This is a genomic window from Amycolatopsis sp. MJM2582 (assembly GCF_000754115.1).
GTDB classification, from domain to species: domain Bacteria; phylum Actinomycetota; class Actinomycetes; order Mycobacteriales; family Pseudonocardiaceae; genus Amycolatopsis; species Amycolatopsis japonica.
In genome coordinates, this window is the sequence record NZ_JPLW01000008.1 from 202,291 (window position 1) to 250,330 (window position 48,040).

At 66.7% G+C, this 48,040-nt stretch carries 35 protein-coding genes and 1 CRISPR repeat array; of the genes, 15 read left to right on the plus strand and 20 right to left on the minus strand.

The features are described from left to right. Nucleotides 1–33: 33 nt before the first annotated feature. Nucleotides 34–1,891: a CRISPR direct-repeat array (repeat unit 28 nt; unit sequence GGACCAACCCCGCTCGCGCGGGGACAAC). A 2,722-nt stretch (nucleotides 1,892–4,613) separates the two neighbouring features. The 7 genes from ED92_RS38290 to ED92_RS38320 all read right to left on the minus strand — a co-directional run bounded on the left by ED92_RS38290 (nucleotide 4,614) and on the right by ED92_RS38320 (nucleotide 11,412). Then, nucleotides 4,614–5,747, minus strand: a complete 1,134-nt coding sequence (locus ED92_RS38290) for a 3-oxoacyl-[acyl-carrier-protein] synthase III C-terminal domain-containing protein (RefSeq protein WP_037347294.1) — start codon at nucleotides 5,745–5,747, stop codon at nucleotides 4,614–4,616. Continuing rightward, a complete protein-coding gene (locus tag ED92_RS38295) occupies nucleotides 5,734–5,943 on the minus strand; it encodes a hypothetical protein (RefSeq protein WP_037347296.1) in 210 nt (69 codons plus the stop codon). The genes ED92_RS38290 and ED92_RS38295 overlap by 14 nt, the downstream gene beginning before the upstream one ends. A gap of 35 nt (nucleotides 5,944–5,978) precedes the next feature. After that, entirely contained in the window at nucleotides 5,979–6,467 is a 489-nt protein-coding gene (locus ED92_RS38300) for a cupin domain-containing protein (RefSeq protein ID WP_037347298.1), read from the minus strand. 22 nt (nucleotides 6,468–6,489) lie between these two features. After that, nucleotides 6,490–7,587, minus strand: a complete 1,098-nt coding sequence (locus tag ED92_RS38305; protein ID WP_037347300.1) for a hypothetical protein — start codon at nucleotides 7,585–7,587, stop codon at nucleotides 6,490–6,492. Nucleotides 7,588–7,750: 163 nt separating this feature from the next. Beyond that, nucleotides 7,751–8,479, minus strand: a complete 729-nt coding sequence (locus tag ED92_RS38310) for a hypothetical protein (protein WP_235213491.1) — start codon at nucleotides 8,477–8,479, stop codon at nucleotides 7,751–7,753. A 31-nt stretch (nucleotides 8,480–8,510) separates the two neighbouring features. Further along, nucleotides 8,511–9,416 (minus strand): L,D-transpeptidase, encoded by a 906-nt coding sequence (locus tag ED92_RS38315; protein WP_235213492.1) that lies wholly within the window; start codon nucleotides 9,414–9,416, stop codon nucleotides 8,511–8,513. Between the two features lie 73 nt (nucleotides 9,417–9,489). Further along, the gene (locus tag ED92_RS38320) at nucleotides 9,490–11,412 is read right to left on the minus strand and encodes a protease pro-enzyme activation domain-containing protein (protein WP_081976048.1); all 1,923 of its coding nucleotides are present in this window, start codon (nucleotides 11,410–11,412) and stop codon (nucleotides 9,490–9,492) included. Nucleotides 11,413–11,979: 567 nt separating this feature from the next. On the opposite strand from ED92_RS38320, the gene ED92_RS38325 reads away from it, so the two are divergent. Beyond that, nucleotides 11,980–14,280: a helix-turn-helix domain-containing protein gene (locus ED92_RS38325; protein WP_235213505.1), complete on the plus strand. Its 2,301-nt coding sequence runs from the start codon at nucleotides 11,980–11,982 to the stop codon at nucleotides 14,278–14,280. Next, nucleotides 14,277–16,667, plus strand: coding sequence for an NB-ARC domain-containing protein (locus tag ED92_RS38330; protein ID WP_052121209.1), 2,391 nt, complete (start codon nucleotides 14,277–14,279; stop codon nucleotides 16,665–16,667). The genes ED92_RS38325 and ED92_RS38330 overlap by 4 nt, the downstream gene beginning before the upstream one ends. On the opposite strand, the gene ED92_RS38335 is transcribed toward ED92_RS38330, so the two are convergent. Genes ED92_RS38335 through ED92_RS38360 form a run of 6 tightly spaced genes read right to left on the minus strand, consistent with a single transcriptional unit; the run spans nucleotide 16,664 to nucleotide 23,679 of the window. Then, nucleotides 16,664–18,016, minus strand: a complete 1,353-nt coding sequence (locus ED92_RS38335) for an NtaA/DmoA family FMN-dependent monooxygenase (protein ID WP_161791140.1) — start codon at nucleotides 18,014–18,016, stop codon at nucleotides 16,664–16,666. The two genes, ED92_RS38330 and ED92_RS38335, sit on opposite strands and share 4 nt — an antisense overlap. 10 nt (nucleotides 18,017–18,026) lie before the next feature. Further along, the gene (locus ED92_RS38340) at nucleotides 18,027–19,166 is read right to left on the minus strand and encodes an acyl-CoA dehydrogenase family protein (RefSeq protein ID WP_037347309.1); all 1,140 of its coding nucleotides are present in this window, start codon (nucleotides 19,164–19,166) and stop codon (nucleotides 18,027–18,029) included. Next, the gene (locus ED92_RS38345; RefSeq protein ID WP_161791141.1) at nucleotides 19,163–20,083 is read right to left on the minus strand and encodes an ABC transporter permease; all 921 of its coding nucleotides are present in this window, start codon (nucleotides 20,081–20,083) and stop codon (nucleotides 19,163–19,165) included. The genes ED92_RS38340 and ED92_RS38345 overlap by 4 nt, the downstream gene beginning before the upstream one ends. Next, entirely contained in the window at nucleotides 20,076–21,152 is a 1,077-nt protein-coding gene (locus tag ED92_RS38350) for an ABC transporter permease (protein ID WP_037347310.1), read from the minus strand. Before ED92_RS38350 ends, ED92_RS38345 begins: the two co-directional genes overlap by 8 nt. Next, complete coding sequence (locus ED92_RS38355) at nucleotides 21,149–22,654, minus strand: ABC transporter ATP-binding protein (RefSeq protein ID WP_052121212.1); 1,506 nt, start codon at nucleotides 22,652–22,654, stop codon at nucleotides 21,149–21,151. The genes ED92_RS38350 and ED92_RS38355 overlap by 4 nt, the downstream gene beginning before the upstream one ends. Continuing rightward, nucleotides 22,651–23,679 carry a BMP family ABC transporter substrate-binding protein gene (locus ED92_RS38360; protein ID WP_037347311.1) on the minus strand — a complete coding sequence of 343 codons (1,029 nt, stop codon included), beginning with the start codon at nucleotides 23,677–23,679 and terminating at the stop codon, nucleotides 22,651–22,653. The genes ED92_RS38355 and ED92_RS38360 overlap by 4 nt, the downstream gene beginning before the upstream one ends. Nucleotides 23,680–23,978: 299 nt before the next feature. Between ED92_RS38360 and ED92_RS41555 the strand changes: the two genes are divergently transcribed. Together ED92_RS41555 and ED92_RS38370 are read left to right on the plus strand one after the other, a co-directional pair. Next, entirely contained in the window at nucleotides 23,979–24,455 is a 477-nt protein-coding gene (locus ED92_RS41555; protein ID WP_052121214.1) for an ImmA/IrrE family metallo-endopeptidase, read from the plus strand. 10 nt (nucleotides 24,456–24,465) lie between these two features. Next, nucleotides 24,466–25,698 carry a DUF6545 domain-containing protein gene (locus tag ED92_RS38370; protein ID WP_152611140.1) on the plus strand — a complete coding sequence of 411 codons (1,233 nt, stop codon included), beginning with the start codon at nucleotides 24,466–24,468 and terminating at the stop codon, nucleotides 25,696–25,698. Here the strand turns inward: ED92_RS38370 and ED92_RS38375 are convergent. Continuing rightward, entirely contained in the window at nucleotides 25,666–26,316 is a 651-nt protein-coding gene (locus tag ED92_RS38375; RefSeq protein WP_152611141.1) for a hypothetical protein, read from the minus strand. The genes ED92_RS38370 and ED92_RS38375 overlap by 33 nt on opposite strands. Nucleotides 26,317–27,711: 1,395 nt before the next feature. On the opposite strand from ED92_RS38375, the gene ED92_RS42640 reads away from it, so the two are divergent. The 10 genes from ED92_RS42640 (at nucleotide 27,712) to ED92_RS42645 (ending at nucleotide 37,836) form a co-directional block, all read left to right on the plus strand. Further along, complete coding sequence (locus ED92_RS42640) at nucleotides 27,712–28,032, plus strand: hypothetical protein (RefSeq protein WP_052121217.1); 321 nt, start codon at nucleotides 27,712–27,714, stop codon at nucleotides 28,030–28,032. 5 nt (nucleotides 28,033–28,037) lie between these two features. Further along, complete coding sequence (locus tag ED92_RS38385) at nucleotides 28,038–28,889, plus strand: hypothetical protein (RefSeq protein WP_235213493.1); 852 nt, start codon at nucleotides 28,038–28,040, stop codon at nucleotides 28,887–28,889. After that, nucleotides 28,886–30,250 (plus strand): hypothetical protein, encoded by a 1,365-nt coding sequence (locus tag ED92_RS38390; protein ID WP_037347320.1) that lies wholly within the window; start codon nucleotides 28,886–28,888, stop codon nucleotides 30,248–30,250. Before ED92_RS38385 ends, ED92_RS38390 begins: the two co-directional genes overlap by 4 nt. Nucleotides 30,251–30,258: 8 nt before the next feature. After that, entirely contained in the window at nucleotides 30,259–31,749 is a 1,491-nt protein-coding gene (locus ED92_RS38395) for an SCO6880 family protein (protein WP_235213494.1), read from the plus strand. 248 nt (nucleotides 31,750–31,997) lie between these two features. Then, the gene (locus ED92_RS38400; protein ID WP_235213495.1) at nucleotides 31,998–33,260 is read left to right on the plus strand and encodes an ATP-binding protein; all 1,263 of its coding nucleotides are present in this window, start codon (nucleotides 31,998–32,000) and stop codon (nucleotides 33,258–33,260) included. Between the two features lie 38 nt (nucleotides 33,261–33,298). Further along, a complete protein-coding gene (locus ED92_RS42255) occupies nucleotides 33,299–34,525 on the plus strand; it encodes a C40 family peptidase (RefSeq protein ID WP_162836916.1) in 1,227 nt (408 codons plus the stop codon). Next, nucleotides 34,434–36,263 carry a type IV secretory system conjugative DNA transfer family protein gene (locus ED92_RS38410; protein ID WP_235213506.1) on the plus strand — a complete coding sequence of 610 codons (1,830 nt, stop codon included), beginning with the start codon at nucleotides 34,434–34,436 and terminating at the stop codon, nucleotides 36,261–36,263. The genes ED92_RS42255 and ED92_RS38410 overlap by 92 nt, the downstream gene beginning before the upstream one ends. Further along, entirely contained in the window at nucleotides 36,260–36,979 is a 720-nt protein-coding gene (locus tag ED92_RS38415) for a hypothetical protein (protein ID WP_037347328.1), read from the plus strand. Before ED92_RS38410 ends, ED92_RS38415 begins: the two co-directional genes overlap by 4 nt. A gap of 19 nt (nucleotides 36,980–36,998) precedes the next feature. Next, nucleotides 36,999–37,460, plus strand: coding sequence for a hypothetical protein (locus tag ED92_RS38420; protein WP_037347331.1), 462 nt, complete (start codon nucleotides 36,999–37,001; stop codon nucleotides 37,458–37,460). Beyond that, entirely contained in the window at nucleotides 37,438–37,836 is a 399-nt protein-coding gene (locus tag ED92_RS42645) for a hypothetical protein (RefSeq protein ID WP_152611142.1), read from the plus strand. The genes ED92_RS38420 and ED92_RS42645 overlap by 23 nt, the downstream gene beginning before the upstream one ends. A gap of 129 nt (nucleotides 37,837–37,965) precedes the next feature. Here the strand turns inward: ED92_RS42645 and mobF are convergent, their stop codons facing one another. The 4 genes from mobF to ED92_RS41560 all read right to left on the minus strand — a co-directional run bounded on the left by mobF (nucleotide 37,966) and on the right by ED92_RS41560 (nucleotide 45,494). Then, nucleotides 37,966–43,056: a MobF family relaxase gene (mobF, locus tag ED92_RS38430; RefSeq protein WP_081976052.1), complete on the minus strand. Its 5,091-nt coding sequence runs from the start codon at nucleotides 43,054–43,056 to the stop codon at nucleotides 37,966–37,968. Between the two features lie 373 nt (nucleotides 43,057–43,429). After that, complete coding sequence (locus ED92_RS38435; protein WP_037347336.1) at nucleotides 43,430–43,882, minus strand: NADAR family protein; 453 nt, start codon at nucleotides 43,880–43,882, stop codon at nucleotides 43,430–43,432. Nucleotides 43,883–43,902: 20 nt separating this feature from the next. Continuing rightward, nucleotides 43,903–44,112, minus strand: coding sequence for a hypothetical protein (locus tag ED92_RS38440; RefSeq protein WP_037347338.1), 210 nt, complete (start codon nucleotides 44,110–44,112; stop codon nucleotides 43,903–43,905). A 59-nt stretch (nucleotides 44,113–44,171) separates the two neighbouring features. Further along, nucleotides 44,172–45,494, minus strand: coding sequence for a hypothetical protein (locus ED92_RS41560; RefSeq protein ID WP_152611143.1), 1,323 nt, complete (start codon nucleotides 45,492–45,494; stop codon nucleotides 44,172–44,174). Nucleotides 45,495–46,316: 822 nt separating this feature from the next. Between ED92_RS41560 and ED92_RS38460 the strand changes: the two genes are divergently transcribed. Beyond that, nucleotides 46,317–46,967 (plus strand): hypothetical protein, encoded by a 651-nt coding sequence (locus ED92_RS38460; RefSeq protein WP_037347345.1) that lies wholly within the window; start codon nucleotides 46,317–46,319, stop codon nucleotides 46,965–46,967. 88 nt (nucleotides 46,968–47,055) lie between these two features. Here ED92_RS38460 and ED92_RS38465 read toward each other — a convergent pair whose 3' ends face one another. After that, on the minus strand, nucleotides 47,056–47,514 hold the full coding sequence (locus ED92_RS38465; protein WP_037347347.1) for a hypothetical protein: 459 nt from the start codon (nucleotides 47,512–47,514) through the stop codon (nucleotides 47,056–47,058). Nucleotides 47,515–47,602: 88 nt separating this feature from the next. Next, on the minus strand, nucleotides 47,603–48,040 hold a 438-nt coding region (locus ED92_RS38470), incomplete at its 5' end, for a hypothetical protein (RefSeq protein ID WP_037347349.1).

Below are 48,040 nucleotides of genomic sequence, written 5' to 3' on the forward strand. Positions count from 1 at the left end.
TTCGCCCCGGCGGTGTGTGGTTTCACGACGCCGGGACCAACCCCGCTCGCGCGGGGACAACCGGGTGGTCGCGCGCGGCGCGAACGTCTACGGCGGACCAACCCCGCTCGCGCGGGGACAACCTGGTCTCGCAACAGCATGTCCACAGGCGGGGCGGACCAACCCCGCTCGCGCGGGGACAACGATGACATCGCGCTCGGAAGCGTCGGGAACGACGGACCAACCCCGCTCGCGCGGGGACAACGGATTCATGCCCGGGGTGGTGCACATGGACTCGGGACCAACCCCGCTCGCGCGGGGACAACCCGCCCATGCCTTCGCCTTCGTCCCATCGGTCGGGACCAACCCCGCTCGCGCGGGGACAACCAATGGAACGAGGCTGACGACCCGTGGGGCCCGGGACCAACCCCGCTCGCGCGGGGACAACGGTCGGGTCGGCGATCGCGGTGCCCTTGACCAGGGACCAACCCCGCTCGCGCGGGGACAACTGCGGCCATAACCCGAGCCGTTCGATGCCGAACGGACCAACCCCGCTCGCGCGGGGACAACCCGCAAGGGCGGCGACCAGTGAAACGCCGCACAGGACCAACCCCGCTCGCGCGGGGACAACGTCGCCAACTGGTACGAGGCCAAGGCCGCCGCCGGACCAACCCCGCTCGCGCGGGGACAACGGAAGGCCACCGCCCTGTCCGCGGTGATGGACCGGACCAACCCCGCTCGCGCGGGGACAACTTCGACCTCTGGCACGGCTCGCGCTCCCTGGCGGGACCAACCCCGCTCGCGCGGGGACAACTTCTTCCAGATCGTCTTGCCCCAGTCGTTCGACGGACCAACCCCGCTCGCGCGGGGACAACCTCACCAGTTCCTGTGATGAAGGCGGCCGCATAGGACCAACCCCGCTCGCGCGGGGACAACTTCGCCGCCTGCCGGGTGTTTCTGACCGATGGCGGACCAACCCCGCTCGCGCGGGGACAACTACCTGCTGGACCAGGTGCGTGCGCGGATGGACGGACCAACCCCGCTCGCGCGGGGACAACTCCGCGTCCGGCGAACTAACCGTCACAGTCCCGGGACCAACCCCGCTCGCGCGGGGACAACGACCAGGGTCCAGCGGACCGGCTCTAGGAACGTGGACCAACCCCGCTCGCGCGGGGACAACGTCGCGTGCGCCAGCGCGGTGATCCTCGGCCTGGGACCAACCCCGCTCGCGCGGGGACAACGGCGTTCTGGTCTGATCGGTGAAGACCAGGGCCGGACCAACCCCGCTCGCGCGGGGACAACCAGCTCGCTCACCATGGACGTGAGCGAGCGGCCGGACCAACCCCGCTCGCGCGGGGACAACGGCCTGCTCCAGGTGGTTTCGCTGCCGCTCCAGGGACCAACCCCGCTCGCGCGGGGACAACTTCCTGGTTGGGTGTGACGGCCCAGACCGGAAGGGACCAACCCCGCTCGCGCGGGGACAACAGGTCGAGCAGCTTCGCCGCGGCGAGACGGCGGGGACCAACCCCGCTCGCGCGGGGACAACGTTCCGCTCGCGCTCCAGTCGAAGGAGGGTGGGGGACCAACCCCGCTCGCGCGGGGACAACTCAGCGGCAACATGCCAGTTCTGGAGGCTCTTGGGACCAACCCCGCTCGCGCGGGGACAACCAACCAGGACATCAACTCGTCCAGGCGCCTCGCGGACCAACCCCGCTCGCGCGGGGACAACCCTGTGGCGGCAGGTGATACGTGCTCGCCTGAAGGACCAACCCCGCTCGCGCGGGGACAACGGTCTCCTGCACCTCATCGCCCTGCCGCTCAACGGACCAACCCCGCTCGCGCGGGGACAACGGAGATCTTGTCCCGCGCCGCTCGTGACCAGTGGGACCAACCCCGCTCGCGCGGGGACAACACTAATTGACCTGGGCCTTTGAAGATCATACTGCTGGTTTTTGTTCAGTTTGGTAGTGCTCATGCTGATCATGGGTTCGGGTCAAGCCTTGGGACGTTGATTCGGTGAGTTGTCGTTCTGCGGTGTGTCGGCGTGCGGAAGGTCGGGGTGGTGTTGTCGTTTGGGACCTTGACGGTGTTTCGCGTGGCCGGTGCGGCTCGGGGGGCTGGGTGCGAGTCGATGCCTTCGCTGCGCCATCTCTGAGGATGCGGCGGCCGTAGTTGTGGGTTCCGGCGATGCAGTCGAGTTCGGCGCCGGACGGCGCTCGGCCTTGTGAACGTTCGCGGAGGTAGTGAACCTGAATCAGTTGTTCGGCGGTAGCGGTGTGTGGATAGGTCGGTTCGGCTGGTGTTGGCGCCCCAGTGTTCAGCGAAGGTCGGTGCGCGTAGGCCTGTAGTTTCGGGTGACGCGGTAATGTGGTCGGTGGAGGCGAGGTTCTGGTCGGTGGGTTTGGCGCGATGTCGTTTGAGTGCTCGGTTGAGGGGTAGGGGTGTGACGGTGAGGAGCAGGCGGCGATGGTTACACCGAAGCTAGGGCTGCCCACGCCCGACGTGCAGTCAATCGCGCGATCACTGCGTTCGACCTCTCCCAACGGCTCAACTCCCGCGCGGGCATGCGCGTAGTGCTCGGCGGTTAGAAGAGGACTTGAATGAGTCTTGCTTCAATTGAATTCGGCGGCATCGACTACCTTGCCGCGGAACAGGCTGCGTTCTTCATCTTGTCGATTGCGCGCGCTGGTACAACTAGTCGACCTCGAATCTGAATGGCGGTAAACGGTCCAGTGTCGATTGCGCGACATAATGTCATTGGCGACATGCGAAGGATTGTGGCAGCCTCGGTGGTGCTGAAGAAACGCGGCTTATCTGGTTGCTTGTCTAAGTTCCCATTGTTGCCTCGATCGAGTGGACTTGCAATTTTCCTCACAGGGTACGGATTTCGCGAATTTCTGGAAATTGAGTTAAGGGCCGCGTATTTGCCGGGAGTATTCTTGCTCTCGCTTGATGTTGACTATCGATGTGACTGGTGCTCCCGTTATTTCGATATCGGTTGGTTTTAGTGGTGTATTGGATTCGAGGGGCATGTGTCGGTGTTCTAAGGGTGGGCATGTGGTATCCGGTGGCGCGTGTCCGTTAGTGGAGCTGTCGTGATCGGTACTCGATCCCCAAAGTAAACGCCACCGGTTTTGTTCGCGTAGATGGGTGCGTTTTAGGCGTTCGTAGTTTGCTGCGCCAAAGCTAAGGGTGTGGGGGGTGTACAGAATAGTGGGGGATTGGCCTCGGAGACGCGATAGTAGGTCATTAAGGGCTGTTGTGAGTTGCCAACTGTCGCAGTCGCTGGGGCCGCCGCGGTAGCGATGGGTGCGTTGGATGAGGCCAAATTTTTCAGCTGTATCACGCGCTCGGCGCACCGATTTCGGGTCAAGAAGGGACCTTTCGGCCCAAGCGCGAATCGAGAGCGACCCTGACCGGGTGACGATGGCGGCTGCGAGTGCATCGAGAGCGGCATAGAGTGTGGAACGTTTTATGGAGACCTGTGTGGTCGGCGAACGCCGTAGTTGCAGTGACGCTGTGATGCGGAGGAGTCGACGTGTTAGGGCGATCTGGCTTCCCTGGTCGTACCTCGCGAGCGCCGTCTGGGGATGCTGCTGAGTTCGGCTAGTGCGGCGGCGGCGAGGACGATGGGTACGTGCCTCGTCGATCGCGGGCAGCCAGCGTTCCGTGAGCCACCGTGAGCGACCCAAGTGCTGTGCTTGTGCGGGTGAAGCTTGTTTGAACTGCTGCCATGCGGTGTCTTCTGAGAGATGTTGCTCTGCATCGACGATTGTCCGTGCTGGGGCCCAGATCCAGCGCTGCCAGGCTTGCTTGCCGATGTCAGCTGCCTTGGTTCCGGTGCGGTTTGCGGCGAGCCATGCCTGATCGGTGGACCAGCCAGCGCGGGCCCGTGCGAGAGCGTCGCCATACTCGCTTTCAGAGCGGCTTGCCATGTGCGGTGATCGTGCACGGAAACGACGAGGGCGAGGCCGATGGGCAGGCCGATGTCGGCTTCGGGCAGGCGTGGGTAGGTCGCGTGGTTCCAGGGTGCCGTCGATGATCGGACAGGGAAGACCGAGGCGATGCGGTGCTGTGATGAGACGCAGTGTGGTGCGGACCGTTGCTGAGATCGCGTGGTGCCGGGCGAGCTGGGCGCAAAGTGTGCGCAGGTCGTGTCTTAGCTGTGCAGGGACGAGGGCGATGAGATGACGATGGCCGAGGCGGCCGGAGGATCGGCGTAGCCAGGGAAGGCCGAGGCGTTCGAACCAGGAGACCAGGGCGTCGCTGAAGGCGTGCCCGGCTTCTGCGGGGGCCCCGGTGTCGCCGGGGTCGACGTCGATTCCGCAAGCAGCTGGGTGGAGGGTGCCGACGGTGGTGACAGCGTTAGGGGGCCAGTCGCTGATGTGGGCAGGGTGTTGGTGAACCGCAGCGACGGCGGTGTTGTCGGCGGCGACGTAGATGTACGGCGGGCCGAACAGTGCGGTGTCGAGGTCGGCGTTGGCGAGGCCCCGAGCCTGCTGGTCGACGGGGCTGTGGTCGGTCTGCTCGTTGCGGAGGTCGTTCATTCGGATCACCAGTGCTGCGGTTGGGAGGTCTGGACGCCGGTGAGTTCGAGGCCCATGCGGGGTTCAGGCGCACCAGCAGGTTCCGCGCTAGTGGCGAGAACCCTGGACGTCGTGGCTTGTGTGGACTGGCGGGGTCCGGGTTGTCCAGGGGTGCAGTGTCGGTAGCTGGTAGTCCCGCATCTCGTTGGGGACGGCGGTGATGCGCAGGATGCTGGCGGTCCAGGTCATGCCGATTCCGATGCCGATGAGCGCGACGTGGTCGCCTGGCGCTACGGCGTGCCGGGTGAGGAGGTGGGTCAGGCCGATGAGCTGGTCGTTGGGGCCGACGTGGCCCCATTGGTCGCCGGCGTGGATCAGGCTGCGCTCCGGCGACAGCCTGAGCGGTTGCAGGCACTGGCTGTGCAGGAGACGGTGTCCGTAGTGCGGAAGGAGGACCCACCGCAGGTCGGCGGCGTCGAGCTGAGCGTGGCTGAGTGCTTCCGCTGCGACGTAGGTCAGTCCGGTCGCGTTGCGCTGATGAATGGATGCGGCGCCGACCGCGTCGGTGTAGTGCGCTTTACGTTCGCGGATGGCCTCGATCCCGACTTCGGTGGTGCCGGGCGGCTGGAACCGTGTCGCGCCGCGGTGGAGCTGTTCCAAAGTGGGGTCGTTCCAGGAACTTGTTGCGAGGACTTCGGCCAGGCCCGGCTCGCGGCCGATGATGAGTGCGGAGCCCCCGTCACCGTAGGCGATGTCGCGGTCGGCGGTGAGGTGGTCGAAGGCGGGCGGTCCGAAGGTTTCGCCGCCGGTGAGCATGACGGTGCCAGCGTCTTTGCTGCCCGCGAGGATGCGTGCGGAAAGGTCGAGGCCGCCGATCAGGGAGTTGCTCATGGCGTTGATTTCGGTGGCGATGCCGGGGCCGGCGGGAAGGCCGAGTCGGGAGCGGACGTAGGCGGCCCGGGACCAGAAGTCGAGTCCGCGGGAGCCTCGCCAGATGGCGGCGTGGAAGTGGAGGTCGGGCACAGCCAGGGAACCGTTCGTGGTCATGGCGAGGCTCGCGAGCGCGTTGTGGCCTGCTTGGACTGCGAGGTCCATGCCGGTCCGGCCGCGGGCGAGGGAGATGGATCGCTGTCCGGTCGGGGAGTCGGTACGGCGTGTCGAGGCGTTGGTGAGTTCGTGAACCGGCACGAGGTCGCCGAGTTCGGCTCCGACGCCGCGGATGTGGATGTCAGTCCAGCGCATGCGTGCTCCTGGTGCCGGTCGAGTGGTGGTGCAGGTCGCGGACGATCGCGTCGGGCGAGGTGTAGTAGGCGCGTACGTGATGTCGGGACAGACCCGAACAGGCCGCGACTTCGTCCAGTGACAGAGGCGGCTCGTCTCTGTCACCGAGATGCTGGGTCAGCAGCTCCTGTGCTGTGGCCAGGATGATTGCTCGCATCTGGGCCTCCGGAAGACGTCGTGGAGCGTGAGGGGTCAGCGGATGCGGCGGACATGACCGGTGCGGCGGGTCATGAGCCGGTGCATGTGGTCGCTGCGGAGCTTGTCCACTTGTCGGAGTACCCGAGGCCGGAGATCGGTGAGGTGCTCGATGTCAGCGCTGAAGCCTGGATCGCCTCGAAAACAGGTGATGAGCACGGAGGCGTTGAGGCTCAGATTCACGACGCAGTACGGCGTATCCGGTGGGATGTAGATCATGTCGCCGGGGCGCGGGAGGGCTGTCTCTAGATGGTGGCCGGACAGGATCGCGGAGTATCCGCTGATGATGGTGAGTATTGCCTCGGTGGTTCGGTGACGCTGGGGAGTGGTGGTTTTACCGCCGGGGATGTGCATGCGCCCGGCGGAGACCGCGCGGACGGGCACGGCTGGCGAGTAGATGACCGCGGTGTTGGCGCTGCCGTCATCGTGGACGTGGGTGTCGGCTCCGGTCGGCGGCCGGTGAACCGCGCTGCTGGTACTCGTCATGACCTACTCCTGGTGGCGTGAGTTAGTGGAGGATGGGTGTGCGGGCGAGCTTCCGGGCGAGTCGTGTGTTGGCGGCGGCGGCCTCGGGGGTGCGCCGGCCGAGACCGCACGCTGCGGCAATCGTCCTGATCGGACGGTCGAGTTCGTCCTCGGCGAGCTGAAGCGCGATGAGCGAAGCATCGGGGTGGTTTTCGTCGACGAGTCCCGCGATCATGTCGATGTTGCCGCGGAGATGCCCCAGCGCACGGTAGAAGGAGCGGTCGGTTGGAGGCGCACTGGTTCCCGTGCACAGCGGAATGTGCGCGGCCGGCATGGGGTGGCCGGCCTTGGTCAGGCGGCGTTCGAGCGCGTTGAGGTAGAGAACGGCGGCGACCAGGTCCGTGGGTTCGAACATCGGCCGATGGGCCAGATCGCCGTAGCAGAGGTGGATGATCCAGTTGATCTCCGGCGGGGCGGCGGTGATCAGTTCGGCTGCCTGCTTCGCGAGCCCAAGTGCGAGCATCTTCCACAAAGGCCGCGGGGTGCGTTCGAACAGGGTGAGCACCGCTGGGGTCTCGAGTTGGAAGGTAGCTTCTGTGTCCCAGCGGTTGTGGATTTCGAGGACGTCCTGGATCAGCGCTTCTCGGAAGATTGGCAGTGCTGCGAGGGCGGGTCGGGGAGCGCCGAAGCAGAAGTAGCTGAGGTCCAACGCGTTGGGGAGCGATACCTGGTGCGGCGGCAAGTCTCCCGGCGTGCGCAGGCGTGGGCGGGTGGCCATCGCGACGGTGACATCACGTACTCGGCGTAACGAGACGTCTTCGGGGGCGAGGAACCGGCCCGGCGCGAGGCGGTAGGTCGGCATGTCGTCGTATCCGGTTGAGTCTCCAGCTCGGCGTGGTCGCAGTGCGGGGACGCTCGCGAGGTTGGTGAGCCAGTCGATGATCCAGCGGGGATCGCGGTCGCTGGGCAGGGTGAGGAGGTCCGTGTCGCCGGCATGGTCGAGGAACCACTGCATCGCTTGCAGGTCGGTCTTGGACATCGCGGGCGGTAGTGAGCCGACGAAGTGGACGGATCGTTCGGAGAACTCACCCGAGTAGGCGTCGGTGTGAGGGGTGCTCTGGGAATGGATGGTCGTTGACATGCTTTCTCCCCGTCGTGGGTGGGAAAAGTCGGTGGGTAGGGGTTGTGTGGGCGGCACGGGGAGGTTCGCCGCGGTTTCGTGTTCGGCGGGTGGTCTGCCGCTGCACGTGACCCGTCCTCGTGTGGAGGCGAGGACGGGTCACGGCGTCGCCAGGTGGCTGGGGCTAACCGGTGACCGGAAGGGATCCGGGCTTCGGTTGCGGTTTGGGGGCCTGCCGGGCCTCAGAGGAGTCGTGCGGTGTGCCGCGCTCCCCGGGGCGGGTCGGCTGCGTGGTCTTGGGCGGCTCGCCAGGCTTGGTGGGTGCCGGGGTGCCTGGCGGATTAGTGCCGGGTGGCGTGCCGGTGCCGCAGGAGACCGTCGCGACGGTGATGGTGAGCGCTGTGTTCTTGCGGGGTTCGCCCGTGGGCGTGGTCGTGGTGTTGCCGGAACCGGCTGCGGAGACGGTGATGACGGCGGCGGTCGCCTTGCCCTGTCCAGATGCGCCGGGACGCACGGTGAGATTTCCCTTACTGCCGCCAGATCCGCTGACGGTGGTCTTGCCGTTGCGACAGGTGGCCGAGAACGGGCCGACCGTGGTTCCGCCCACGCGGATGCTGGCGACTTTCGCCTCGGCAAGTCCGGCGCCGGCCTTGACGCTGATTCCGGTGGCGACGACGGCGCCGGACTTGGTGGAGACCGATCCGCCGCCGGTCTTGATCGTGCCGCCGCTCGACACACTGGGCTGTGGCGCGAGGGATTCGGCACCGCTGACGGAAATGCCGCTCGCGGAAGAGAGGGCTTCGGCGTGAGCCGGGGTGACGCATGACGTCGCTCCGGCGGCGAGGAGCGCGCCGATGCTCAGGCCAGTGAGCATCACACGCGTGTGGGTGCAATGGAATGCGGATGTGGTCATGATGGTCGCTTTCTGTCGCTGTGGTTTGACATCAGTTGATGAGGACAGGGGTGCCTAGGGGTACTTCGGTGCTGAGCACCCGGAGCGCTTCCGCGGGCACGCGGATGCATCCGTCGCTGGACGGCTTGCCGAAGACGTTGGGGTTGGGCCAGCCGTGGATGCCGGTAGTGCCTGGGCCGCCGCCGAAGGTTTCCAGACTGGTGGAGTGCGTGCCGAGCGGAAGGATCACGGGGCTGAACCGCTGTGTCGGATCGATCAGGGAGGCCAGCACGAACGTCCGTCCGGGCGGGGTCTCCGCGTTTGCCTTCCCGATCCCGACTGTCCATCGTCCAATCAGACGGTTCTCATGGTGAAGGGACAGCTGGAAGGAGCTCCGCTCGACTGTGATGAGGTAAGGGCTAATCGCGTGCTCCAGTGAATCGTCCTGAGTGGACAACCATCCGGTCGCACCGTTGGGGCGAACCGGAAGAAGTACTTGCACCCAGCCCGCTTCCTCGACGACTACGGGCACCCATGTGTCGGAGGTGATCTGCTTGGACGGCAATGCGGCTATGGCGTCCTTACCGGGAGCGGAAAACACAGGAACCGTCCTGTTTGGATGAACGACATGCCCGGTAGGAGTGTTGTCACGTTGGAGATCACGGGGCGCCTCGTTGATGACGTCAAACGTCGTGGCCCTAGGCAAGCCCGCAAGATCCGATACTGCTGGCGGCGCTACCGGTGGGTGTCCTGTTGTCGTCGCAGGGCTGGAACTGAGCGGTGTGCCCGGACCGTCGAAGAGCTTGGCTGCGAACAAGAGCAGGAGCACACATGCCAGTAGCGCAAACCCGGTGTATGAGAAGAATCGCTCGAAGCTGATTGTGTCCGACAGGTAGTGCGGCTTCTGACGGCGCACTTTCGGTCGGCGTAAGTCCTCGCGGAGGGGTTCTTCGGTCACGACGGTCTCCGGATTCGTTCGGGTGGCGGTCTTCGCCGTGCCCGCCCCCGACGAACGGGCACGGCGAAGCGAGCTAGCGGGCGAGGAAAGAAACGAACCCGGGGCCCGGCGTTCCTACACCCGTGACGGGGTCCCAACCGCGGCCGCTGGCAAGGTTTTGCGGCCGGGCGTCGAAGTCGACCAGGTAGCTACCTGCCGCGCCGGGAACCTTGGCGCCGGGCAGGGCATGCATCCGCGGAGTCCACACGCCTGCCTTCTGCGGCACGACGTCGACGAGCACGGAGGGGTTGTCCCGCACGGCATAGAGAGCCGGATTCAGCAGACCTCCGCGCTGCGCCCCGCCGCGGGTCTGCTGCGCGTTGGCAGCGAGGCCTGCCATGAGCGGCGCGGCCAGCGATGTACCGCCGGAGACGCTGAGGCCATATCGGCCCGAGGCGTCGGTGTAGCCGATCAGCAGTCCGGTGTAGGAATCTGCGAGTGCGGAGACGTCCGGGATTGCTCGCCGACCGTTGGAGACGCCGGCGGGGACGATTCCCTGCTGCCACTCGGGTGCGTCGTAGAGCGCGGATGGCCCACCGCCGGCTCCACCTGCGAAGGGACCGTCCGCATCGGACTGCGGAACCCAGCTCTGCCCGCTCAGCGTGTTACCGCTGTTCTCCCATCCGGTGAGGACTTTGGTCTTGTTGTCTTGTCCGAGTCCCACAGTGGTGCCGCCGACGGCGGTGACGTATGGGCTGGTGGCGGGGAAGCTCGCAGTGGGTGTCCCGACCGCACCGCTGTTGTTTCCAGCGTCGCCGCTGGACACCATGATCGACTGTCCTTGGATGGAGGCCTGCAACGCCATCTGGTTGAACAGATCCCTTGTGGCGGGCGGCATGCGCCGCTCGCCGTCGGCGTTCCCCCAAGATGCGCTGATCACGTCGACGATATTGTCTCCGACCGCCTTGTTGAATGCCTCGTACAGCCCGCCGATGCAGGACCTGGCGGCGTAGTAACGCAGTTTCGCCGCCGGTGCGATCGTGTGCGCGGCCTGCACATCGAGTGTCTGCTCGACGTTCCAGCTGCCGGAGTCACATTCCTTCTCGTCGGTGAAGCCGCCGTCGGGAAGAACCTTGCTGTACTGGCCGGCCGCGAGCCCCGGGGTCCTGGTGTCTGCCGCCGCCCGGTTGATATCGGCGCCCAGAGTTGTCGAGTCGTAGGCGCCGACGATACCGATCGTTGTTCCCGCGCCGGACTGGTCTGGGTTCAGGCCGTACATCGCGCGCACCGACGGGCCGGTGTAGCCGCACAGGAAGTTCGACTGGGCTCCGGCCGGGTACTTCTGTGGCACGTCGCGGTTGTTCTGTTCACCCCACCAGCGTGCACAGGTCTGGGCCTGGGCGGTCGCATGTGGAGCGGTGTGCTGGGGCCGGATGGTCTTCTCGCTGTCGTCGAGACCGAGGACGGCGGTGATGGAGGCTCGGAGTGCCGTCGGCACGCTGAGCGGTGCCTCTGGGGCGACAAGCGTGGCGATCCGTCCGGCGACTTTGTCTCGGTAGATGGCCAGTTGTGTGCCGAACGCCTTCTCCAGGACCGAGGTCGGGGCGTGAGCTTTGATCATGAAGCGGTTGTCGCTGGCTCCTTCGACCGAGACCCCCTGTCCTGTTAACCAGTCGCGCACGGCGTTCACCGTGGTTTCGGTGGGAGCGAAGCGGTCGAGGAACTGCCGCGAGGTGAGAAAGTCGCCTTGCTTAGGGTTGTTCGGCGATGCCAGGCGTGTGGCAAGCGCGTGTGCGGAAGCCGGGTCGCGCAGGGATAGGGCGACCTGGATGTGACGGACGGCCTGATCGTCCGCCTCTCCCGCGCGTGATTGCGGTGTTGCCCACGACGGCACTGTCCCTGCGACGGTGGCACGGGCGTCGATATCGGACGGCTGGGCAGAGGCCGGTGCGACAGTTGCTAACGTCGCAGCGGCCAAGCCTGCGACGGCAGCGCCCAGCCAGGCGGTTTTCGGCATGGAAGTCCCCTCATACGTAATCACGAAATGAAAAGCAAAGTGATGTGGGCGCGAATGTGCCCGAAACAAATCCCTCAGAATTCGCCCGTCCTTAGAGGCTGTCGGGCGTGATGAGCTGCCGGATGGCCAGCGTTATCGGTGAGGTGGCGCTGTGCAGTAGAGGCCGCACGGCACGCCGTGCCCGCGGCGGTCCCCGGGCGCGGTTTCCGTCCTCGGCAGTGGCTCCCGGACTGTCCATTGAAGCCTCAATCTATCGCGCTTGAAGTTCGAAATACTGGACGATCTGAGATCAAGGTAGGCCAAAGTGGCTAAAGCGTCAACTTTCTAAGACGATTGAGTCCGTCGGTGGATGTCGATGGGCCAGGTGGCCACACCCCGGGTTCCGCAGCGGATGGCCGGGTGGACTTACCTGAGTGAGGGTGGGTAGATCCACTCAATCGAACGGTCTACCGGCGCGGATACACCTGAATGGACTAGTCCTCATGTCGGGAACGCGGTGGGACACCACATCACCGTGTGGCACGATCCAATGTCGGGGAGTGAGGGGAGATCGATCGAGTGACCGAAATGCGAGAGGTGGCGAGCCCAGCAACCGGCTCTCGGCCATATCTGACGCTGGCCGAGAGGTTTCGCGCTGAGGTGATGTCGCTATGCGACGAGCGTGAGTGGACATTGCGCGAACTCTCGCGGCGGGCCTTCCTTGACGTCGGCTTTCTTAGCAAGCTGATCCGAGGTCTCGTTCCTGCCACGGTCGACGTCGCGAGAGCTCTGGATACTGCCTTCGGCACCGAGGCCTGGCTGCAGAACCTGGTCATCCGGATTCGATCCGACCTTCATCCGCAACTCCCAGTGGGCAGGGAGTTCGTCGGCAGGGAGATCCAACGCGCACGGCTCGACGGCCTCGCGGCCCAGATGACGACAGGCTCCCCCGCCTCAGCGGCGGTCCTCGCGGGCCCGGCTGGGGCGGGAAAGACCTCCCTCGCCGTTCACTGGGCCAACTCACAGAAATCGGCGTTCGACCTGATCTTGTGGGCTGATCTCTACGGATTCACCGGCGATCAAAGTCAACGGGCAGAGCCGGGCGACGTCCTCGGCGAGTTGCTGAAGGGTCTGAATGTCTCAGCCGGTCGTATCCCGGTCACGGAGACCGAACGGCTGCAACTACTTCGCGGCATTCTCACCGGTCGTACCGCGCGTGTGCTCATCGTGCTCGACAACGCGGCCGACCTCGCTCAAGTGAAGCCGATACTTCCCGGGACACCGGGCACTCTGGTGCTCATCACCAGCCGCAGAAGAATTCGGGGACTGGCCCAGGTCACGCGCACAGTCCACGTCCCGGTGCCGCCGATGACCGAAAGCGACAGCGTGGACCTCCTCAGCTCGCTGATCGGGGCGGACCGTGCCGCGCGGGAGCCCGAGGCAGTCGCACGTGTCGTCGACCTGTGCGCGTCTCTGCCGCTGGCGCTTTCCATCGCCGGAAATCTGATCTCCGCCGATGTGAGTACCAGTGTGTCCCAACACGCTGAGGCACTTGCGGATCGCGGCCGACTACGCATGCTCGACGGCGACCACGCTGGTATCGGTGTGCGCGCGGCGATCAGCTGGAGCGTCGCGTCCGCCCAACCAGAGGAAGCTCGCTTGTTCCGCCTCCTCGGTATCCACCCGGGACCGAGGTTCACCGCAGGCGCTGCCGCTGCCCTGGTTGGATTGACCGAACCCGAGACGCTTCCATTGTTGGATCGGCTCGTTGACGCACACCTGATCCAGCAACACCAACAATGCCAGGGAAGCTACCGGTTTCACGACCTCCTCCGCGACTACGCCACCGAAGAATTCCGAGACCCGCGATGGGAAAGCGAACGGCGCGACGCGACGGAACGCCTAATCCGGTGGTACGTCCACAGCTGCCATGCCGCTGACCTGGCTCTGACACCGTTACGCGATCACCATGAACCACTCGATGCGCCGCCACGGGGCATCTATCCCGCGACGTTCGACGCGGCGAGCGCCGCATTCGCCTGGTGCACAACAGAACTTCCCAACATCACACCGATCGCGCAGCTGGCACTTGATCATCGGATGTGGTGGGAAGCGTGGCGATTGCCGACCGTGCTCATCGATTACCACATCTTCGCTCGACCGTTCCACGTCTGGACGAGCAGCATGCAGATCGCGCTGACCGCGGCCGAGAACGCCGGCAATGACCTCTGGCTGGCTGAGGTCGCGGACAAGCTCGCGGCAGCCTACATGCGTATGCGGGACTACGACCGTGCGGACGAGCTGAGCCGCCGGGCGATCGCACTGACCAAAGACCGCGTTCCCGTCTATCCGCGGCTGGGCTGGCCCTATGTGAACCTCGGGGTCAGCGCGCACGTTCGTGGCGACATCGCAACGGCTGTCGACTTGATCGGCCAAGGCGTGGACGCGTTCGTCGCTGGTGGATCGCGCATCGGCGAGCTCGCCGCACGTATCGAGTGGGGTACCGCACTTCGTGACGCCGGTGACCGCGAGCGAGCGCTGCAACAAGGCCGCATGGCGTTGGCAGCGTTCCGGTCCGACGGTGATTCCCATGGGCTCGCTTCCGCGCTGGCTCCGCTCGCGCGCACGTGTCGCGCCTTTGGGGAACTCGAGGAAGCCCTGGCGTGTAGCGAGGAAGCCGCCGAGTGCTTTCACTCGGTACGAGATGCTTGGGGCGAGGCCGACGCGCTTGAGATCAAGGGCCTTGTGCTCGCGGATCTTGGTCGCCGTGCTGACGCTGTCGAGGCGCTGACAACAGCGCTGCGACTGGTGGAGAGTCTGGATGAGGTTAAGGCCGAGCAGTTGCGTCGAGAAGTCAGGACGCACGACGCTGCTAACGGCTCGACATGACTGAGCGCAACCAGGATCGGCTCGCCAATTCGGACGAGGCCGATCCCGTTATGCCGACGTCCTACCCGTCTGCGGCACAGCAGTACGGTCAGCGGCTCTTCCAGCTCCGTACTCGCTACGGCCTCAAGGTCCGGGACCTCGAAGACCGGACCCGTGAGATCGTCGCCGCTCGCGTCGCTGAACTGCGCAAGCACCCCGATAACGCCAACCTGACAGCCCCAGAGCTAGAAGATCTCGCTGGGAAGCCGGTCAGCAAGAGCGCAATTTCCCGAATCGAGAAGGGAAAGCCGCCCAGCGTCGACGCGGGCAAACTTCTGGACGAAGCCCTCAACGCGCAGGGCACGCTGGAGATCCTCGCAGGCCCTGCACGGGCAGAGCCCTCCGGGCATTTGCCCGTCACTCCGCCATATTTCGTCGGCAGGCAAACAGAATTGGAGCAGTTGACCAGACTAACGTCACAGCCGCCTGACCACGAAACGCCGACCGTGATCGTCATCGGCGGATTGCCGGGCATCGGCAAGAGCGCCCTCGCTCTGCAATGGGCACATGGCATGTACGCCCGGTTCGACCTGGTGCTCTACGCGGCCCTGGGCGGATACACCTCGGGAAGCCCGGCGACCCATACGGAAATCCTCTCGGACCTGCTCCGCGGCCTCAGCGTCGAGCGGGATCACGTACCAGAAACTGTGCAGCAGAGAGAAAACCTTCTGCGCGAGCACCTCCGTCGCCGGAAGCAACAGGTTCTGGTGCTGTTGGACAACGCGCGCGATTCTCAGCAGGTCAAGCCGCTGTTGACCAGCCTGGCGGGCACGACCGTCGTGGTCACCAGTCGACAGGAGCTCTCTGGCCTGGTCATCGATCACAACGCCCGCACTGTCCGGCTCGACACCCTGACCGACCGCGAAGCCTGCGTGCTCGCGGCCGACATCATCGCCGACGACCGAGTCGAAGCCGAGCCCGAAGCGGTGGCGCAGCTCGTGGACCTGTGTGCGTCACTTCCTCTGGCAATCCTTGTCGCTGCGGAGCGCATCGCCGCCGACCCTGACACGAGTATCGGGGAGCACGTCGCGGCACTGGCCGACGTCGAGCGGCGCCTGCAACTGCTCGACATCGACGAATCCGGCGGCGTACGAGCCGCCTTCGAATGGTCCTACCGAACACTTCGTCCTGACACGGCCCGTATGTTCCGGCTGCTCAGCCTGTATCCACGACCCCGTGTCACTACTCAAGCGGCGTGCGCGCTCGCAGGCGTGACCATCGACAAAGGCCTTCGGCTGCTCGATGACCTGGCCCAGGCACACCTGCTGCACCAGGTCACTATCGACAGCTTCCACTTCCACGACCTCCTTCGCGTCTACGCCGCCGAACAAGCCGACCAACAACCGGAGGACGAGTGTCAAGAAGCCATCGTCCGGCTGGTCACCTGGTTCCACCACACCGTGAACGCGGCGGCCTGGGCATTGACGCCGATGCGTGACCACCACGTCCACCTTTCTCCGACGCCGCACCAGGTGACGCCGCTGGAGTTCGATGGCTTCGCCAGCGCATTTACTTGGTGCTCGACGGAGCTGTCCAGTCTGCCGGCCGTCGCACGTCTCGGTATCGATCATGGCCTCTACTTCGAGACGTGGCGGATGGCGATCGACCTGTTCGAGTACCTGGTCCACAGCCGCACCACCGAGCTGTGGATCACGCTGATGGAACTCGCTGTCGAAGCGGCGGAAAAGGACGGTCACACGTCCCGGCTTGCCGAGGCCCAAGAGAAGCTGGCGGAGGGATACCGCCGAGGCGGACGAATCGGCGACGCCTGCGAATTCGATGACCGCGCGTCCCGCACCGCCAGAGCGCACGGACCGAGTCGCACACTCGGTTTCGCCCTGCTGGGTTTAGGAAAGGCAGCCCATGCTGCAGGCGACCTGACGGAATCCTTTATGCTCACGCGACGCGCTCTCGACGTGGCCATCGCGGCCGGAACGCGAATCGGCGAGGCCATGGGACACATCGCGCTCGGTAGCGTGTACCGCGACCTCGCGACGCGCGACTTGGCGATCGAACACGGCGAGAAGGCTGTCACGATGTTCGCATCCGTCGATGACCAACACGGTGTTGCTGTCGCTCTCCTGCCGCTTGCCCGGACGTATTTGGCATTCGGGCTGTTCGGCCAGGCTCTCCGTGCGTGCGCGCGGGCTCAAGAAGCCTACGCCGCGACCGCGGACCGTTGGGGGCGGGCGGACGCACTCGGCGTCAACGCCGAGGTACTCGACCGTCTCGGCGATCACCAGGCGGCGGCGAAGTGCCTACGTGAGGCCTTACCGTTGCTGCGAGGGCATGACGACGGGATGGCGGGTCGCTTCGCCGACTACTTGGCTGGCCTCGAGAATCGCTAGCCGGGTCGCTTATGCTCCGCGCGGAGTCGACGCGCTGGATGCTCTTTAGGCAGGCGCGGGCCGTTGCCGAAGAACTTGTCGCGCAGCGTGCCGGGTGCGTATTCGCGTTGCATGAGCCCGCGACACTGCAAGATCGGGACGACGTGCTCGATGAACTCCTCGAAAGATCCAGGTGAGGTGACGTATTCGAGGTTGATGCCGTCGACGCCTGCGTTGTGCCAACGCTCGATGTTGTCGGCGATCTGCTCGGGTGTGCCGACGACCCTTCGGTTCCCCCAGCGGAGAAGGAGCTCGCCGAGTGTCCAGTCATCGCGACTGGACCAGTCGAGCAGCCTCCGGACAGGCGCGGACACCTCGCGTTGCCGCAGGTCTGCGACCTTCGCAGCGAGGTCCTCGGATCCCCAATCGTGATAGAGGAACACACTCATCCTCGCGGCGTTCCCCTCGATGGTCTGCCGTTCGAGAAGTTCTGTGTCGCGACGGCGGGCCTCCTGTTCGCTGCTGGCGAGCAAATAGGACTGCGGAACGAAGATCTTGACATTGCTCGCTGCGCGTCCCGCGTTGATGGCTGCTTGCCGCACATCGGCCACTACGGGCGCGGCGGCACCGGGGTCGAGAGCGCTGATGAATAGCGCCTCGGCGTGTCGTCCCGCGAAGGCCCTTCCAGTGGGCGACATCCCGGCCTGGAATAGCAGCGGGGTCCGTTGCGGGGACGGTTCGCACAGGTGAGGACCGTCGAGGTCGTAGAACTCGCCGTGGTGTCTGACGGCGTGAACTTTCGCCGGGTCGGCGAAGGTGCGAGTAGCTCTGTCGCGGACGGCAGCGCCGTCTTCCCAGCTGTGCTCCCAAAGTTTGTATACGGCCGCGGCGTATTCCTCGGCGCGACGGTAGCGATCGGCATGATCGGGCAAGCCGCCGAACCCGAGATTTCTCCCCGCGCCAGGGAGAAACGACGTGACGATGTTCCAGCCGACGCGGCCGCCGGTGAGGTGGTCCAATGTGGACACACGTCGAGCGAACTCGTATGGGTGGGCTTGGAGGACGTTGGACGTGAAGACGAACCCGAGGTGCTGGGTGTGGTAGGCCAGCAGCGGGATCAGGACGGAGGGGTCCCCAGTGGGGAACTGCATCCCCTCGGCGACGGTCGCGTCCCGGCTGCCGCGGAAAACCTCATATGGTGCCAAAACATCGGCGAAGAAGACTGTATCGAAGAATCCCTGTTCGAGCAGTACGGCGAGGTTGATCCACGGCTGAGGTTGGTGATAGTCCAGCTGGCGGCTGTCAGACTCGAACGCCAGCCCAGGCGCATGGTGGGATGGCGTGACCATGGTGAATGCGTTGAACGACATGTGCGGGCGCTTAGCCATGGTGACCGTCCTGCGGAGTGGGGGAGAGGAGGCTCGTGCCGATGGTGTCCTGGCAGATTTCACCGGAGTAGGCCATGAGCCATCCGGCCTGGGCATCCCGGAAAATCCGCTCGGTGTCCCCGCGGATGTAGCCGGAGCCGCCGCCGATGCGGAGACCAAGGTCCGCGGCGTCCCGGGCGATGGAGTTGGCCAGCAGCTTGGCGTGCATCGTCGCCGACAAGAAGCCGGGATCGTTCTGGTCGGCGAGCCAGGTCATGTGCTGGGCATACATCGCGGCGGCTTCCAGCCGGGAGGCGACGTCCCCCACGGCGAGACGCACCCATTGCATGCCCGCCAGCGGATCGCCGGTGGTCGGGATCGTTCGGGTTCGGGCGTGAACGGTGAGCGCGGCGATCGCTGCGTCCGCGATGCCGAGCGACAGGAACGCGAGACCGGCGCCGATGTGGTTCGGCCGCGGCCCGGTCGAAGGCGGGCAGCGTCGATCTTCGGGGAGGAACGTGTCGGCGAAGGTTATGAGCTGGGAACGGCTTGCGCGCAGGCCCATGGTGTCCCAGATCGGGACGAAGGTCATCGTGGGATCGGCGTCAAGGCCGAAAAACGCGGGCCTGTCGTCGACGAGCGCGTTGATCAGGAAGTGGTCGGCGACCTCACAGCCTGAGGAGAAGCGTTTCGCGCCGGACAGCCGATAGCCGCCGTTGGCGGGTTCGGCGTGCTGGAGAGGCTGCAAGAACAAGTTCCCGCTGCTCGGTTCGGACAGCGCGTTGGCGAACCGTGCGCCACCGATGAGTTCGTCAGCCCAGAATTTCGCGTTATCTGGGGTGGACATTTCGACGAGGCCGATCGCTGCACCCATGTGCATGACCCAGATGCACGCGGTTGACGGGCACGCGGCGCTTACGGCGCGGACGATCGCACCGTAACTGCGGTAGCTGAGTCCTTCCCCGCCGAGGGCGGTGGGGAGGATGGCGGCGTCGATGCCGGCCTCGTGCAGGGCGCGCAGGTGCTCGATTGGCAGGTCACAGGTTCGGTCGCGGTCGGCGGCCGTCTTCGCGAAGTCCGCCGCGAGTTCCGTGGCGGCGGTAACCCAGTTCTGTTCGTGCGCCGGGGGCGCGAACGGATGGGAGGCGGTCACGTCGGCTCCTTCTGTTCTGGGAGGTGGTGGGCACGTCGGGCTCTGCGGCGCCCGTCGACGATGAGCAGCGCGATCGCCGCGATCCACGGCAGCAGCTGATAGGCCTCGACCGGCAGTCCCAGGGAGCGGGTTTGCGCGAGCAGCGCGAGGCTGTCGAAGACACCGATCAGCAACGCCGTCGCGGCGACCCCGAGCGGACGGCGGCGCGCGAGGATGACGACGGCGAGCACGATGATGCCGCGCCCCGCAGACATCATCGGGGCGAAACTGCCGATGGACGAGAGTGACAGCACGGCGCCCGCCAGGCCGCCGAACCCGCCGGCGATCAGCGCCGCCGTGGTGCGATGCCTACGCGCCGAGATTCCGAGGACGGCTGCTGAGCCGGGATCATCACCGACGGCCCGCAGCCGCAATCCCAGCCTGCTGGAGCGCAACATCCACCACACGACCACGGTCGACACGATCGCGAGATAGGCCGAAACGCTCGTGCCGGTGAACAGCGGCCCGAGCACCGGGAGCTTGGCCAGGCCCGGCAGAGTGACGGTCGGTAGTGTCGGCACGCTCAGCGCGGTCTGTCCGGCGGGGTCGGCGACCTGGGACACGAAGGTGCTGAGGCCGGTACCGAACAGGGTCAGCGCGATCCCGACCAGGACCCCGTCCGCGCCGCACGCCAGCCCCGCCGCGTACAAGCCGCCGAACGCGAGACCACTGAGGACACCCGCGCCGAGTCCTGCCCAGGGACCGGCCACGGCGGAACCGAGTACGCCAGCGAGCGCTCCGCACACGATCATCCCTTCCAGACCGAGGCCGATTCCTGCTCCGGCGCGCTCCAGCACCGCCTCGCCGAGCCCCGCCAGGATCAACGGTGTCGCTGAGCTGATGGCACCGATCATCACCAGGACCACGAAGTCAGCCATCGTGACCACCGCGCACGGCGACAGCATGGGCGGAGGCGGTCCGGCGGGCTGCCGCGCGCCGGACGAGGGCGATCGCGAGCACCGTCGCGCCGAGCAGGACCGCTTGTGCGACGGTGCCGATCGCCGACGGGATCCCGGTACGTACCTGGACGCCGCCCGCTCCGGTGGCGATGGCCGCGTAGACGACGCCGGCCACGACAATCGGGATCGGGCGGCACCCGCCTAGGACCGCCACGATCAGGCCTCCGAACCCGACGCCGCCCGCCACCGCGGGTGTGAGTCGTTCGTCGACGGAAGCGAGCTGGATCCAGCCCGCCAGCCCGGCCGCCGCTCCGGACACAGCGGTCGTCGCCAGCAGCGCCCGCGCCGGTGTGACGCCTGCGCGTTCGGCGAGCCACCGACGCTCGCCGAAGATCTCGAGCAGGACGGCGCCGCGTGAGCGATGCCACCAGATCGCCACGACGAGCAGCACGAGGACGCCGAATAGCGCGGTGCTGACCCTGCCGGGCACCGGCAGCCACGGAATGAGTGCGGCCTCGGGAAGATTGGCGCTACGCGCGGTCGCGGAACCGGCGGGATCGCGCAGGTGAGTCCGCAGCAGATACGCCAGCAGTTGCACGGCGATGATCGTGGCTAGCAGCGCTGTCAGGATCTCTGATACCCGCCAGCGCAGTAGCGCGACGCCGGGCAACAGCGACCAGGCCGCGCCTCCGCCCGCGCCAGCCACCGCGCCGAGCGACAACGCCATCCATGACGGCACTGATCCGCCCAGGGGCAACAGCACCGCTGCCGCGGTGATCGCCCCGACGATCATTTGCCCCTCAGCGCCGACCACGATGACACCAGTCCGGAGCGGAACCGCAGCGCCGAGTGCGATCACGATGAGCGGAATGGCGGAGGTGATGGTTTGCGACAGGTTGTAGGGCAGTCCGAACGCGCCGTCGAACCAGCCGACAAGGGCGTCCAGGGGATCACCGCCGGAGGCGAGGACGAGAACGACCACCAGGACAAAGCCCAGGACGGCGACCGCGGCCCCGATCAGATACTCGCGTCGCAGCAGGGCTTTCACTCGGCATCGTCCTCGGCGACGCTACCCGGAGCGGCATCAGCGGCGGGTAGCCCGGAGGTCAGTCGCCAGGCCACCGTGTCGTCGAGCTCGCTGGCGGGGACATCGGCGAGGACTCGGCCTTTGGACAGCACGACGACCCGATCCGCGAGCTGGCGGGCCTCGTCCAGGTCTGCGGAGATCACCAGGACGGCCACTCCAGCATCGGCCGCTCGGCGGATCTCGGCATGGATCGCCCGGGTCGCCACCAGGTCCAGGCCTTGTGTCGGCCCGTGCAGGACCGCGACATCCGGATCGCTATCGAGTTCGCGACCGACAATTAGTTTCTGCTGGTTCCCGCCCGACAGCGCCGTTACGGCGACTCGCGAGTCCCGCGGGCGCACGTCGTGTCGATCAAGCAACGCACCAGCGGCGTGCACGAGAGCGGCAGTGTCGAGCGTGCCGCGGCGGGTAAACGCGGGCTCGCGCAGACGCGTCGCCATCGCCGACCACCACGTGGCACGCCCCGGCAGCAGCGCGTCGAGCCGACTCTCGGGCACATAGGCCACTCGGCGCCCGCCGGACACCGTGCCGGAGGCAGGGGTGATCCGTCCTGCGGCGACCTCGGCCAGTGCGCGCTGGCCGTTGCCGGCGACGCCCACCGCACAGACGACTTCGCCCGCGCGGACCCGGAGGCTGATGTCCCGGACTGGGACCGGGTCTCCGCATGTCGCGGTGACGCCAGACAGCACCAGGACGTCCTCACCGGGTTCACGAGCCCGGAATGGAGGAGGCGGGGGTGGTGCTTGGCTATCGCCGATGATCGCGCGGGCCAGGGTCTCGTCGTCGACGGCGGCGACCGGTCCTGTGTGGACAACCCGGCCGTGCGCGAGCACGGTCGCGGTGTCCGCGACGCGGCGTACATCCGCGAGGTGGTGGCTGATGAGCAGGACCGCCACGCCCGTATCAGCGACCGCGCGTAGGCGGTCGAACAAGGTGTCGACCTCGCGCGGGCCGAGGGCGGAGGTAGGTTCGTCGAGCAGCAGGACGCGAGCGTCTTGTGCCAGCGAGATGACCAGTTCTCCGAGTTGGCGTTCACCTCGGCTGAGATGCCGCGCCGGGGTGTCCAGAGCGATCGGAACTCCGGCCTGCGACGCGGCGGATCGCAGCTTCGCCGTGAGCGTGCGACGGCGCACGACGCGATGGGGCTGGCTCAGGGCCAGGGTCTCCACGAGAGTGAGGTCGTCGATGAGACTGTCGGCCTGCGGGATGATTCCGATCCCGTGCTGGATCGCGTCACCGCGCCCGCCGAACCAGACCGGTGAACCGGCGATTTCGACATGGCCTTCGTCGGGCGCGTCCAGCCCGGCCAGGATCTTTCCCGCGGTGCTCTTTCCCGCGCCGTTCTGGCCGAGCAAGGCGTGAATCTGCCCACGGTGCACGGCCAGGTCGACGGTGTCGAGCGCCTGGACCGCGGAAAACCTTTTGGACACCGAGCGCAGCGCCAGCAGCGGCGCCGCGCTCATCGGCCCGGCTGCCAGGGTGTGATGGTCACCGCGCCCGCTCGCAGACGCTCCGCCAAATCGGCGATCCGTTTGTCCAGATCTGCGGGCATCCCGGGCGCGGCCGGGACCTTCCTGATGTCCGCTGCCACGAGCGACTTGTTCGCGATGGTCGAGGTTGTGCCCTTGCTGCCGAATGTGCCGTCCCTGAGCCTCGCGATCCACTGGGACAGGATTGGCAGCATATCGGTCTTTACCTGGCCGATGTTCACCGATGCCGCGGCGGCGCTGGTCGACGCCGACAAGCCGATGGTCGGGACACCGGCGGTCTGTGCCGCGGACGCGACGCCCACGCTGTACCCCTCCGCGTTGGTCGCGATGAGCTTCGCGCCGGCCGCGATCTGCGCGGTGGTGGCCGCCGACGCCCGTGCGGCGTCTTCGAAAGAACCGGTGTAGACCGGCGGAAGCTGCCGCGCGCCCGGATTGGCGGCCGCGAGCCCTTGGCCGAAGCCGAACCACTGAGCCTGGAGGAACGGCGCCTGCTCGCCGTCGACGACGGCGACCGGCGACAACTGCGTCGATCCAGCGATGTAGCCCATCAGGTAGCCGAGTTGCAGCGCGTCGTAGGTCCACGTCTCGACAGACGCGGTTGCCCGCTCCAGGATGTCGACCCCGCCGGTGGCGACCATGCGCGCGTTGGGCACTTGTTTAGCCACCCTGAAAACAGGGTCAGAGAATCCCAGGCCCCAGCCAATGACGAGGTCAAAGCCCGAGGTCGCGTACTGCCGCAGCGTGGTCTCGGCTTCGGCGGCAGCGACGTTCTCCGAGATCTGAACGCTGATCTCACCGCGCCGCTGAAGTTCGTATGCGGCATCGGCCGCGGCCTGATTGAAGCCGCGGTCCTGGGCGTTGCCGCCTAAGACGACCGCGACTTTCGGGACCGCGCCGACCGAAGCCGGCTTGTCGCTACCTGCACTACAGGCCGCTAGCGGCACCGCCACCACCGCCGCCACCACGGCGACGACCCCACGCAGTTTCGTGCCTTTCACCCGTGTTTTCCTCCCAAGATCCCTCGGGCAGACCCTGCCAGACTCGACGCTGTCCCACAGAAAGAGGCAACACTGCCCTTCGAGCTAAATGGATGATTTACGCAGGTCAGCGTTGTCCCCGCATGATCGGCAACGACTCGCCCTATCCAGCTCCGTTGGTTTTCAACAGACTGACAATCAACTAAGCAGACTGTCGATGCCGCCACAGTGGCGCCGGACCCGGCGCAGGCATGTGGCTCAGATCTGCCCGGTACCGAACACACGCGGTCTACCAGGCGTAGCGAGGGAGAGGGGACGCCATGGCTTTCGGGGGCAGCCGGAGAGAACTCAGGCGGCGTTGCGACGATCTGATCGAGACGCTGCCGATCCGGCCCGGGTTCGAAGTGACGACGTTCCTCGAGGAATTGAGCGCGCAGCGGAAGACACCGTTGACGCTGTGGCGGATGAATGCCACGGCGGCGACCCCCAGCGGCATGCTCGTGACCACCGAGGCGATGGACTACGTGTTCGTGGTGCGGGGGACCCCATTGGCGCACGTCGTGCACATCCTGGCGCACGAGCTCGGCCACCTGCTCCTGGGGCACCAGTGCTCGCGCAGCCCTGAATCCCACGACGGTCGCCGTCAGCCCGGGGAAGAGCTGGAGGCAGAAGAGTTCGCCTACCGCTTCGCGGCACGGGTAAGGCTGGTGGAACGGCGGCACCGGATGCGCGGGTCCTACCGCGAGGTGCTCGCGGCGTTCGGATCACGAAGCCACCGGTACCAGTACGGTGTCTGACCTTCCCAGCATGGCGGCCTACGTTGCCGCGCTGGCCGCCTTCAGTGAATGCGCCCGCAGGCTGGCCGTGGACCGGCATCTGCCTTCCGCGCTGAGCCGCGACTACCTCACCCTCGGGCTGTTGCTCGCCAGTGCTTCCCTGGTGGCGGGAGCGCCGGCCACGATGCGCTGGAGTGACCAGCACGCGGGAGCACTGCACGTCGCCTACCTGATCCACTGCATCTTGACCATGCTCGCGATGGTCTGTATGGCAGGCTTCCTGCGTACGGTGACGGCGACGACAGTCCGGATGCGGGCAACAGTTGCGTTATTCGCGGGATGCGCTGGAGCGCTCGCTGTCTTGTACGTGCTGTTCGGCACGGCGGATCCGCAGTTCGGTGCCACCGGTCGACACCCGGGGTCGCTGGTATTCGCGCTGATCTATCTCGGATTCATGATCGTGTGGATCGTGGCGTTCATCCGTGGAGCTTGGCGGATTTCTCGCGGCGCTGACTCGGAGGTGCGCGTCGGGATCGTCCTCGCTGCCCTGGGAATGGGTGTCGGGCTAGCCGGCTTGGTGTGGAAGGCGCTGATACTGCTACAAACCCTCGCCTTTCCCGACGTGCCGATCAGGAACTCCGCCTTCACGCTCCTCGCCGAAGCCCTCGGCGCTGTCCTCTTCGCTGCGGGATCAGGTTTCGCGGCTGCCGCACGCCGGGTCGACGAATTCAGGGAGCAAGCACGTGCCGAAGCGATCAAACTTCTTTGGGGGCGCCTTCGGCCGGTCTGGTCCCGGTCTGGGTTGTACGAAGGGGAGGACGCCCCGGATTTCCGCAGGCAAGTCGTCCAGGTCTTCGACGCCTGCCTGACGCTGCGACGCTATGTCGATCCCACGCTGGAACCCACGATCGCCAAGGTGATCACACAGCGGCGGCTGGGCGCCAGGCGCGGGGCGCGCGTGACCGCGGCCGCCGAACTGAGAATCGCCCTCGCCGCCTTCGAGGAGGGCTCACACGTCGCGACGTCAGGGCAGCACGCCGACCCCGCGCCGCAGCCCACCAAGCTGACGGCCGACGAACAGCGAGAACTGGACTGGATCGCCGAGGTGGCGCACGCATGGACCGACGAGGCGGTGATCGACATCACCCAGCGCGTCGGTGCCAGCAGGGACTCCGGCCGGTGTCACGGGCCACCTCATCGGCCGGCTACTGCTTCCCTGCGGCGGCACCCGTCACGACGATGGCGGTTGTTCGGTGTCCGGTGACGACCGGCTGCGGTCGATCGCTTGCAGAACCTCCAGAAATGCCATCCGCTGAACGACATCGTCCTGGCCCAGCGACTGCACTTCCCGGGGGCGAACCCCTGTGAACCCGATCCGGGTCATCAACTCGTAGGTCCGCCGATCCAGATCGTTGAGCCCTTCGGGATCATCCAAGAGGTCTTCGAGCTGACTGGACGGAACAGAAGGGTCCAGCAGGCGGGCATCGATGCGCCAGAAGTCCGCCAGGGCGAGCGCGACCGGTGCCCGGAGGTTGCGTGTCTTACCGGCGGCATAGGAGTAGATCATCGCGCGGCTGAGGCTCTTCGCGCCTGCCCTGCGCTCGACCCATGATGCGATCTTCGGCGGGTACACCCTCTTTTGCTTCAAGCCGCGTGGCTTCTCGGCGATCACCTCGGGGTCGAGCACCGGTTCGCCGCGCCACGTGTAACAGAAGGACTCGTGGTCGATCAGGTAGGACAAGCGTTCCGCCAGGGTCGGCAGTGACAGCAGCGTGGTTGTCAGCTGGATCTGCGCTGCCGGCGCACGCAGCGGCACCGGCGATTCGGCAGGTCCCGTGTCGCTGCTGTCCTCGGCCGCTGTCGTGTCCGCGTCGTCGACCATCGGCATCCCCCTTTCAGCTCACCGCACACCGTACTCAGGCGGGCTGCCTGACTGGGCATCTAGTCGCCTGAATGCTCACTTTAGTTGACATTATCGCTTGATCGCCTAGTGTTGACGGCAGATAGTCAACAAAGTGAGACGATCTGAGCCTGGTTCGGTGTGCGTCGTTCCGCCGTCGACCAGGGCTTCGTGTGGCTGGCTCCCGTACCAGCGGCATGCCTCAGATCGTGAAATTACCCCGCATGGGCGATCGCTCACGCGGGTCCGGCCACTCTCCGCCGGATCTTGTTGCCGACAACCGACCGGGTTGTCGGTAGATCCCCCTGGAGAGGAGGCGGAACGTGAATCGACGAGAACCGCCGTCCGGGCCACCCGCAGTTCGTCCTGGCGAAAGGGCGTTGAGCCGTCCCGATCTCCACGCCGCTGTCGACGCCGAGATCCTGGCCCGTGGCATCGAGGCAGGACGCAGCAGCGCGGACACGTCCCCGTCAGCTCACGACGTAGACCGGAGCGCCTCGGTCGCCGCGGCAACCGCCCGTGCGGTCGCCGCGTGCGTCTGGCAGGCCGGGCAACCTAGTGGTAGCCCTGCCGACTGGGCGGGCTTCGGGCGCGTGGTCCCGGTCCTCGCCGCATCCCCGGGCGCAGGAGCCAGCGTCACCACCGCAACCGTCGCCGACGCGCTGCAGATTGCCGGCCGGTCCGTGCTGATAGTCGACACGGCCGACCCGAGCCGGTCCGGCCTGAGCCGCGCCTCCGCGGTTGACGGCCCCCAGGTACCAGGGCCTCATCCGGCGATCCGGATCCGGTTCTCCTGGCGCGCCCAGGCCCTGCTGGCTCGCGCGGAAACGACGCTCCCGGTCCTCGCGCCGGGAATGCTGCCCCCACCACCGTTCTGGCGCCCGGGTCCGCGCAAGATCGATGTCACGGTTGTCGACATCGGACACGACCCGTGGCGCGTCGGCGCACACCCGCTCCTCGGGGCAGGAGCGTGGCTGCGCGGCGGTAATCCGGCCCCGATACCGATTCTCGCAGTCCGGCCGAGTGCGCCATCGCTGGCCCACGCCGAACAGATTCTCGCGAGGTTCGAAACCTGGAACCGAGTCGATGCCGTCACACTACCGGTGCAACTGGTGGTGGTTGGGGCACGACGATGGCCCGCCACCGTCACGGCCACCGCCGGAATCCGCGTACAAAAGCTGCTCGACAGCGCCATCTTCCTGCGGCCTGATCCCGAGCTGGCCGCTCACGGTGTGACCGCTGGCGTCACACCGCCGCGCGTTCGCTCGGCCGTGCTCCCGATGCTACGGCGACTCGAATTGCTATCCACCGACAAGCCCTCCCGGCTCCGTACGCCAGGTCCGAAGGACCAGGCCCGTGAAAAGGGAGGGCGCAGTCATGATCGCCCACACCATCGTGGAATGGCTGACCCAGCAACCGGCCCCTCCACCGCCTAGCCCGGCACCCCTTCCGAACCCCGTCCCCGTAGAGCCGCCAGGCGCCAAGGCGATCCTCGGCCTCCTCAACAACGTCAAGTGGGCCGCGGGAATCGCTTTGATGGCGGCGTTTTTCATCGGCCTCACGGTCTGGGCCGGCGGTCGTTGGGTCGACCACCACCGCGCGGGAAAGGTCGGCTTGGTCATGATGCTCTGCGCCATCGGCGGAGCCATCCTGTACGGGATCGGCTACTCGCTGATCGACGGATTCTCCAAGGGGTGAGCGGCATGTTCACTCCCGACGCCGATCGTCGCCCCCGTCATGCCCGGATGACGATTCTCGCTCTGGTGCTCGTCACATTGGCAGCAGTTGGCCTTGCTGCTGCGCTGGCCATCGCGAATTCCCGTTCAACGACTACAGCGCCGCCAGGAGGAACAGGGCTTAGCCGCACGGCTGTGCCCGGGAAGGTCACCACACTCGAGCCTGAGCCAACCCCGGAACCCGGCTGGGACGTTGTAGCACAGAAGAAACTCGCACTGCGCCCGATGCTTCGCCTGCCTGCGGAGGCCGCGCAGCCTCACGAGCTGAGCCCACAGGCGGGGCCCGTGCTGCAAATTCCGGAACCGAGTCATGCCGCTGGCGTGTGGATCCCCGGCGGTTTCCCGGGAACACCCGAAGGAGCGCTTGCCCAGCTGAAGGCAGCCGATGAAGTGGGCCTGCGAGGCGGAGACCCGACCGTCTACGACCGGGCCTACGCCGATATCGCGTTACCCGGCGCGCCCGCGGTCGACCGCACGGGACTGCACACCCTGCTCTCCACCTTCCGCATGCGTGCCGGAATCGCGGCCGGAGAGTTGAAGCCCGGCTTGACGGTCACCTACGACGTGACCCACGGGCAGATCAAGGGAACCACCGACCAAGGCCGATACGCGGTGGTCTGCGTACTCGGAATCCTCACCTTTGACTACAAAGGACAGTCGACGTCCATGGGGGTCGGTGACTGCCAGGCGATGCGCTGGACCGGGGACGCGTGGCGCATCAGCACGGGAAACCAGGCCGCGATGGCAGCGAGCGCGTGGCCAGGTAGCGCGGAATCCGTGCAGGCCGGGTATCGCAGCCTGGGTGGGACTTCGCGATGACCCCGGAGGACGTCTTCGTCTGGCTGGGACGGACGGCCGGTGATCTGGTCGGTGGCTTGGCATCCAGTGTCTTCGAAGTGGCGATGCAGGGGATCTGGATCTCGTCCCTGTGGTTGCTGCGCGAGGCGTTCACGCTGGTCGACTGGCTCTCGACGTTCACGGTATCGACAACGGACGGGCCTGTCGGGACGTTGTGGCCGATGATGCTGTGGCTCGGAGGCGTCGTCGCGCTCGGGCTATTTTTCTGGCAGATCACCGTGTCGGTCCTGCGCGGAGGTCGCGGATTCACCCGTGTCATGTCCGGGCCGTTCCAGTACGGTGCGGCTCTCGCGGTCACTGTCGGGGCGATCGCCGGCTTCCTGGCCGCCGCGGACGGAGCCACGACCGGGATTCTGAACGTCCTGCACGTCGGGAACTTCAGTGACGCCTTGAAAGCGATGGGGCTGGTCGACGCTGGCACAGACTCGGTGAAGGCTGTCGTGCTCGGGTTGACCGCGATCTTCGGTCTACTGCCCGCAGTGTTGGGCTTCGCGATGGAGATGGTCTTCCGTGAAGCCGCCGTCTACCTGTTGACGGCGACTGTGCCGATCATCGCAGCGGGCCTCATCTCGAACACGACAGCAGTCTGGTTCTGGCGCGGTATGCGATGGGTACTGGCGATCATCTTCATCAAGCCGGGAATCGCCGTAGTGCTGGTGATCGGCATCGGAGCGACCGGCGAGGCGAAGGGGCTCTCGGGCTTGCTCGCGGGAGTCGCCATCCTCTGGATGGCCGTCTGGGTCCCCTTGGTGTTGTTCAAGCTGTTCGCCTTCATCGACCCCAATACCGAAGCTGGCGCGGCCGTTCGAGGAGCGTTCTCCGATGCCGGGTTGGACTCCTACGGCCCGGACAGTCCGGGAGGAAAAGCGGGGCAATCGGCGTTCAACGCGGCCAAGAACAAACTGTTCGGTGGTTCCGGCGAAGCTGACGAAGCCGGCACTGCGGATGACTCCGAGGTGGCGAATACTGACCGTTTCGACTCGGCCACGGATGATGTCGAACCGGCTGCTCCCGAGGACGAACCCAGTGACTCCAGTGCCGACGCGCTCGACGGCGATAACGGCCGAAGTGGAACCGAAGAAGGCGCGATCGCCACAGGAGATGGCGTTCCGCCGCCGCCTGATCCAACGGGTGACACCGGCGAGGCCGCTGAAACTGGTGACGGAACTGCACCCGGAGACGAATCCTCGGAGTCCGACGCTGCGGGCGCGGTTGCCGGGGTGCTTCCTGAGGCAGCCGCCGCATCCGCCGTCGACGCCGCAGTCGAGGACGACGGTGATGACGAGGGCGGCGACCCGAACGTGGGGAAGGTGCTCGAATGACCAGTCGCGTGTACCGAGGGCTGTCACGACGTGAGCACGACGGCTGGATCCTCGGGCTGACACCGGTGCAGGCGCTGACGTGCGTCGCGCTCACCGTGCCCGTGGTGATCACTCTTTCCGCGGGGGAGATCACCAAGGCGCTAATAATCGCGTGCGTCAGCGGCCCGCTCGCGGCGCTGGTGGCTGTGCCTGTACGCGGGAGGACCGCCGCGCGCTGGCTCGCTCATCTGCTGTTGTTCCAGGTTGGTGCCGCCTTTGGCTGGACGCGTTGGCAAACCCGAGCTGCCACCGGGCAGGTCGATCCCGACGAGCCCGACCTGCCCGGCGCGCTGACCCGGGTGCGCTTCCCGGACGGGCCACCGCTGCGTGACCAGGGACGGGTCTGCTTGATCCACGACACCGGTGAAGGACGGTGGGGTGCGACCGCACGCCTGTCCCATTCCGGGGTGGGAATGCTGTCGGATAACGAATGCGAGCTGCTCGCGGCGCGACTGGGGAACCTGCTCGAAGCTCTGGGTCAGCGTGAGGTGATCGACCGGATGTCACTGCTGGTGCGGACTGTTCCCGATGATGGGGCTGACTACCGTGCATGGCGGGCCCGCAACGAAGTCGTCCCGGCGCCACCGCTGGCAGCCGAGACAACCAGGGAACTCGATCGCACCATCGGGCTGCCCTCGGTCCGCCACGAGATCTTCGTGACGATCAGCGGACGGGAAGACACTCTCCGGCGCCCAGCCATCGCCGCCGGAGGTGGCGCCAACGGCCGCGCCATCGTGCTCTACCGGGTCCTGGACAGCCTCGACGAACGATTCCGTGCTCTCGGCGCCCACAGTGTTCGCTGGCTGTCGGGTGGACACCTAGCCGAAGCGATCCGCACCGGGTTCAATCCAGCGACGGCGGCCATCCTGAACGCGAGTCACAACGAGGAAAAGCCCGCCTCCACCGGACTTCCGTGGGCGGCGGCGGGACCGACTCATGCTCCGGCGCCGTCAGCGCGGGCCTACCACCACGATGGCTTCTCCACCGTGTCGTATGCGGTGCTGATGCCGCACCGAGGCACGGTGTTCGGTTCCCTCAGCTCTCTCCTGGCTGTGAAAACACCGGGCGAACGGCGGAGCCTCGCCGTGCACTACGAAATCATGCCTGCCACTCGCGCACACCGAGCCGTACGTGGCACCCGGTTCCGTACCCGCGTCATACGGGACTGGAAGGCGACCAAAGGGTTCGCCACCAGCGCCGAAGACCGCCACGAAGCCCGACGCGCCAGCATCCAGGAGGATGCGATCGCGTCCGGTCACGGCATGGTCAGATTCGCGGTCGCGGCCGCGGTCACAGTGCCGTCGACCTGGCCGGTCGAAGACCACGCGGCCCGGTTGGAAAGCGCCATCGCCGGGAGATTCCGGTTGCTGCGCATGGAACTCGCACAGGATGCCGGGTTCGTCGCCACCGTGCTCCCGCTCGGGATCGGCCTCCCCCGACTGCGTGGAGGTGGATGGTGACTCGCGACCACACAGCCGCCGAACGGTCCGTGCGAGACCTGCTGTCCACCTTCGGCACACCGCCAGCGGTGAGAAGGCCCGAGCAGCCGCGAACCCGACGCCGTGAGCCGGTCAACCGAGCGATCGCTCCCCGTCGCGGTCGCCGACGCCCAGGGCACGGGTGGTCACCAGTACCGCCGCCTCTCGCGGTGTACCAGGCCAGTACGCACGAAGTCGGTGGTGTCTTCCCGCTCCTGGCGTCCAGTCCGATGCCCGCGGCCGGGGCGAGGATAGGCTATGACGTCACCGCCGGGGGAGCCTTCTACTTCCATCCGGTCGAAGCCGTGCTCACCGGAGCCTGCACGAACCCGAACGTTATCGGCTTCGGCGAGCCGGGCACGGGGAAGAGCTCCACCATCGTCGCGTTCACGACGCGCATGATGCCGTTCGGCGTAAAGACTTTGATCAGCGGCGACGTCAAGGGCGAGTACACCCCAGTCCTGAAAGCACTGGGAGCTACACCAATCGTGCTCGGCCCGGGCAGCCCGGCCCGCGTCAACGCTCTGGACCTCGGCCCGCTCACGGCGCACTGGGACAGCTGGACCGCGAGGCAACAGCGCAGCGAACTCTCGTGGATTCTCAGCCGTTGGGTACAACTGCTTACCGCGCTCGCCGAAGCCCAAGGGTATGCCGCCACCGTGACCGACGAAGCCGTCCTTTCCTCCGTCCTGCACCGCGCGGTCGGCGCAGCGGACGCCAACACCCGGCTTCGCCCGATCACGATCCCCGACGTGCACCGCGCCCTGGCCGATCCGCCCGAGGAACTCTGGCGCGAGAGCAGGTTCGCCGACCGGCGCCAGTTCCTCGACCACCTGCGCCCCATCACCGACGCTCTGAAGAACCTGGCCGCAGGACCGCTCGCCGGCATGTTCGACGCGCAGACCAACGTGAAACTCGACTGGGATGCCCCCGCACAATCGATGGACCTGTCCCGGCTGGACAGCCGCGGCGACAAGGCAGTCGCTGTCGCCCTGACGTGCCTCGGATCATGGTCGGCCATCGCTACCGACCTCCAAGACGATGGTGAGATCCGCATCGTCGTCCGCGATGAGGTATGGCGCCAAATGCGCCTCGGAGTCCGTGCGCTGATGTCCTTCGACAGCGAATTGCGCCTCTCACGCAAGCACAAGATCATCCAGATCGCGCTCGTTCACAAGCCCTCAGATCTCCTGACCGTGGGCGACGCCGGATCGCAAGCAGCGTCGATCGCCCGCGACATGCTCAGCCTGTTCAGCACAAGAGTCCTTTTCGGACAGACAACCAGAGTCGCGTCAGAGCTCGGCGACGCACTCTCATTGGCGGAGAAAGAACAACAAGCAATCTCCGGATGGGCCAACCATCGTCGTGGGCGCGCTCTATGGAAGACGGAGAACCAAACTGGCCGGAAAGTGCAGACCGTGCTCAGCGCCGTTGAACGACGTCACTTCGACACCAATGCCCAGCTCCGCCCTCTCACACGCCCGACCCGGTAACCGTCATGGATACCTCCCGCAGCAGCCTCATCGCCACTATGGCAACGGCGATCATGATCCAGGTCCTAGCTCCGATCGCGACACTCGGCCTCGTGCTGATCGCCGTCGGCGGTGGTCCCGGACAGATTTGCGAGCCGCCAGAGACCGGCATCGGTCGGATCGTCAAAGACCCCACTCCCGCGCCGTCCGCCGAACAACTGGACATCGCCCGCACGATCGTCACCATCGTTCGGCAACGCGGTCTGCCTCGCAGAGCAGCTGTCTTGGCCATCTCGACCGGACTCGTGGAATCCAAACTGGCCAACCTGAACTACGGAGACCGTGACTCCCTCGGCGTCTACCAGCAGCGCCCCTCCCAAGGCTGGGGCACACCGGCGCAGATCCTCAACCCGGTCTACGCCACGAACGCCTTCCTCGACCGGCTGGTCGCCATCCCCGGCTGGGACACCCTTCCGCCCGGACAAGCCCAGCAGCGCGTCCAGCGGTCCGGCTTCCCGGACCGATACGCGCCGCGGGAATCCGAGGCGGCGCGAATCACCAGCGCGGTATGGAACGACACCGCGCCACCGGCAGCGCCTGCCCGCCAACCTGCGGAGCCCGCAGAGCTACCTGCGGGCTGCGTTGATGACGGCGGCTCGGATATCCCGATCAGCCCGAACGACGTCGACCGCACCAAACTGCCCGCTGGCTACCAATACCCAGCCGACCCGCGACAGCGCGCAGCGGTCACCTACGCACTCGCGCAACTGGGGAAACCCTATGTATGGGGCGGAAAAGGCCCGAACGGATTCGACTGTTCCGGGCTCATGCTCGCCGCATGGGCCGCCGCAGGCGTCGGGATTCCAGCCGGAACTGTCAGCCAAGTGCACGCCGGACGCGCGGTCCCCGGCCTGAACCAGCTGATGCCCGGCGACCTGCTCTTCATTCCCGGATCCCTTGGAACACCAGCTAATCCGCGCCATGTCGGCATGTACGCGGGGCACGGCCTGATCGTCAACGCCTACGACTCCAGCACCGGCGTGATCCTCGAACCGCTGTCCGCGTGGAGCGGAAAGATCGTGATGATCCGCCGCGTCACAGACCCCAGCACGCCCTCCCCGAACTCGGGAGGGAGACCGCCAGATGGGCAACAACCCGGCCCGCGTCAGCGGCATGGACCGCGACGCAGCCCTCATGGGCCTGATCATCGCCGCGCTCACACTGATCATCGCCCTCGCGGCCGCGATCAACGCCGCCGCGGCCGTGACATGCGGCATCACCGGTAGCGGTTGGGACTGGCCGCCGCTCCAGGCTTGGCTACCGAACGCGGGGCGCATCATCGCGGCCCCAGCCAGCCCCGGCGCACACCTGCGCGAACCGTGGTCCTCCGCGCTCGACGACCACGCCACCGTGTTCTGGACGACCTTCGCCCTGTTCGCGGGGTTGATCGCGGCGGCCGTCGGCACGCTCGCCATCGTGGGGCGACGCCGGTGGCGGCCGGTGAAACCCGGGCACGCCACCCGCCGGGACATGCGCAAGACCTTGTCGCCGCGCCGCGCCCGCGCCACAGCTGCTTGGACCCGAGGCGATCTCACCAAGCAGGAACGTAAAGCTGCCGACCTCACGGACGTCGCTGTTCCGCTACACCGTGGACCAAATCACCAGATGCTCGTGACCTCGCTGGAGAACCCGACAGGGGTGATCGCGCCTACCCGCTCCGGGAAGAGCCGCACCGATCTCATCCACAAGGCACTCGCCGCACCGGGCGCCCTGTACGCGTCCACCACGAAGCCCGACCTCGCTGAGTGGGCGATGCTTGCGCGCACACGGCGGCCCAACGCCGGACCGGTCCTGCTATGTGACGCCACCGGAACCGTCCACTGGCCGGCCCGGGTCCGCTGGTCACCGATCACCGGCTGTAGCGATCCGTCCGTCGCGCTGCGCCGCGCCGAAACCCTCATCGAAGCGTCCTCGCTCGGCCTCCGCGAGACCGGCGGCAACGACAAAGTCTTCCGCGGTCGTGCCTCGATCGTTCTCCAGGCCTATCTGCTCGCCGCCGCGGACCATCAGCGGACTGTGACCGATCTCGTCAGCTGGGCGATCACGAAACCCGCTGACCAAGAGCCGGTCGAGCTCCTCAGCGCCCGTTATCCGAACTTCGCCTACAACCTCGCCTCGGAGATCGGCATGGTAGCCGAGACCTCCGACGCAGTCTGGATGTCGGTACGCCGCGCCCTGGAACCCTTCATGAATCCCGCGATCCGAGACTTCGCCACGCCACCGCCCGGTGAAGAGCTCGACATCCGCGACTTCCTCCTGCGCAAAGGGTCCATGTTCGTCATCGCGGGCGAACATCAAGCACCGCAGGCCCGGCCAGTGCTGACCGCGATGGGAGAGCAGGTCGTCACCACCGCCCAGGACCTCGCGCTTGAGCAAGACCGCCGACGACTCGAACCGGCCGCGACCATGATCTTCGACGAACTCTTCGACGGAACGCCGGTACCGCGGCTACCTGGCCTGATCGCCGACACGTCCGGACGCGGCGTGCTCATCCACTGGTCCGCACAGTCCCGCTCCCAGCTCGACGAACTCTACGGCGAACACGGTCGTCGGCAGCTGATCGACAACACCCTCACCTTGACGATTTTCGACAGCATCAAAGACGACAAGACCCTGGAATGGCTTTCCACCCTCGCGGGACACCATCGGCGCAAGACCTACCAGCAACACAGTGACGGCTGGCTCGGCGCCGGCCGCACCGCCACCGGCTCGGAAGACGCCTTGACCTACCGGCCCGGTGCTATCCGCACCCTCGACAAGGGCCGCGTGCTGATCATCCACGCCAATCTCCGCCCCATCCTCGGCCGCACCGTCGACGTATCCCGCCGACAGGACTGGGACCAGCTCAAGGCCGACGTCGACAGCATCCGGTTTGGCAACGTCCAGATCACCACCGACGGCTACACCTACGACCGGGCGCAGCAACTTCGTGCCGCCACCACCGCGATCGGCGGCTCGCGATGAGCAACGACGACATTCCCCAGCCTTCGCGGCGACAACCGGACGACCACCACGACGGAACAGGCGGCCAGCAGGAACCGGCGGCAGGCACCACACCGGAACAACAGATCGCGGTCCTGCGTGCTGCGGTCAGCGATCTACGGCGGCAGGTGGCGCAGCAGCACGACCTGGCCAAGGATCTCGCGATACAGCTGCAAAGGCTCGTCGCGGAGGACGAGGCAGACCCGGAGCAAAGAAGGAACCGGCCGGCTCCCTGGGTGCCATTCGAGCCCCCGGGCCGCACCGAACCTGATTCAGGAGCCAGTGACCCGCTGGTCGGCATCGCCCTCTTCGTCGAGTACTACAACACCACCTACGTCGGCCTCCCCGGTTCGCGCGCCGTTGCCATCCCGGACTGCTGGCTGAGTCACCCCGGACTCCTGGCCGAGGTCGCCACGCTCGCCTACTTCTGGCGCGCGGCGAACACCGGTCCCAGAGCCAACGTCAAGGACGCCCAGTACTGGCACCACACGTTCCGGCCCGGCTTCGCCGCCCGCCTGGCCAGTGAATGGACACACGCTCACTGCCGCGCCAGCAGCCACAAAGACGCCGGCACATCCGCACGACCCGATCGCTACTCCTCGCCCGGAAGCGATCCCACTCCCAACGACACAGCGGAAGCGCAGGCAACCCCGGCCGCGGACCCGCAGCCCGACAGCAAACAGACGAACGACCGGTAGAGCGAGAGAGGAATAGGCCGTGGCATACCCGAACAACCGTGTCGCCCTCACCTCACGAGACACGGCCGCAAACCCGCACCTGGAGATCGTGGTCGGATGGGACCGAGGAATGCAAACCTACTTCGCCCAAGTCTTCAACGGTCTTAACGAATACGGCGAAGACAACATGCTGGTCGACATCGGCAACCGGGTCGGCGAGATCACCTATCCCGGCGCTGTCATCGACGCCGTCCGGCCGTACGCAGACATCCCCGACGATCTCGGACGAACGCTGGCCGCACAACGCGAAGCCGACACCTCAACGTACCGCCAGCTACGCGGGGAAGCCGGGCATGTCGCACGCGCCGCAGATCTCGCGGGGATCGATATCACAGTCGCGCTGACCACCGCCTCCCAAACAGACCCTCGCATACAGGCCTTCGACGCGACCGAGGACGACGTGGACGGAGGTGAGAATCTTGGACGCGGAATGGGTTACTGACACCGGTAATCGATACGTGCGGTACCAAGCAGACAACGCGATCGATGAGTTCGAAGCACTGACCACCGCTGGCATCGCTGCCCCAGTCGCCCGGCAGCAAGCGGCGATCGATAGCCCCATGACCTATGACGGCAGAACGATCGCCGAACACGCCATCGACCAATACACCAGCCTGCTCGACCAGAATTTCGGCGGAGACGAAGCTCAGGAACACGCTGCGGACGTCACCAGCTACGCGGCCACAGACTTCGACGACGATGCTCACCTGCACAGTTCCACGGCCGAGATCTCCGAGGATGACATCGTCGCCGATCTCGACGATCCCCTGAACTCCGGAGACACCGAAGACCTCGGCCGTGGGCTCGGCTACACCTGATCACTCGGGAACTCGCGAAACAGCCATCGTTTCCGTGTCCACAAAGGGCGCTAGAAGAACGCAGGGCGGGCCCGGCGCGCTGAGGGGGAGGGTGCGCACCGGGCCCGCGAGCGTGAGGCTACAGCGCCGTCAGAAGCCCATGCCGTGTCGTAGGTCCGCGGCCTCGGTGTGAGCCGCGTCCATGTCCTCGTCGTAGTGCTGATCGCGCTCGTCGTCGAGCCTGTCCCGGTCGGCTGCGGAGGCGTCGCTGAGCGCGGCTGTCTCGACGCCGTCGAGGGTGTCTCGCGCGGCCTCGACACTGAGCAACGCGTCGGACTGCTGGTCTTCGGGATCGTGCGGTATGGCCATGATGCTCCTCCATGTGTCGGTGACGGTTTTCCAGGCCTGGGCTCTGCTGCCCGGACGACCGGGTTGAGAGCCCAGGGGCATATGCGGGTCGTTGCTCGTGACATGGAAGTTCTCGCGGTAGGCGGCGGCGAGACCGATGGCCGCATCCCAGCGCTCGGCCGCAGCCATCTCGGCGGGTCGCTGCCCGATGTGTTCAGCCCACGAGGGACGCTGCCGAAGCACCTGTTCACGGAGTTGGTGGACCCGCTCGGTGATCTCGGCGTTGAGTGCGTCGAGGCGTTCGATCCGGCTGGCGGGTTCGCTGGTGTGGCCGTGGTCGGCCACGGCCTGCCAGGGCAACGGGAGATGGTGGCCATCGCCCGCGTCGAACCGCTTCGCTAGGACGGCGACCAGCGCTTCCCCTATGTCCCGTGGCTCGACGCTACGAGTGAGCGGGGCGGTCGCAGCGACCTGTTCTGTGGCTTCTGCCAGAGCCGTATCGGCAACGAGGCCGCGGAGTCCGCCGCCGGCCGCGTGCCGCCACACGATGCCCCATCGCTCGTCGTCGACGTCGGCGTCCGGAAGCCGCTCGGCGACGATGGTCCGCCACAGCCGGACCTGATCGTCGCCCGGGACGCCGATCAGGGCAGGTGGGTCGTGGGCCGCGACATGAGCGGAGACGCGCTTCGCGAGCACGGCAGCTGGGTCATCCGCCCAGCCGAAGCCCGTGTTGTCGGTGACGGCACGGACGAGCCGCTCGGCTTGCCAGCCGAGATCCTGAGCTCGAGATAGGGCGGCAAGCGCGGCCGGTTCTGCGCCTGCGTTGATCGCGCCCGGGACGTAGCGGGCGAGGATGTCCAGGTAGCGGTCCTCGTCGCCGTCCCGAGCGTGCATCTCGTGCTTACGCACCAGGATGTCCAGCGTCTCGGTCACGTACCTGTTCTCGAGAGACTCGAACTCGGTGGCTGCTTCCTCATCGTCGACGGATTCGTCCACGACGGGAGCATCCTGGCTGGGAGCGGGGGTAGTCGTTCCCTGGGCCAGGGCTTCCCAACGGCCTGTCAAGCTGTGCCACGCGTGCGCGCGGGCACCGTGGCTATCGGGCGCGGGGCCAAGCGGCTCGATGGGGTCGGCACTGGTAATGCGGAAGGTTTCGCGGTAGCCCGCGGCAAGGCCTACCAGCTCGTCCCATTCTTCCGCGGTGATCGGGTTGTCGGGACGTGGTCCGAGTTGTGCCGTCCACGGCGGTGGTGTGCGGATGGCGGCGGCACGGAGTTCGTCGACGCGGCCCGCGATTGCGGTGTTCGTCTCGGCGAGATACTGGGCGTGCCCGGGGACGTGGCGGATGTGCGCGAAGTCCGGTCGCGCTAGCCACGGCACGGCAAGCCGATGGGCTTCGCCGAGCTCTGCGCGGCGTTCCAGTTCGCTGGTCAGGACCGCGTCCGCATACAGGTGATCGGGCATGGGATCCGGCCCGGACGGGCGGCCAGCGAGGTGGTGTGCGACCAGCGTTAGCGCCGCGTCGATGTCGAAACCGGCCGCCAGCGCGCCGGTGGCGTGTTGCCAGACCCGCGTCCAGCGAGGCTCTTCGACGGCGACGTGAGGAGCGATCGCGTCGATGATGACGCGCCATCGCGCGATGTCCTCGCTCGCGGCCGGCGCCAGCGGGTGCGGCGGCGACTGTTGTTCGACCCGTGTGGCGATGCGCTTCTGAAGTACCGCGCCCGGGTCATCGACCTTGTGCAGTGGACCGCCACGTAACGCCTCCCGCACCAGCGGGTCTGGTTGCCAGCCGAGATCGTGCGCGTTGCGCAGCGTCTGGATCAGGGCGGCTTCGCTGTCCAGATCGACGGTCATCGGCGCATGTCGGGCGAGCACGGCGCGATAGCGGTCCTCGTCACGATAGGTGGCGGTGTAGTTGTAGCGGAGCACGAGCGTGCCCAGCGAGACCTCGACGTCCTGCGCCTCGCGCAGTGTCTCGGTGGCCGAGACCTCGGCCCCGGAGTGGTTCAGGACGCCGGTCAGCACGGATTCCGGCGTTTGCACCTGAGGGGTCTCTTGGTGCTGATCGATCACGTGATGGACGGTGATCACGTACATGAAGTTCTGCCACATCGCGCGGGTGATGCCGGGATAGAACTGCTCTCGGGTCATCGTCGGAGGGACCAGCAGGTGCGCGTGTCCGGTACTGGTCATGCCTTGTACCCGGTTCACTGTCGCCGCGTACGCCAGTTCGACATGAGCTTTCACGTAGTTGGCGGGGAGGGTGATCGTCCCCTTGTGAGACCGGTGGGTGACCGTGATGCGCCCGTCGCGGTGCACGGATTTCACGGTCCAGACGTCGCCGTTCTTCACGAAGTCCTGGCCGCCGAACAGGCTCAGCAGGCGTTGGTTGTGCCGTGTGACGACCCAGTCGCCGACACCGGCGGCCGTGGTGTCGTGCAGGTCGACCTCGCGACCGCGGACGATGGCGCCGCGCTGGAGCCGAACGTTGCGTGCTTCGGTGTTGAGCGCGACGGTGTCCTCGTTGGTCGGGACGATCAGCAGGGACTGCACGCCGCGGTCGAGGTCAGCCCGCCAGTTGGCGTGCGCAGCGTCGCGCATGGTCTCCAGCGAGCCGTCGAAAACCCGGTTGGCCTCGAAGTAGTATTCGAGTCCAGCCGGATTGGCGTTGCGGATCTGGAGCGACGCGGCCGCTTGCTCACGACGGTCCTCGCCTTGGAAACGCACGATCTCCCGGAACCGCACGGCACCGACGTCGTGCGCGATCAGCCGGATCGCGCCACCGGCCTCCACGGCGGCGAGCTGCGCGTCGTCACCGATCAACCGGACATCGGCGCCGCGTCGCAGCGCGTACTGGACGACCGCGTGCAGCGTGTGCGTGCCAGCCATGGCCGCCTCATCGATGATGACCAAATCCCCGGCGGCGATCGGGAACGCGCGGTCGACGAACCCGAACCGTTGCGCCGTGGTCAGCTGGTGCAGCGTGTATGGCCGGGCTCCGATCGAGGCACCAAGTTCTTGAGCTGCGCGCGCGGACGGGCCGAAGGCGTACACACGGTGGCCTGTCCGACGCCACGCCGTGGCGAGCACCTTCATGGCGGTGGTCTTCCCGGCGCCGGCCGGAGCCAGCGCCAGCTGCAGACGGCGGCCCGAGTGGGCGAACTCGGTCACCATCCGCCGTTGGCCGGCGTTGAGCTTCTGCCCCGCCATCGCCTTGTCGACGGTGTCGGAGCGCAGCCGGTGACCGCCGCGGCGACGGGCCCATGCAACCAGGTCTGCCTCGGCGGCGAGCGTGGCGGTGGTGGTGTAGCGCGGTGACCGATGCTCGACGAAGACCGATTCGCCGTCCCGCCGGCGCAACGACACCGGTTCCGAGACCGCGACAGGTCCGGTCAGCGCGAGAGTGTCCGGCTCTGCCAGAACCGCGGCGACCACGTCGTCGACGAGCCGTTCACGGGTCGCGGTCGGCACAGTGAGATGCGCGGACTGCCGGTGCGCCTCGGCAGCGAGGTTCCACCACGAGAAGTGGCTGTAGTGGTCGGAGACGACCTGGCGGGTGACCCGGGCCAGCTTCGCGACGTCGACGGGCGACGATTCCTTGGTGCCGGTCAGGAACACTCGTCGTCCGAGGACGTCCAGGATGCTCGGCGGAACGATGGTGATCGCGTGATCGCGCCAGACGCGCAGGTGCTCCGCCAGTGTCCGGGGAGGCTGCTTCCCAGGGCGGTTGTCGTACTGCGCGGCCCGGTCGATCGCGAAGATCTCTTTCGGTTTCGGTTCGCGGCCGTGGGCTTTGGTGAACTCCACGATCCGCTTCGCGCGCGCCGCTTCGAATTGCTTGTGTCGCTGAGAGAACGCCTTCACCAGCGACACAGGGATTCCGGCGAGCTGCCACACCGGTCGGGTCATGTCGACGCCGTGCGCGCCGCGCTGCGTCCAGGACGCGCCGTGTTCGCGGAACAGGTCGCGCACGCGGCTGTCGAAGTACTCGCTCGCGGTGACGGTGGCTGCCAGGATGGTGCGACCGTCCAGCGCTGTCCACTCGCCGTCGTCGCTGCGCTGTACCTTCGAGGAGATCAGCGCATGGATGTGCAGATGCGGGTCCGAAGCGCGGGAATCCCAATGCTCGAACAGCGCGGCGGTGATGCCGTTGACGTCGACCTGCGCCTCGCCCAGGTTGCCCCGGCGCGTGAACGCCGCATGGCGCTCCACATAGGACAGCGTGTCACGGGCCGCCTGACGCACGATGCTGACGATCAGATCGCGCTCGATGGGCTTGGCGTTGGCCCAGGCGAGGGACACCGATTTGTCCGGCGCGAACACCATCTCGAACCCGGACACAGCATTCTTCAAGCTGCGTTTCTGGTCAGCGAGCCACTTCTGAAGCTCCTTCTCATCCCCGGGGCGAGCGCCATCGTGCGCCTTCGTGTACGCGGCGGTCTGAACGGCGTGACGTAGTTCGGCGCGCTTCGCCGCGGGAATCGGTGCCCCAACGGGACGACCGTTCTCGCGGTTGTAGTCCTTGTAGGCCTGCGAGACCTGGCTTCGCATGTGGTCAAGCTCGGAGTACTGAGGGAACCGGCGGCCCAGCCGAGTCGCCCGCAGCGCCTCTTCCGCTGTGGCTCCATCGGCGATCTTCTCGTTCTCGATGGCATCGGCGTGCGGATGCCGGCCCTCGCCGAACAGCGCGTTCATCTGCGCAGCAGTGACTTCGCCGGACAGTCCTAATCGGTCTGCTCCGGCGCCGAACCATTCGCCTGCCGGGTAACCACGGGAGAGGTAGTAATCACTCAACAGCTCGCCGGGCTCGAGCTCCCGGTCGCGATCGGCACACGCGACCGAGTTCGTGAGGTACTCATGACCACCAGGGCTCAGCTTGCGTAAGCCCATCACCACCTTCGAGCGTACGCGCGAAATCCGAGAATGCCCACCCGGTTCAGATGATCTGCAAGACGTGCTGTGTGCGGTGGTGGGCTGGGCGGCTGGTGAGGTGGTGGCGGTGGGGGTGTGGTCAGCGGTGGCGCGGTGGAGTGGTGGTGTTGGGCGCGGGTGGCGTGCGGGAGGTGCGTGGGCTGGTGGGTGAGTGGGGCTGGCTGGTGAGCGGGGCACGTCGCGCGCTGGACGCCCGGCGGGTTCGCCTCGGCGCCGCCTGCCGGAGTGAAGCGAAGGCCGGTGGCGCCGAGGCGAACCCTGGTGACCGACACAAAAAGGCGGCCCGTCAGTCTGTGACTGACGGACCGCCTTGCGTCGCTGCTGAGCGGGCTTACAGGTTCGCGAGTTCCGTACGGATTTCCATTAGGTAGCGGCCGAGGAAGTTTCGGCCGGGCTGCGCGCACGAGGCGCGGCCACAACGGCAGTCACCCCAAAACTGGTCATGCCACCGGTTCCCCTCCACCAGGCGGGCGGCACCGGTCGCCAGAAGCAGTCGCGACAATTCGGGATCGGTGAACTTGGCACGCAGTACCGCGCGCATGACGACGTGACGGCCGGTGTCGTTCCAATCGGCACGCAAGGTGACAAGGCGTCCGCGTCGCTTCGCCTCGCGTGGTGTCGGTGCGGACGCGATGAGGCACCGCTTCAGGAGGTTCGGTGTCTTCGCTGCCTGGAACGCTGCTTCGTTCGTCGGGTACGGGATCCCGCCTGTGCCCACGATGGTGTGCCGGTAGAAGTTGCTCATGAATTCGTAGCGTCCTCGGAAGTTCTCGATGCTGTCCACGGGTCTCCCTCCGGGGCGGGCTACTGCTGGGTGAGGTGGGCGGCTTCGCGCCGGATGGTGTCGGCGGTGACCACTTCGGACACGCTTCCCCGGACGGTTGCCCACTGGCCGTGGCGGGCGAGTAGTTCGCGGAGATAGGCGGCGACTGCTGTGGGCTCGCTGGTCGGGATGTGCTCGGCGTCGGTGAGCTGCTGGTCTATGTCGGCAAGTACTTCGGTGAGTGATCGCACGGGTTTGGCTCCTGCCGGGTAGGGCCTGGCACCCGTGCGGGTGCCAGGCCGTTCGGGTGTCAGGCTGCGGCGAGTGCTGGCGCGGTGCGCGGGCGGGCCTGGAGGCTGCGCAGGACGTCTACCGCGTCGAGTCCGTACAGGGTGTCAATGATCGCGTGGCCCGGGTTCGGGCGCTGGGCTGCGATCGCGACTTCCCACCGGATGACGTCGAGCGGAACGCGGTCCCGGTCCTGGCATTCCTGGCATCGGTCGTCGCTGCTGTCGGGGGCGTGTGCCTCGCGGGTGGGGCGTTCGAGGTTGCACGCGGAGCATTGATCGGTTGCCCGGCTGGGACGCAACGCCATGCGGTCGTAATCGTGGTCGGTCACGCGGTGCCCGGTGAGGTCGTCGACTCCGTCCCGGCTGTCGTCTAGGTCGCGTGCCCGCTGCCGCTCGTCTTCGTACCGGTCGACGGTGCCCTCGTTCTTGCGCACCACCCCGGCGCTCGGGATCGCAGCCACGATTGCGCGGTAATGCTCGTCGTACTGCTGTTCCAGCTCGCCGACTACGGTCTTTGCTTGTGCGCGTTTCTCGGCGGTCTGCCGCTTCCGCTTGGCCGCTTTCGGTTCCGGCCGTGCCGGGGCTGAGGTGGTGTGCTGCTCGGGCGCGGGACGTTCGGCCGATTCGGCGTCGCGTCGGCAATTCTCGGAACAGTAGTTCATGTCTTCGGGAAGCACGCCGTCACAGTTGCCGCACCGGTGCGGCTCGTCGGGCGTCTCGGCTTCGACCCGTGCGTGTCGCTTGGCGGCGCGGGCGCGCGCGACTTCCGCGCGCGCTTTGCTGGCGTACACGCACGCCATGAACAGAGTCCGGTTTTGCTCGTCAAGTTTCGGCCACACCCGGTAACCGGTCTGGATGGCCTCGACCACTGCGGGGTGGTCCGCGCTCGGGTTCGACAGCAGAGCAGAGCACGCCATGTACGCCTCACGGTGCGCGCCTTGGGTGACGGCGTTGAGCCAATGCAACGCGGTAGCGGCGTCTTTGACGCGCGGCGGGGTCGCGCGCAGCATGACGGTAATGTCGTTCGGTTCCGTCGCCGTGATCGCGTGCCGGGATTCTGTCGAGTAGACGCACGCGCTGTACAGCTTGCGCTCTAGGTCGCCATAGCTGTCCCACTCGGCGTGTGCCGTGCGCACTCCGGCCAGAATGTCTGCGGTGAGCTGGTCGTCCGTCTTGAGCGCTGCGGCGCACGCGGTGAGGATCGCGGGCGGCTGCTCGGAGCTGCTGACGAAGATGCGTTGTAGCTCGGTCAGCGCGGAACGGACGCGCGGGGGCTGAGACTGCAACGCGGTGACGATTTTTTCCACACTCGTACGGTGTGTTTCATGAATGGTGGAAACCATGATGAGTGATCCTTAACTGTATTCTTTGTAGCGCTCGGGCTTGCCGTTCCGAGTGCCTTGCATGATCGATATTAGTCGGTGTTTCCGCAGGTCACAAGGCAAAACGGATTGTTGGGGGTACTCTTTTTCGGTGAATTATCGGAAGGGTTTTCGTGACTATCTGCGTGTTGTTGATCTGGCGTTATCCCGTTCGGGGTGGAATTGCGCTCGCGTGCCTGCTGGCGGATTTGCCGCATTTCGGTAGAGGTGAGCGGGGGCTGAGTGGGTGGTGGGTGGCCCCGGCGCACCTGGGGGCAGGCCTCCGGCCTGCCCCTTAATGCCTGTCCAAGGGAGCAAGGGGACCCGAATACAAGGGTGGGGCCTCAAGATGTTTTTTGACCACGCTTTTCGGTCAAAAAAGATCTTGGGGTGCCCTTGTATTTGGGGCAGCGACCGGCACAATGCCGGGGCCACCCACCACCCGCGGACGGGACATCCGCGGCGAACTGAACCACCGTCAGCTGCCGACGGCGGCGGCCGGATGCCGGCCGGACCAGAAGGTTGGTCGGCTCATCCCACGCGAACAGCGACGGCTATCCTGGCTCGAGCGCTCCGTAGGCTGACTGTGCCTTTTGGCGGAGCGTCAGCGGGTCCGTCGCGGCCTTGCCGGACCACCGCATGCGGTGGGAGCCCTCCGGGGCTGTCGCGGCGGCCCCGCGCCCACATTGACCGGGGCAGCGGAACGGAGCGCGCCCCGGATCGTTCTTCGCCGACAGCGCCACGGCGGTCGTGACGGTAGCCTCGGACGCATGACCGCAGCCCTCCCCAGCGGGGAGGTTCGGCATGGCCGAGAACACGGCGAGGCCACGGCGACGGCGATCAACGGCGGCGCTGGAGCGTCTGGAGTCGGCACGCCGGCGACGCGCGGAGCAACTGGAACGCGAGCGGGCCAACGAACGCCGGATCGACGAGGCGCTGGGTCCGTTCGCGGAAGCGGCGGCCGCGGTCGAGAGCATCGAGCGGAAGCGGGACAGCCGGATCACCGCTCTGGAAGAGCAGTTGGAACGCAAGCTCGCTGAGCTGGACCGGCAGAAAGAGGTCAAGACCGGCGAGCACCATCGGCGGTGCGACGAAGTCCGCGCGGATGCTGCGATGGAGATCGCCGAATGGCGTGAGGTGATGAGCGCCTCGGTGCGGCAGATCCGCGCGGCCGAGGTGACGCTCAGCGCGACCGCGACGTTGCTGGGCTTGCCCGTCAAGGCGGTGACAGCTCTTCTGCGCGATAGCGCCGACGACGAGGCAGAGGCGTCGGCTCCGACGAGCACGGCCCCGAAGGCGAGTGCCGGACGATTCAGTGCGCCCGGCGTGGACGGCGAGCCGCTGGTGAACGATGCGGCACCGGACAGCGCAGAAGTGGACCGGGCAGCGCCCGACATGGGAGACGCGAGCGTCGGGGTTGACGAGCGCACCGTGCACCAGGAGATGTCGGACTAGCCGCTGGCGCGCGGAGGCCGCCGGTGACGGTGCCAGTTTGTCGAGGGGGCCAGCATCTAAAGATGCGGCCACCCCCCCTCGACTGTGGTCAGGCGACCGTGGTGTGTTGTTGCGCGCGGTTCTCGGCGGCGCGCCGGGCGTGCTGTTCGAGCGTGAGCCGCTTGCGCCACCGGTAGTGAACGACGATTCCGGCGAGACCGCAGCAGAGGATGAACCCGATCGCCCACCGGCTTGGTTCAGGACTGCTGGTGAAATCCTCGATACGGCCGATGAAGAAGAAGCCGGGCATGGCGATCAGCCCGGCAGCGACGAAGCGCCGGTAGCGCTGGGCCATCCTCGGACGGATCGCGTTGCGGGTGCCGTAAGCGACGAGCAGTCCGGCGAGCGCGCCGAGGACGAGCGCGCCGGGCAGGGCAACCAGCAGAGCCGGATTGGTGAAGACAGCGGCGAGCATGGCGGCGTAGCCCAGGGGGACGACGCCGCAGAACACTCCGGCGCCGGCGGCGAGGGTCAGGCCCGAGAACGTGATCCCGTAGCGTGTGCTCATCATTCGAGCGTAGAGCACCCGGAGCACGCTTGAGGGTGATCTTCCGGCCGGTACACGCCGAGATGATCGCGTCGCGCGGTCTTGCCGGTCAGCCACGGCCAGGCCTCATGACGAGCCCGTTTCGGCCGGGTGGCGGTGCGTCGACCGGATATTCGCCGGGGCGGAGCCAGAGACCATTCCAGCCGTCGACGGGGCCGCGTCCAGCGTGACGCAGCAGGTACACGGCGAGATAGCCGAGCGCCTGGCGGTCCGACGGGAGCGTGAAGTCGGGATCCGGTTCGAGCTGGAGCCACAGCCATCGCGGATTGTCGGGGATCGAACCGGTGGCCACGAAGCCGTAGGACTCGTCGTCGCCGCCGGAATAGAACTGTGCGGCGATTGTGCGGGCGAACGCGTCGCTGGCTCGACCATCGAGGGCGGTTGGGGATTCGATGGCGATGCGCAGGGCGGCTTGGATCAGGCTGGCGTCGTCCATGCGGGTTCTCCGGGTGGCGGTGAGGACGGAACGATATGAGACGAGGCCGGT

What these genes read in the sequence shown, in the direction of transcription:
- ED92_RS38290 (WP_037347294.1), bottom strand. Translation starts at nt 5,747, where the DNA reads ATGCGCTGGACTGACATCCACATCCGCGGCGTCGGAGCCGAACTCGGC.
- ED92_RS38295 (WP_037347296.1), bottom strand. Translation starts at nt 5,943, where the DNA reads ATGCGAGCAATCATCCTGGCCACAGCACAGGAGCTGCTGACCCAGCAT.
- ED92_RS38300 (WP_037347298.1), bottom strand. Translation starts at nt 6,467, where the DNA reads ATGACGAGTACCAGCAGCGCGGTTCACCGGCCGCCGACCGGAGCCGAC.
- ED92_RS38305 (WP_037347300.1), bottom strand. Translation starts at nt 7,587, where the DNA reads ATGTCAACGACCATCCATTCCCAGAGCACCCCTCACACCGACGCCTAC.
- ED92_RS38310 (WP_235213491.1), bottom strand. Translation starts at nt 8,479, where the DNA reads ATGACCACATCCGCATTCCATTGCACCCACACGCGTGTGATGCTCACT.
- ED92_RS38320 (WP_081976048.1), bottom strand. Translation starts at nt 11,412, where the DNA reads ATGCCGAAAACCGCCTGGCTGGGCGCTGCCGTCGCAGGCTTGGCCGCT.
- ED92_RS38325 (WP_235213505.1), top strand. Translation starts at nt 11,980, where the DNA reads ATGCGAGAGGTGGCGAGCCCAGCAACCGGCTCTCGGCCATATCTGACG.
- ED92_RS38330 (WP_052121209.1), top strand. Translation starts at nt 14,277, where the DNA reads ATGACTGAGCGCAACCAGGATCGGCTCGCCAATTCGGACGAGGCCGAT.
- ED92_RS38335 (WP_161791140.1), bottom strand. Translation starts at nt 18,016, where the DNA reads ATGTCGTTCAACGCATTCACCATGGTCACGCCATCCCACCATGCGCCT.
- ED92_RS38345 (WP_161791141.1), bottom strand. Translation starts at nt 20,083, where the DNA reads ATGGCTGACTTCGTGGTCCTGGTGATGATCGGTGCCATCAGCTCAGCG.
- ED92_RS38355 (WP_052121212.1), bottom strand. Translation starts at nt 22,654, where the DNA reads ATGAGCGCGGCGCCGCTGCTGGCGCTGCGCTCGGTGTCCAAAAGGTTT.
- ED92_RS41555 (WP_052121214.1), top strand. Translation starts at nt 23,979, where the DNA reads ATGGCTTTCGGGGGCAGCCGGAGAGAACTCAGGCGGCGTTGCGACGAT.
- ED92_RS38370 (WP_152611140.1), top strand. Translation starts at nt 24,466, where the DNA reads ATGGCGGCCTACGTTGCCGCGCTGGCCGCCTTCAGTGAATGCGCCCGC.
- ED92_RS38375 (WP_152611141.1), bottom strand. Translation starts at nt 26,316, where the DNA reads ATGGTCGACGACGCGGACACGACAGCGGCCGAGGACAGCAGCGACACG.
- ED92_RS42640 (WP_052121217.1), top strand. Translation starts at nt 27,712, where the DNA reads ATGATCGCCCACACCATCGTGGAATGGCTGACCCAGCAACCGGCCCCT.
- ED92_RS38385 (WP_235213493.1), top strand. Translation starts at nt 28,038, where the DNA reads ATGTTCACTCCCGACGCCGATCGTCGCCCCCGTCATGCCCGGATGACG.
- ED92_RS38390 (WP_037347320.1), top strand. Translation starts at nt 28,886, where the DNA reads ATGACCCCGGAGGACGTCTTCGTCTGGCTGGGACGGACGGCCGGTGAT.
- ED92_RS38400 (WP_235213495.1), top strand. Translation starts at nt 31,998, where the DNA reads ATGCCCGCGGCCGGGGCGAGGATAGGCTATGACGTCACCGCCGGGGGA.
- ED92_RS42255 (WP_162836916.1), top strand. Translation starts at nt 33,299, where the DNA reads ATGGCAACGGCGATCATGATCCAGGTCCTAGCTCCGATCGCGACACTC.
- ED92_RS38410 (WP_235213506.1), top strand. Translation starts at nt 34,434, where the DNA reads ATGGGCCTGATCATCGCCGCGCTCACACTGATCATCGCCCTCGCGGCC.
- ED92_RS38415 (WP_037347328.1), top strand. Translation starts at nt 36,260, where the DNA reads ATGAGCAACGACGACATTCCCCAGCCTTCGCGGCGACAACCGGACGAC.
- mobF (WP_081976052.1), bottom strand. Translation starts at nt 43,056, where the DNA reads ATGGGCTTACGCAAGCTGAGCCCTGGTGGTCATGAGTACCTCACGAAC.
- ED92_RS41560 (WP_152611143.1), bottom strand. Translation starts at nt 45,494, where the DNA reads ATGGTTTCCACCATTCATGAAACACACCGTACGAGTGTGGAAAAAATC.
- ED92_RS38460 (WP_037347345.1), top strand. Translation starts at nt 46,317, where the DNA reads ATGGCCGAGAACACGGCGAGGCCACGGCGACGGCGATCAACGGCGGCG.
- ED92_RS38465 (WP_037347347.1), bottom strand. Translation starts at nt 47,514, where the DNA reads ATGAGCACACGCTACGGGATCACGTTCTCGGGCCTGACCCTCGCCGCC.